Source organism: Bradyrhizobium sp. OK095, assembly GCF_900109945.1.
Classification (GTDB): Bacteria; Pseudomonadota; Alphaproteobacteria; order Rhizobiales; family Xanthobacteraceae; genus Bradyrhizobium.
In genome coordinates, this window is record NZ_FOBX01000015.1 from 90,001 (window position 1) to 145,981 (window position 55,981).

At 63.8% G+C, this 55,981-nt stretch carries 57 protein-coding genes (1 of these 57 cut by a window edge); 35 read left to right on the plus strand and 22 right to left on the minus strand.

Annotated elements, in window-relative coordinates; all coding sequences use genetic code 11:
* Window positions 1–220: 220 nt before the first annotated feature.
* Entirely contained in the window at window positions 221–1,309 is a 1,089-nt protein-coding gene (locus tag BMW89_RS31245; protein ID WP_092033432.1) for a TRAP transporter substrate-binding protein, read from the minus strand.
* Between the two features lie 490 nt (window positions 1,310–1,799).
* On the opposite strand from BMW89_RS31245, the gene BMW89_RS31250 reads away from it, so the two are divergent.
* Entirely contained in the window at window positions 1,800–3,464 is a 1,665-nt protein-coding gene (locus BMW89_RS31250) for a sulfatase-like hydrolase/transferase (RefSeq protein WP_092033437.1), read from the plus strand.
* 737 nt (window positions 3,465–4,201) lie between these two features.
* Here BMW89_RS31250 and BMW89_RS31260 read toward each other — a convergent pair.
* From BMW89_RS31260 to BMW89_RS31280, 5 genes are all read right to left on the minus strand, one after another.
* Window positions 4,202–5,509, minus strand: coding sequence for an NAD(P)H-dependent oxidoreductase (locus BMW89_RS31260; RefSeq protein WP_092033444.1), 1,308 nt, complete (start codon window positions 5,507–5,509; stop codon window positions 4,202–4,204).
* Window positions 5,510–5,687: 178 nt separating this feature from the next.
* On the minus strand, window positions 5,688–6,488 hold the full coding sequence (locus tag BMW89_RS31265; RefSeq protein WP_092033447.1) for a phytanoyl-CoA dioxygenase family protein: 801 nt from the start codon (window positions 6,486–6,488) through the stop codon (window positions 5,688–5,690).
* Between the two features lie 55 nt (window positions 6,489–6,543).
* The gene (locus BMW89_RS31270; RefSeq protein ID WP_092033449.1) at window positions 6,544–7,221 is read right to left on the minus strand and encodes a GntR family transcriptional regulator; all 678 of its coding nucleotides are present in this window, start codon (window positions 7,219–7,221) and stop codon (window positions 6,544–6,546) included.
* A gap of 176 nt (window positions 7,222–7,397) precedes the next feature.
* A complete protein-coding gene (locus BMW89_RS31275) occupies window positions 7,398–8,210 on the minus strand; it encodes an alpha/beta fold hydrolase (protein ID WP_092033453.1) in 813 nt (270 codons plus the stop codon).
* 2 nt (window positions 8,211–8,212) lie between these two features.
* The gene (locus BMW89_RS31280; protein ID WP_092033457.1) at window positions 8,213–9,031 is read right to left on the minus strand and encodes an alpha/beta fold hydrolase; all 819 of its coding nucleotides are present in this window, start codon (window positions 9,029–9,031) and stop codon (window positions 8,213–8,215) included.
* A 139-nt stretch (window positions 9,032–9,170) separates the two neighbouring features.
* Between BMW89_RS31280 and BMW89_RS31285 the strand changes: the two genes are divergently transcribed.
* Complete coding sequence (locus BMW89_RS31285) at window positions 9,171–9,713, plus strand: methylated-DNA--[protein]-cysteine S-methyltransferase (protein WP_092033461.1); 543 nt, start codon at window positions 9,171–9,173, stop codon at window positions 9,711–9,713.
* A 139-nt stretch (window positions 9,714–9,852) separates the two neighbouring features.
* Here the strand turns inward: BMW89_RS31285 and BMW89_RS31290 are convergent, their stop codons facing one another.
* Together BMW89_RS31290 and BMW89_RS31295 are read right to left on the minus strand one after the other, a co-directional pair.
* Entirely contained in the window at window positions 9,853–11,397 is a 1,545-nt protein-coding gene (locus BMW89_RS31290; RefSeq protein WP_092033464.1) for an acyl-CoA synthetase, read from the minus strand.
* Between the two features lie 116 nt (window positions 11,398–11,513).
* The gene (locus tag BMW89_RS31295; protein WP_092033468.1) at window positions 11,514–12,686 is read right to left on the minus strand and encodes an acetyl-CoA C-acetyltransferase; all 1,173 of its coding nucleotides are present in this window, start codon (window positions 12,684–12,686) and stop codon (window positions 11,514–11,516) included.
* Between the two features lie 213 nt (window positions 12,687–12,899).
* On the opposite strand from BMW89_RS31295, the gene BMW89_RS31300 reads away from it, so the two are divergent.
* From BMW89_RS31300 to BMW89_RS31335, 8 genes are all read left to right on the plus strand, one after another.
* Complete coding sequence (locus tag BMW89_RS31300) at window positions 12,900–13,502, plus strand: TetR family transcriptional regulator (RefSeq protein ID WP_244547738.1); 603 nt, start codon at window positions 12,900–12,902, stop codon at window positions 13,500–13,502.
* 54 nt (window positions 13,503–13,556) lie between these two features.
* Window positions 13,557–14,315 (plus strand): SDR family NAD(P)-dependent oxidoreductase, encoded by a 759-nt coding sequence (locus BMW89_RS31305; RefSeq protein ID WP_092033478.1) that lies wholly within the window; start codon window positions 13,557–13,559, stop codon window positions 14,313–14,315.
* A gap of 188 nt (window positions 14,316–14,503) precedes the next feature.
* Window positions 14,504–15,310 (plus strand): enoyl-CoA hydratase/isomerase family protein, encoded by an 807-nt coding sequence (locus tag BMW89_RS31310; protein ID WP_092033482.1) that lies wholly within the window; start codon window positions 14,504–14,506, stop codon window positions 15,308–15,310.
* A 43-nt stretch (window positions 15,311–15,353) separates the two neighbouring features.
* A complete protein-coding gene (locus BMW89_RS31315) occupies window positions 15,354–17,225 on the plus strand; it encodes an AMP-binding protein (RefSeq protein WP_092033486.1) in 1,872 nt (623 codons plus the stop codon).
* A 28-nt stretch (window positions 17,226–17,253) separates the two neighbouring features.
* Window positions 17,254–18,381: an acyl-CoA dehydrogenase family protein gene (locus BMW89_RS31320; RefSeq protein ID WP_092033490.1), complete on the plus strand. Its 1,128-nt coding sequence runs from the start codon at window positions 17,254–17,256 to the stop codon at window positions 18,379–18,381.
* A gap of 142 nt (window positions 18,382–18,523) precedes the next feature.
* Window positions 18,524–19,768: an acyl-CoA dehydrogenase gene (locus tag BMW89_RS31325; protein WP_092033495.1), complete on the plus strand. Its 1,245-nt coding sequence runs from the start codon at window positions 18,524–18,526 to the stop codon at window positions 19,766–19,768.
* Between the two features lie 137 nt (window positions 19,769–19,905).
* The gene (locus tag BMW89_RS31330; protein ID WP_092033500.1) at window positions 19,906–21,150 is read left to right on the plus strand and encodes an acyl-CoA dehydrogenase; all 1,245 of its coding nucleotides are present in this window, start codon (window positions 19,906–19,908) and stop codon (window positions 21,148–21,150) included.
* 138 nt (window positions 21,151–21,288) lie between these two features.
* Complete coding sequence (locus BMW89_RS31335) at window positions 21,289–22,002, plus strand: nitroreductase (RefSeq protein WP_092033503.1); 714 nt, start codon at window positions 21,289–21,291, stop codon at window positions 22,000–22,002.
* Window positions 22,003–22,071: 69 nt separating this feature from the next.
* Here the strand turns inward: BMW89_RS31335 and BMW89_RS31340 are convergent, their stop codons facing one another.
* Entirely contained in the window at window positions 22,072–22,620 is a 549-nt protein-coding gene (locus BMW89_RS31340) for a sigma-70 family RNA polymerase sigma factor (protein WP_092033507.1), read from the minus strand.
* On the minus strand, window positions 22,620–22,853 hold the full coding sequence (locus BMW89_RS31345; protein WP_177196452.1) for a NepR family anti-sigma factor: 234 nt from the start codon (window positions 22,851–22,853) through the stop codon (window positions 22,620–22,622). The genes BMW89_RS31340 and BMW89_RS31345 overlap by 1 nt, the downstream gene beginning before the upstream one ends.
* A gap of 221 nt (window positions 22,854–23,074) precedes the next feature.
* On the opposite strand from BMW89_RS31345, the gene BMW89_RS31350 reads away from it, so the two are divergent.
* Complete coding sequence (locus tag BMW89_RS31350) at window positions 23,075–23,881, plus strand: response regulator (protein WP_177196453.1); 807 nt, start codon at window positions 23,075–23,077, stop codon at window positions 23,879–23,881.
* Window positions 23,882–23,948: 67 nt separating this feature from the next.
* Here the strand turns inward: BMW89_RS31350 and BMW89_RS31355 are convergent, their stop codons facing one another.
* Window positions 23,949–24,713 (minus strand): energy transducer TonB family protein, encoded by a 765-nt coding sequence (locus BMW89_RS31355; protein WP_244547737.1) that lies wholly within the window; start codon window positions 24,711–24,713, stop codon window positions 23,949–23,951.
* Between the two features lie 200 nt (window positions 24,714–24,913).
* Here BMW89_RS31355 and BMW89_RS31360 point away from each other — a divergent pair, with 200 nt between their 5' ends.
* From BMW89_RS31360 to BMW89_RS31380, 5 genes are all read left to right on the plus strand, one after another.
* Window positions 24,914–25,513, plus strand: a complete 600-nt coding sequence (locus tag BMW89_RS31360; protein ID WP_177196462.1) for a nuclear transport factor 2 family protein — start codon at window positions 24,914–24,916, stop codon at window positions 25,511–25,513.
* Window positions 25,514–25,764: 251 nt separating this feature from the next.
* The gene (locus tag BMW89_RS31365) at window positions 25,765–26,157 is read left to right on the plus strand and encodes a hypothetical protein (RefSeq protein ID WP_092033531.1); all 393 of its coding nucleotides are present in this window, start codon (window positions 25,765–25,767) and stop codon (window positions 26,155–26,157) included.
* Between the two features lie 158 nt (window positions 26,158–26,315).
* The gene (htpG, locus tag BMW89_RS31370; RefSeq protein ID WP_092033536.1) at window positions 26,316–28,190 is read left to right on the plus strand and encodes a molecular chaperone HtpG; all 1,875 of its coding nucleotides are present in this window, start codon (window positions 26,316–26,318) and stop codon (window positions 28,188–28,190) included.
* A 125-nt stretch (window positions 28,191–28,315) separates the two neighbouring features.
* Complete coding sequence (locus tag BMW89_RS31375; RefSeq protein WP_092033540.1) at window positions 28,316–28,594, plus strand: DUF3551 domain-containing protein; 279 nt, start codon at window positions 28,316–28,318, stop codon at window positions 28,592–28,594.
* A 33-nt stretch (window positions 28,595–28,627) separates the two neighbouring features.
* Window positions 28,628–28,897 (plus strand): DUF3551 domain-containing protein, encoded by a 270-nt coding sequence (locus tag BMW89_RS31380; protein WP_092033544.1) that lies wholly within the window; start codon window positions 28,628–28,630, stop codon window positions 28,895–28,897.
* A 13-nt stretch (window positions 28,898–28,910) separates the two neighbouring features.
* Here the strand turns inward: BMW89_RS31380 and BMW89_RS31385 are convergent, their stop codons facing one another.
* Window positions 28,911–29,621 (minus strand): SGNH/GDSL hydrolase family protein, encoded by a 711-nt coding sequence (locus BMW89_RS31385; RefSeq protein ID WP_092033547.1) that lies wholly within the window; start codon window positions 29,619–29,621, stop codon window positions 28,911–28,913.
* 86 nt (window positions 29,622–29,707) lie between these two features.
* On the minus strand, window positions 29,708–30,688 hold the full coding sequence (locus tag BMW89_RS31390; protein WP_092033758.1) for a Bug family tripartite tricarboxylate transporter substrate binding protein: 981 nt from the start codon (window positions 30,686–30,688) through the stop codon (window positions 29,708–29,710).
* A gap of 183 nt (window positions 30,689–30,871) precedes the next feature.
* Here BMW89_RS31390 and BMW89_RS31395 point away from each other — a divergent pair, with 183 nt between their 5' ends.
* The 5 genes from BMW89_RS31395 to BMW89_RS31415 all read left to right on the plus strand — a co-directional run bounded on the left by BMW89_RS31395 (window position 30,872) and on the right by BMW89_RS31415 (window position 35,505).
* Window positions 30,872–32,686: a long-chain-acyl-CoA synthetase gene (locus BMW89_RS31395; protein WP_092033552.1), complete on the plus strand. Its 1,815-nt coding sequence runs from the start codon at window positions 30,872–30,874 to the stop codon at window positions 32,684–32,686.
* 153 nt (window positions 32,687–32,839) lie between these two features.
* Window positions 32,840–33,085 carry an acyl carrier protein gene (locus BMW89_RS31400; protein WP_014491754.1) on the plus strand — a complete coding sequence of 82 codons (246 nt, stop codon included), beginning with the start codon at window positions 32,840–32,842 and terminating at the stop codon, window positions 33,083–33,085.
* The gene (locus BMW89_RS31405; protein ID WP_092033555.1) at window positions 33,072–34,454 is read left to right on the plus strand and encodes a class I adenylate-forming enzyme family protein; all 1,383 of its coding nucleotides are present in this window, start codon (window positions 33,072–33,074) and stop codon (window positions 34,452–34,454) included. The genes BMW89_RS31400 and BMW89_RS31405 overlap by 14 nt, the downstream gene beginning before the upstream one ends.
* Window positions 34,447–35,169, plus strand: a complete 723-nt coding sequence (locus tag BMW89_RS31410) for an SDR family NAD(P)-dependent oxidoreductase (protein WP_092033558.1) — start codon at window positions 34,447–34,449, stop codon at window positions 35,167–35,169. The genes BMW89_RS31405 and BMW89_RS31410 overlap by 8 nt, the downstream gene beginning before the upstream one ends.
* 126 nt (window positions 35,170–35,295) lie before the next feature.
* The gene (locus tag BMW89_RS31415; protein WP_092033561.1) at window positions 35,296–35,505 is read left to right on the plus strand and encodes a hypothetical protein; all 210 of its coding nucleotides are present in this window, start codon (window positions 35,296–35,298) and stop codon (window positions 35,503–35,505) included.
* A gap of 13 nt (window positions 35,506–35,518) precedes the next feature.
* Here BMW89_RS31415 and BMW89_RS31420 read toward each other — a convergent pair whose 3' ends face one another.
* Window positions 35,519–35,905, minus strand: coding sequence for a hypothetical protein (locus tag BMW89_RS31420; RefSeq protein WP_092033565.1), 387 nt, complete (start codon window positions 35,903–35,905; stop codon window positions 35,519–35,521).
* 217 nt (window positions 35,906–36,122) lie between these two features.
* On the opposite strand from BMW89_RS31420, the gene BMW89_RS31430 reads away from it, so the two are divergent.
* Complete coding sequence (locus tag BMW89_RS31430) at window positions 36,123–37,277, plus strand: DUF3095 domain-containing protein (protein ID WP_092033569.1); 1,155 nt, start codon at window positions 36,123–36,125, stop codon at window positions 37,275–37,277.
* On the opposite strand, the gene BMW89_RS31435 is transcribed toward BMW89_RS31430, so the two are convergent.
* From BMW89_RS31435 to BMW89_RS31445, 3 genes are all read right to left on the minus strand, one after another.
* Window positions 37,274–37,708 carry a DUF2147 domain-containing protein gene (locus BMW89_RS31435; protein WP_092033573.1) on the minus strand — a complete coding sequence of 145 codons (435 nt, stop codon included), beginning with the start codon at window positions 37,706–37,708 and terminating at the stop codon, window positions 37,274–37,276. The two genes, BMW89_RS31430 and BMW89_RS31435, sit on opposite strands and share 4 nt — an antisense overlap.
* Window positions 37,709–37,816: 108 nt before the next feature.
* Window positions 37,817–39,202, minus strand: a complete 1,386-nt coding sequence (locus BMW89_RS31440; protein ID WP_177196454.1) for an MATE family efflux transporter — start codon at window positions 39,200–39,202, stop codon at window positions 37,817–37,819.
* A gap of 81 nt (window positions 39,203–39,283) precedes the next feature.
* Window positions 39,284–39,811 carry a GNAT family N-acetyltransferase gene (locus BMW89_RS31445; protein ID WP_092033581.1) on the minus strand — a complete coding sequence of 176 codons (528 nt, stop codon included), beginning with the start codon at window positions 39,809–39,811 and terminating at the stop codon, window positions 39,284–39,286.
* A gap of 244 nt (window positions 39,812–40,055) precedes the next feature.
* Here BMW89_RS31445 and BMW89_RS31450 point away from each other — a divergent pair, with 244 nt between their 5' ends.
* The 12 genes from BMW89_RS31450 to BMW89_RS31505 all read left to right on the plus strand — a co-directional run bounded on the left by BMW89_RS31450 (window position 40,056) and on the right by BMW89_RS31505 (window position 48,860).
* Entirely contained in the window at window positions 40,056–40,652 is a 597-nt protein-coding gene (locus BMW89_RS31450; RefSeq protein WP_092033584.1) for a superoxide dismutase, read from the plus strand.
* 183 nt (window positions 40,653–40,835) lie between these two features.
* Window positions 40,836–41,447: a permease gene (locus tag BMW89_RS31455; protein ID WP_092033587.1), complete on the plus strand. Its 612-nt coding sequence runs from the start codon at window positions 40,836–40,838 to the stop codon at window positions 41,445–41,447.
* A complete protein-coding gene (locus BMW89_RS31460) occupies window positions 41,444–41,944 on the plus strand; it encodes a hypothetical protein (protein WP_018316197.1) in 501 nt (166 codons plus the stop codon). Before BMW89_RS31455 ends, BMW89_RS31460 begins: the two co-directional genes overlap by 4 nt.
* A gap of 44 nt (window positions 41,945–41,988) precedes the next feature.
* Entirely contained in the window at window positions 41,989–42,219 is a 231-nt protein-coding gene (locus tag BMW89_RS31465) for a hypothetical protein (protein WP_092033592.1), read from the plus strand.
* 2 nt (window positions 42,220–42,221) lie between these two features.
* Complete coding sequence (locus BMW89_RS31470; RefSeq protein WP_177196455.1) at window positions 42,222–42,977, plus strand: metal ABC transporter ATP-binding protein; 756 nt, start codon at window positions 42,222–42,224, stop codon at window positions 42,975–42,977.
* A 6-nt stretch (window positions 42,978–42,983) separates the two neighbouring features.
* Window positions 42,984–43,853 carry a metal ABC transporter permease gene (locus BMW89_RS31475; protein ID WP_092033598.1) on the plus strand — a complete coding sequence of 290 codons (870 nt, stop codon included), beginning with the start codon at window positions 42,984–42,986 and terminating at the stop codon, window positions 43,851–43,853.
* A gap of 2 nt (window positions 43,854–43,855) precedes the next feature.
* Window positions 43,856–44,719: a metal ABC transporter solute-binding protein, Zn/Mn family gene (locus BMW89_RS31480; RefSeq protein ID WP_092033601.1), complete on the plus strand. Its 864-nt coding sequence runs from the start codon at window positions 43,856–43,858 to the stop codon at window positions 44,717–44,719.
* 55 nt (window positions 44,720–44,774) lie between these two features.
* The gene (locus BMW89_RS31485) at window positions 44,775–45,812 is read left to right on the plus strand and encodes a CobW family GTP-binding protein (protein ID WP_092033604.1); all 1,038 of its coding nucleotides are present in this window, start codon (window positions 44,775–44,777) and stop codon (window positions 45,810–45,812) included.
* Window positions 45,812–46,831 carry a WD40 repeat domain-containing protein gene (locus BMW89_RS31490; protein WP_177196456.1) on the plus strand — a complete coding sequence of 340 codons (1,020 nt, stop codon included), beginning with the start codon at window positions 45,812–45,814 and terminating at the stop codon, window positions 46,829–46,831. Before BMW89_RS31485 ends, BMW89_RS31490 begins: the two co-directional genes overlap by 1 nt.
* Window positions 46,832–46,861: 30 nt before the next feature.
* Window positions 46,862–47,578: an MgtC/SapB family protein gene (locus BMW89_RS31495; RefSeq protein WP_092033610.1), complete on the plus strand. Its 717-nt coding sequence runs from the start codon at window positions 46,862–46,864 to the stop codon at window positions 47,576–47,578.
* 82 nt (window positions 47,579–47,660) lie between these two features.
* The gene (locus tag BMW89_RS37560; protein ID WP_177196457.1) at window positions 47,661–47,993 is read left to right on the plus strand and encodes a hypothetical protein; all 333 of its coding nucleotides are present in this window, start codon (window positions 47,661–47,663) and stop codon (window positions 47,991–47,993) included.
* A gap of 126 nt (window positions 47,994–48,119) precedes the next feature.
* Window positions 48,120–48,860, plus strand: coding sequence for an acetoacetate decarboxylase (locus tag BMW89_RS31505; RefSeq protein WP_092033616.1), 741 nt, complete (start codon window positions 48,120–48,122; stop codon window positions 48,858–48,860).
* 161 nt (window positions 48,861–49,021) lie between these two features.
* On the opposite strand, the gene BMW89_RS31510 is transcribed toward BMW89_RS31505, so the two are convergent.
* From BMW89_RS31510 to BMW89_RS31535, 5 genes are all read right to left on the minus strand, one after another.
* Window positions 49,022–50,464, minus strand: a complete 1,443-nt coding sequence (locus BMW89_RS31510; RefSeq protein WP_092033619.1) for a homospermidine synthase — start codon at window positions 50,462–50,464, stop codon at window positions 49,022–49,024.
* 66 nt (window positions 50,465–50,530) lie between these two features.
* Complete coding sequence (locus BMW89_RS31515) at window positions 50,531–50,920, minus strand: RidA family protein (RefSeq protein WP_092033622.1); 390 nt, start codon at window positions 50,918–50,920, stop codon at window positions 50,531–50,533.
* A gap of 147 nt (window positions 50,921–51,067) precedes the next feature.
* Window positions 51,068–51,655 carry a GNAT family N-acetyltransferase gene (locus BMW89_RS31520; protein WP_092033625.1) on the minus strand — a complete coding sequence of 196 codons (588 nt, stop codon included), beginning with the start codon at window positions 51,653–51,655 and terminating at the stop codon, window positions 51,068–51,070.
* 130 nt (window positions 51,656–51,785) lie between these two features.
* Window positions 51,786–52,928 carry a type III PLP-dependent enzyme gene (locus BMW89_RS31525; RefSeq protein ID WP_092033628.1) on the minus strand — a complete coding sequence of 381 codons (1,143 nt, stop codon included), beginning with the start codon at window positions 52,926–52,928 and terminating at the stop codon, window positions 51,786–51,788.
* A 661-nt stretch (window positions 52,929–53,589) separates the two neighbouring features.
* Window positions 53,590–53,844 carry a hypothetical protein gene (locus tag BMW89_RS31535; RefSeq protein WP_092033631.1) on the minus strand — a complete coding sequence of 85 codons (255 nt, stop codon included), beginning with the start codon at window positions 53,842–53,844 and terminating at the stop codon, window positions 53,590–53,592.
* Window positions 53,845–53,982: 138 nt separating this feature from the next.
* Here BMW89_RS31535 and BMW89_RS31540 point away from each other — a divergent pair, with 138 nt between their 5' ends.
* On the plus strand, window positions 53,983–55,981 hold the 5' portion of the coding sequence (locus BMW89_RS31540; protein ID WP_092033634.1) for a M3 family metallopeptidase. The gene runs 83 nt beyond the window's last position; only the first 1,999 of its 2,082 coding nucleotides appear in the window; its start codon is at window positions 53,983–53,985; its stop codon lies off the right edge, out of view.

Consider the following 55,981-nt stretch of genomic DNA (forward strand, 5'->3'; position numbering starts at 1 on the left):
GCAGCGTGAAACGCTGCTGCGCAGAGCCGGGACCCAGAGCCCCGTCCTCGCGGCGCCATGGGCCCCGGCTCTGCAGCGCATCGTCGAAGAGACGCTGCGCTGCGTCCGGGGCACGAGAGCGCAGCTCGCTTTGCTGTCAATCGTAAACAGCGCCATACAAAAAAGCCCCGGAGACATCTCCGGGGCTTTCGTCGTTTTCGTCGCTGCTCTTTTCAGCTCGTCACGTCTTGGTCCGCATCCGCATCATGAAGCTGTCGAAGCTGATCTCGGCGACCTGAAACCACGGCAGCGCTTCCGCGCGGTAGGCGGACATGCTCGCATACATCTTGCCGAAATGCGGATTGGTCTTGGAGAGGTCGGCATAGATCTCGTTGGCGGCGCTGTAGGAGGCTTCGAGCACCTCCTGCGGGAACGCCTTCAGGATCGCGCCCGCTACGAGCAGGCGCTTCAGCGCCGGCGCGTTCAGCGCGTCGTACTTGCCGGTGATCCAGGTGAAGGTGTCGCGCGAGGCGGAGTCGATCGCGGCCTGATAGTGCTTCGGCAGCGCGTTCCACTTGTCGATGTTCATGATGTTATGGCCTTGGCTCGTGCCTTCCCACCAGCCGGGATAGTAATAGTACTTCGCGACTTTCACGAAGCCGAGCTTCTCGTCGTCGTAGGGGCCAACCCATTCGGCCGCATCGATCGTGCCCTTTTCGAGCGCCGGATAGATGTCGCCGCCGGCGATCTGCTGCGGCACCGCGCCGAGTTTGGCCATGATCGTGCCGGCAAAGCCGCCGATGCGCATTTTCAGACCCTTCAGGTCGTCGATGCTCTTGATCTCCTTCCTGAACCAGCCGCCCATCTGGGCGCCGGTCGATCCTGTCGGAATGCCGTAGACGTTGTACTCCTTCAACAGGTCGTTCACGAGCTCCTGTCCGCCGCCCCACAGCAGCCAGGAAATCTGCTGGCGCGTGTTCAATCCGAACGGGAGCGCGGTCGCGAAGGTGAAGGCGGGGTTCTTGCCCCAATAGTAATAGAGCGCGGTGTTGCCCATCTCGACGGTGCCGTTCGACACGGCGTCGAGCACCTGAAGGCCCGGCACGATCTCTCCGGCCGCGAACGGCTGGATCTGGAACTTGTTGTCGGTGATTTCGGCGACCTTCTTGGAGAAATATTCGCAGCCGCCATAGAGCGTATCGAGCGACTTCGGCCAGCTCGTGGCGTACCGCCATTTGATCTCGGGCGACGATTGCGCGATTGCGGGCGCAGCAACAGCACTCGCGGCAAGGCCCAATCCGCCTGCCGTCAGGAATTTACGACGTTCCATGCACTTCCCTCCGTTATGCCGATGCTTCGACCCAGGGAGCGATTTTGATGTCGTCTTGTCTGCGTCGAGGTTCGACGTTGTTTTGTTGAGACTTGTGAAGCGTTTCCGAACGGCCCTGATGGGCTCTTTTTTGCTGGAATTCCGATCATTGCGGTTCCGTGGGCGAGGATGACCGGACGCTGTGCGATAATCAAGCCTCATGCAGCTCCGCAGCTGCGAATGCGGGCCGGACGCAAGTCGGATTGACCTGCGATCTGCTACGGAATTGGGCAATACCAAAAGGGAGGCTCGCGCATGACCGGCAAGGAGGCCGTGGTCGCCGGAGCGACCGGTCTCGTCGGCAACGCCGCGTTGCGACACTATCGCCAATGTGCGCGGAAGCGTGTCTTGTTGCGGTGCAGAATCGACTGAATTTAGTGACGGCACACGCTGCTTGAGGGGAGCCGAGACCCGAGTTGAAAAACTCAGATGCCCGGGGCATTTTGATCCTATGACTTCGATTTTGATTCTTGTGGCGGCCGTCGCCGCAATTGCGCTGACGGAACGGAGCGTTCAACATCTGCCGTTTGCGGTCGCAGCTCTTCTCTTCAACGCTGCTCTGCTGCTGGTGTTTCTAGCCGATCTCGAGAGAGCGATCCTGCTGTCTGGCATGCTGGCGGTAGCCATCGCCGGCATATCAATCGTTAAATTCAATCACAGCGCGCTCAAGCTGACCGTTTCCGATTTGCCTCTGGCGTTTGCGGGCACGGTCCCGTTCTTCGTGCTGCAGTATCCACGCATGATGCTGGGTGTTCTGGCAGGAAGCGCGCTATTCGTCTTTGCTTCGAGCGCGGTTCTGCTCCACGCGGCCGGATCCCCCATTTCTGTCGCGTCTCGGATTCTTTTATTCCTTCTGGCGCTCGCTGGCCTTGCAATGGCTTCTGCGTCAAGAGGCGCCACCCTTTTGCGGCTGACCCTGACGCAAGGCCGGGGCTTCTACGCGACCTTCATGGCCTCGCTGGTGGACCCCGCTTGCTGGCAGCAGTTCGGCGGGTTGGCTCTGAGCGATATCGCAAACGAACCACTGCCATTGAGGGAGGCCACGCCTGCGCGTTCTGCCTGTTCTCCGGACATTATCGTCATCCAGCACGAATCGGTCTTCGACCCGCGCATTTTCGGGCTGCCGGTCGAGCCAGTCGTCGAAGACTTCCTGTCCCCGTCAGATGGGGAATTTGGGCACCTGAACGTCGACATCTTTGGCGGAGGTTCGTGGCAATCCGAATTTAGCCTGCTCACCGGTCTTTCAAGTGCGAGCTTCGGTTCGAGCGCCTATTACCTCTTCGAGAAGGGCGCCGGCCGTTTTCACAGCAGCTTGCCACGTTCGTTGGCGTCGCTCGGCTACAAGACCACGCTCATATCCAGCTGTCGCCGCGAGTTTCTCAGTTACGATAAATTCTACAGTTCGATCGGCATCGACGAGCGCATCTTCGTCGACGAGCTTCCGCCACCGTTCGATGCCCGACGTTTCGAGGCAACAAATTCCGATGCGATGTTCCTGGATGCGGTCATCGACGCGCATGTCAGGAGGATCGCTGACGATCCGACACCGAGATTTCTTTATGCGCTGACTAACTTCAATCACGGTCCGCATAACCGGCAGCTTGTGCCATCAGGTCAATTCGAGAGGCAACGTGCCTTTGCCATGGCGAGTTTCCCCGATGCTGGATACGTCGAGTACTACACCCGACTGGCAGAGACCGCGTCTACCTGGCAAAGGCTCAGAGCCAAGCTGGCAAGCAGCTTTCCTAGACGGCCTGTTCTCATCGTACACTACGGGGACCATCAACCCGTGTTGACGAAACAGATCGAGCGACACCTGAAACGACCGGGAGACGAGCGGCGCCCGTTTCGTACATTCTATGCGATAGAAGCCTTGAGTATCCCCCACCTCAGCCCCGGAAGGGGCGCCGACCTCGATATCGCCTTCCTTGGAACTGTTGCTTTGCAACGTGCGGGCGTTGCGCTCGACCCGATATTCGCTACGCGCGCGAGCCTGCTTGATGATTGCGGAGCAGCCTACTTCGCGTCAGCCTCCGAACAGAAACGTCGCTTCCATCGCACGCTCGTGGATCTGGGCCTGATAGACCTGATGCCCAACATGAGGCGAGCTCGCTAGCTCGGCGCGCCCTGCGGCGACGCGGACTCCTCTCGATCCATGCCGCTTGCATGTCAGCATTCAAGGCAGGAGCGGACTCGTTTTGCTCAATGAGAGTCTTTCTCAGTTCGACCCGAAACGGACATAGTCGTGTTGTTGCTGGCTTAGTGCGTCAATATTGGCGTGGTGCAGTCCAATTCAGAGGTTTGGCTTTGTTGGTCGCGACTCGTATTCTGAAATGCGCATTCATCCTTGGGCTGCTGTTGCCGCCCGCCATTCTGGCCGACCCCTTACGCGACAGCGGCGTGGGCTGCACGCATGTGTTTGGCCTAGACCAAATAGATCAGGTGCGACAACCGATTGCTGCAGGCCCAAATGCAATCCAAGAGACAAGAAAAATCTATATCGACCACTTTGGTAAACCGAAGTTTGAAAGACAAATGCCTGATGGTGTTGCATTAACTTGGGTCATTACAGAGGGATACTCGACCCCGATAGCGCAGAACGTTATCATTCATATTGTCCAGGGCACTCTCCACGTTACGTGTGGGACAGCGTTCTAAGTTAGATATCGTCCACGAGTTTCGGCGCCTGACTGCCCAGTTGACCTTCGCGGCTTCTTATTGGCTGTCTCGCAATGGCCGCTTCTGGCCCATCGCTGACCTCCAACGAGGTTCGCTTTGGCGTCGCGTTTGAGGGCATAGCCGACATCAAGCTTCGGCCGATCCGCAGCGTCCCGAATTGTGGGTGCTTGGTCGCTATTTCGCGAACGCCGCCTCCATCGCCTTACGCGTCCTGATCGTCTCGTTATTGGCGTCGAACTCGACATCGCTCCAGCGTACGATCTCCCCATGGGCGACGTCATGCTTCAGCTTCAGCCGATGCGCCAGCCCAATCGGCAGGGCGCCCGCTTTGAGGCTCGCCGCCGCCGGCACCAGCTTGCCCCATACCGTGTAGCCGCCTTCGCCGTCCAGCATCTCGCCGGCGCGTAAGTTACGCTTTGCCACGGACGCGACGTCGCCGCGGAAGCCGTAGGGTTGCCCGGTCGGCTCGCCCCGCAGCGCCGCCGACAGCACCGAGATGTTCAGCTCGAGCCCGATCAGATGATAGGGTTTGTACATCGCGGCAAAGCGTCCGCTGCCGTCGGTCTTCAGGCCATACTGCCTGAAGCAGTCGGCGGCATAGTCGTTCGGCGCTTCCAGCACGACATAGACGCCCCAGCGCAAATCGCGAAACACCGGCCGCCCGTCGCGCTCGAGCGAGGAGACAACTTCGACCACGCCGGACCGCTCCAGCACGCCGCCGCGCGAGCGCGGCCGCATGGTGTGCGGTAAATCGTCGACGCCGCAGGGCGGAAACAGCAGTCCTTCCGCAGGCACGTCGAGGCCGCAGGCGTTCGCAATCGCGGCCATCTCGATCGCCGATTTGGTGCCGTCGAGGAAGGAGTTGAACATCTGCGGATTCATGCCGGCCGACTGCGCTTCGCCCGCGGTCAGGCCGTAATGCTGCCAGACGCCGTCGGGCGTCACGTCATGATAGGCCGGCAGATATTTCGTGCCCTTGCCGGCGGCGACGACGCGAAAGCCGGTGGCGCGGGCCCAGTCGACCATTTCCGCCGTTAACGCCGGCTGGTCACCATAGGCGAGCGAATAGACCACGCCGGCCTTGCGCGCTTCCTCGGCGAGCAGAGGGCCTGCCAGCACGTCGGCCTCGACGTTCACCATCACGATATGCTTGCCCGCCGCAATCGCGGCCCGCGCATGCTTGATGCCGACGGCGGGATTGCCGGTCGCCTCCACCACCACATCCATCGCGCCGCCGGCAATCGCGCGCGCACCGTCATCGGTGAACACGGTCGCAGCGATCCGCTCGGCGCTCCAGCCCACCGTGCGGCACGCCTCGCGCGCCCGGTCGCGGTCGATGTCGATGATGAGCGGCACCTCCAGCCCGGGCGTATGCGGTACCTGCGCCAGAAACATCGAGCCGAATTTGCCGGCGCCGATCAGCGCGACGCGAACAGGCTTGCCGGCGGACGCGCGGGCCTGGAGGAGGCGGAAGAGGTTCATGGGGAATGTCCTGGCAATGATCGTGTCCCGGACGCGGTGCGGCCTAGGCGATGCGTAGCATCGTCCGGAAGTGCCGCTCCGCAGAGCCGGGACCCAGAGAAAAAAACTATCCGTGCGGCGTGGGCCCCGGCTCAGCAGCGCACCGCTTCGCGCTGCGCTGCGTCCGGGGCACGAGATCTTACTCCGCCGCCTGTCGCGGTGCCCGTGCCAGCCGCACCAGTGCGTCGTCGTCCACCGTTTCGATCGGCGCAAAGTCGCGATGCGCGATGTACTCCGGTCGCGTCGGCGTGCGGATATAATTCGAGACCGCGTTCAGCGTCAGATACACGATCTTGCGCGGGTAGGGCGTGATGTTGCCGCTCGAGCCGTGCACGAGATTGCCGTGGAACATCAACATGCCGCCCGGCTTGCCGGTCGGCGCCACGATGCCGCCCTGCTTGACAAGCCGCGTCACGGTGTCCTCGTCCAGCGTCCACAGCGGATAGGACGTGGTGGCAAGGTCATGCGAGGCCTTGAGATCGCCGGCATTCTGGCTCTGCGGCACCAGCATCAGCGGGCCGTTGATCGGCATCACCTCGTCCAGGAAGATCGCGATGTTCATTGCGCGCGGCTCGGGCATGCCGTCATCGCGCTTCCAGGTGCCGTAATCCTGGTGCCACTGCCAGACATCGCCGGTGAAGGCCGATTTCGCGTTGATCTTGAATTGGTGCATGTAGACCTTTTCGCCGAACAGCTGCTCGACCGGGTCGATCATGCGCGGATGCGCGCCCAAAATGCCAAAAGCCTCGTTGTAGAGATGCGCGGCAAAGGCGGTGCGCGGCGCGCCGCTCTTCTCACGCCAGACCTCGGGCCGGTTGGCGTCATAGATGCCGACCGCTTCGCGCGCGAGGAAATCGACCTCCTCCTGGCTGAACAGCTCGGGCAGGAACAGCCAGCCCTCGCGGTCGAAGAACTCCAATTGCTCTTGAGACAGTTTCATGGGTCGTCCTCCTTGTTTTGTTTTGTTTTTTTGTCATGACGGCGTGCGCGCGTCGCTACGCCGCCGCCTCGTCTGTCGCCCTCAATCTCTCCTCAGTCATCCGTCCCGCCGTCTGCGCATGCGAAAGCGCCGCGCGTTCGGCGGCTTTCGCATCGCCTGCGAGAATGTATTTGGCGATATCGGCATGCTCCGCCCAGGCGCTGCCGCGATAGTCGAGCTCCGACAGCACCGTCGCCATCGAGCGGCGCATATGCGGCCATTGCGGCGTGATCGTCTCCTCGATCACGGGATTGCCGGAGAGCTGATAGATGGCGCGATGAAAATCGACGTCGAGCGTAATCAGCTCGGCAAGCGAGGTCTTGCGATCGATACGGCGTCCGGCCCCAAGTGCCGCGTCGAGCCGCGCGCGCCCAGCGGCATCGTTGGCGGCGCGCGTCGCGGCGAGCCGCGCCGCGAGCGCATCGATGGCGCCGCGCACCTCGTAGAGCTGGCGGATGCGTGAGGGATCGAGCTGGGTGACTTCAAAGCCGCGCTTGCCGCTCTCGGCGACGAGGCCCTGCCGGTGCAGCAGATGCAGCGCATGCGACACCGGCTGGCGCGAGACGCCGAGCTTGTCGGCAAGCTCGTTCTGCCGGATGCGCTGGCCGGGCTGCAGCGTGCGATCGGAGATCGCCTCCAGAATGCGCGCATAGACCTGATCGATCAGGTTGGGCAACGGGTCGAGGGGAATCACGCCGGCAGCTCCAAAAATGGAATACGGAATTCCGTATTCGACGGTATCTCAGGAGGTGGGAGGCCGTCAAGGCAGGGCGAAAGGCGTTTTTTGAGAGAATCCGCTAAGTCGTTGATATCTCTGGGGCCGCCTACTGTGCATGGGGTTGTTTTCCGAAAGACGAGTTGGCAGCCGCGTCACTCTGCCAGAAAGCGGCTCACCACATCGCCGAACTCCAGCGGCGCCTGCTCGAACATCCAGTGGCCGGCCTTGGGGATCACCGCCGTCCTGGCTCCCGCGATGTGCTCGGCCAGCACGCGCCACATCACCGACAGGCTGCCCGTGGTCGCACCACCGCCGATCAGCAGCGTCGTCGTTTTGATCGCCCGTGCGTCCGCGAGCGTGTACGGCCGCCGCTGCTCGTTGATCTGGCCGAGGAAGGTGAGCGTGTTGTCGCGCAGCTGCTGCTTCGCAGCTGCCGGCACGCGCCGCCACGAGCCGTCGCCTTCGATGCCCTCGTAGAAGTTCTGCAGCGCGCCATCGAGATCGCCGGCGCGGATCATCTCGACCGAGCGCGCGGTGCGCGCGGCCAGCGGTGGATGCGCGGGCGTGCCTTCCGGCACCGGCAGGCTGGCATCGAGATCGCCGCCGGGCTCGGCCAGCACCAGTTTTCGCAGCAGATCAGGCCGCGCCTGCGCCACGCGAAAGGCGATGTGCCCGCCGCGGGAATGGCCCATCAGGTCGACGGGTCCAGGCGTCACCTGCTCGATGAAGGCGATCATGTCGGCGACGTGTTGTGCCATTTTGTAATCGTCGCCGATAGCGTCCCAATGCTCGGGAAAGAAATGCCGGAGGCTGACCGAGATCACGCGATGGGATTTCGACAGCGGGCCGAGCACCGAATACCAGGTGCGGAAATCCCCGAGCGTGCCGTGTACGCAGACGAGTGGATGGCCCTCTCCGACTTCGAGATAGGCCATGTCGTAACCGTTGACGCCGAATGTCTGCATGATCAGCTCGCCAGAAAATCGAGAACCACTTCGGAGTATTTTTGCGGCGCCTGCTCGAACATCGGATGCGTCGCGTTCGGGATGATCGCAGTCTTGGCGTAGGGCACATGGGCGGCGAGCGCATGCAGCACCTTCGGCAGCAGGCCCTTGGTCCGTGCCCCCAGGATGAACAGCGTCGGCATTTTGATGGACTCCGCATCCGCCTTCGAGAACGGCGGGCGGTTGTCGCGGACCTGCCCGATCAGCGTGAAGGCGTTGTCGCGCAAATTCTGCTTCAACATCGCCGGAAGCCGCGGCCAGGTGCCGGCGCCTTCCAGCGTGTCGACGAAGACGGCAAGGCCGCCGTCGATATCGCCAGCCGAAATCTTCTCCGCCGAAGCCGTGAACCGGGCCAGCAGCGGCGAGGGACCGCCGGCATAATCCGGATCGAGGCTGGCATCGAGTTCGCCGCCGGGCTCGGCCAGCACCAGCCGCCGCAGCAGGTCCGGCCGCTGCTGCGCCACGCGGAAGCAGATGTGCCCGCCGCGGGAATGGCCCATCAGATCGACCGGGCCGAGGTCGAGCTTCTCGATGAACGCGATGACGTCCTGGACATGCTGGGCGATCGAATAGGTATCGCCGACGCCATCCCATTGCGCTGGGAAGAAGTGCCTCAAGCTGACAGCGATCACCCGGTGCCGCTGCGTCAGCGGCCCGAGCACGCAGCCCCAGACCCGGAAGTCCGACAGCGAGCCATGAACGCAGACCAGCGGCGAGCCGCCTCTGTCCTCGCCCACGTCGAGATAGGGCATGTCGTATCCGTTGACGTGGAGGCTTTGCATTCTCGGCTCGCGGGAAGGGGTGCAGAACTCCTGTGCAAGATTCCCGGAAACCGGGTGGATCGCAACTATTTCCAAGCCTAGATTTAGGCTGAGATCACAATGGGGGCATGCGTCGAGGGCGCAAGCCAGGAACCGAGCCATGAGCGACCAGCATTTTGCCCTGTTCGACACCAGGATCGGCCTCTGCGCCGTCGCCTGGGGTCCGCGCGGAATCAACGGCACGCAATTGCCGATGGGCGGCGAGGCGAAGATCCGTACCCGCATCACCCAGCGCCACGCGGACGCCAGCGAAGCCGAGCCGACCGAGGACGTGCAGCAGGCGATCGACCGCATCGTCAAGCTGCTCGCCGGTGAACCCGATGACCTCACCGACATCTCGCTCGATCTCGACGGTGTCCCCGACTTCAACCGGGGCGTCTACGAGATCGCCCGCGCGATCCCGCCCGGCAAGACCATCACCTATGGCGACATCGCCAAGCAGCTCGGCGGCGTCCAGCTCTCGCGCGATGTCGGCCAGGCGCTCGGCCACAACCCGTGCCCGATCGTCGTGCCCTGCCACCGCGTGCTGGCGGCCGGCAACAAGCCCGGCGGCTTTTCGGCCAATGGCGGCGTGGTGACGAAGTTGAAGATGCTCGAGATCGAAGGCGCGCTGGTGAACCACACGCCGAGCTTGTTCGATTGAGGGATGGTTCCGTGCCCCGGACGCAGTGCGGCACGAAGTGACGCACTGCAGAGCCGGGGCCCAGCGTTGCAGCGAGATGGGTCCCGGCTCTGCGGCGCACCGCTACGCGCTGCGTCGCGTCCGGGACACGAGACCTCCGCTAAATCTTCGCCGCCGCCTTCGGCCAATATTTGTCGCGCAGATGCCGCTTCACCAGCTTGCCGGTGGGCGTGCGCGGCAACTCGGTTTCGAAGTCGATCGAGCGCGGGCATTTGATCGCCGAGAGACGGGTCTTGCAGTAGGCGATCAGATCGGCCTCGAGCTCCTTGCCGGCGCGCGTCATGTCGTGCGGCTGCACCACCGCCTTCACCTCTTCGCCCATCTCCTCGTTCGGCACGCCAAACACGGCGACGTCGGCGATCTCGGGGTGGGTGATGAGCACGTCCTCGGTCTCCTGCGGGTAGATGTTCACGCCACCCGAGATGATCATGTAGGACTTGCGGTCGGTGAGAAACAGAAAGCCGTCTCTGTCGAGATAGCCGACATCGCCGAGCGTCGACCAGCCTTTTGCGTTGTAGGCCTTCTTCGTCTTCTCGGGATCGTTGTGATAGGTAAACGCTGGCGCGTCGGCGAAATAGACCGTCCCGATCTCACCCAGCGGCTGCTCCGCGTCGTTCTCGTCCAGAATCTTGATCTTGCCGACCACGGCGCGGCCGACGCTGCCGCGATGCTCCAGCCATTCTTTCGAATTGCAGACGGTGACGCCGTTGCCTTCCGAGCCTGCGTAGTATTCGATCAGGATCGGCCCCCACCATTCGATCATTTTTGCCTTCACGTCGACCGGGCAGGGCGCGGCGGCGTGGATGGCCCCCTTCAGCGTCGAGACGTTGTACTTCGCGCGGACCTCGTCCGGCAGCTTCAGCATGCGCACGAACATGGTCGGCACCAGCTGCGACTGCGTGACCTTGTATGTCTCGACCAGCTTGAGGAAATCCTCGGCGTCAAAATGCTCCATGATGATGGAGGTGCCGCCAAGCACGATCGCCATCATGTTGAAGCGCAGCGGAGCCGCATGATAGAGCGGCGCCGGCGACAGATAGGTGCTCTCCGCGTTCATGCCGCACATGTCGGCGCAGAGCACGCGCAGGAAGGCGTTCGGCACATCGATCTTGTTGCCTTCGAAAGCCTTCTTGATGCCCTTGGGCCGACCGGTGGTGCCCGACGAGTATAGCATGTCGTAGCCGGCGACCTCGTCGGCGACCGGCGTGGTCGGTTGTGCCGCCGCTTCCTTGTCGTAGGAGCGGAAACCGGGCAGGGGCTCGTCGACCATGTAGAAGATCGGCTCGCCGGGTGTACCCCTGATCAAATCCTTGATCTGGTCGGCGCATTTTGGCGTGGTGATTACGACCTTGGCGCCGCAATCGCCGATGATGTAGTCGATCTCGTCCTGCTTCAGATAGCGGCTTATCGCGGTGTAATAGAGTCCGCTGCGTTGCGCCGCCCAGCAGATCTCCATGAACGCGAGGCGGTTTTCCATCAGCAGCGCGATGTGATCGCCGGCCTTCAGGCCGAGCGAGCGGAACAGGTTCGCGCCCTGGTTCGAGAGCTCGTCGAGCTCGCGATAGCTGATCGCCCTGCCGGTCCCGGCCATCTGGTAGGCGATCTTGTCGGGCGTGCTCTTGGCGTAGATGGAGGGATGGGTCATGGCTTTCCTCAAAACGCGAATGGCGAGTAGCTAATGGCGAATAGGGAAGAAGGGCAAACCGCTCTTCGCCTACTCACCATTCGCTACTCGCCACTCACTACTCGCTTTTGTTTTTCTTACAGCCGTTCGACGATCGTCACATTCGCCATGCCGCCGCCTTCGCACATGGTCTGGAGACCGTAGCGCTTGCCGCGCTGGTGCAGGGCGTGGACCAGCGTGGTCATCAGCTTGGTGCCGGAGCCGCCGAGCGGATGGCCGAGCGCGATCGCGCCGCCATTGACGTTGAGACGCTCCGGATCGGCGCCGGTGGTCTTGAGCCATGCGGTCGGCACCGAGGCGAAGGCCTCGTTGACCTCGAACAGATCGATGTCGTCGATCTTCATGCCGGCCTTCTCCAGTGCGCGCTTGGTGGCGTGCAGCGGTGCGTCGAGCATGATCACGGGATCGCCGCCCATCATCGTCATGTGATGGATGCGCGCGAGCGGTGTGAGGCCAAGCTGCTTCAGGCCGCGCTCGTTCACCACCATGACGCCGGAGGCGCCGTCGCAGATCTGGCTGGCGCTGGCCGCAGAGAGCTTGCCGTTCTCGGCGATCAGCTTGACGCCCTTGATGCCGTCGAGCGTGGCGTCGAAGCGGATACCCTCGTCGATGTGATGGGTGTCCTTGGAGCCGTCGGCGCGGGTGATATCGAGCGGCATGATCTCCTTCTTGAAGGAGCCGGCTTGGGTCGCCGCGATCGCGCGCTGATGGCTGTTGTAGGAATACTCGTCGAGCTCGTTCTTCGACAGGCCGTACTTCTCGGCCATCATCTCCGCGCCGGTGAACTGGCTGAACACGATGTTCGGGTAGCGGTGCTCGATGCCGGCGCTCTTGTAATTGCCAAAGCCGTTCTTGGCGGGAAGCTGCGACGACAGGCCCATCGGCACGCGCGTCATCGATTCCACGCCGGCCGCGATCACCACGTCCATCGCACCGGACATCACCGCTTGCGCTGCAAAGTGCAGTGCCTGCTGCGAGGAGCCGCACTGACGGTCGATCGAGGTGCCTGGCACGCTCTCCGGCAGTTTCGACGCCATGATCGCGTTGCGCGCGACATTGTTGGACTGCTCACCGACCTGCATCACGCAGCCCATGATCACGTCCTCGACCAAAGCGGGATCGACCTTGGCGCGATCGACCAGCTCGTCCAGCACTTTTGCGGCGAGATCGGCTGGATGCCAGCCGGCGAGGCGGCCCCCCTTGCGCCCGCCGGCGGTACGCGCAGCGGCGACGATGTATGCCTCGGCCATTTCGGTCTCTCCCTGGATTGTTCTGTATCGAATTGGGTTGTCGGGCGGATTTAAGGGGCGAGATATCGTTTAGTCAATCGATCAATTAACTCTTGTGATGAGGCGCTGCTTCGGCTTATCTGCGGCCCGCTTCAAGCGGCGAGAACAGGGATTTCCGTGACTACCAGCGTACCGAACAGGCTCCCCAGCGGAAAGAATTCCACGGCAGAGAAATTGCTCGTGGCCGCGAGCGAGCTGATGATCGAACGCTCCTCGATCGAGATCTCGCTGAGCGACATCGCGCAAAAATCCGGCGCCAATGCCGCGCTGGTCAAATATCATTTCGGCAACAAGGACGGCCTGCTGCTGGCGCTGCTCGAGCGCGACGCGGGGACGGAGCTCTCCAACCTCGAATATCTGCTGGCGCAGCCGATCACGCCGACGGCGAAGCTGAAGCTGCACATCGCCGGCATCATCCGCGCCTATCACCGGTTCCCCTACATGAACCGGCTGATCCACTATCTGCTGCACGAGAGCGTTGCAGGCTCCGCGGATGAGGTTTCCGAGTTCTTCGTGGCTCCACTGCTCGACTTCCATCGCCGGCTGCTCGCAGAAGGCGTCAGCCGCGGCGAGTTCCGCGCCACCGATCCGGTACTGTTCTACACTAGCCTGATCGGCGCCTGTGATCACCTGTTCTTCGGCCGGCACGCGATGTCTCGCGCGACCGGCGTCGGCCCGGTCACCGACGACGTCTGCCGGCAATACATCAAGCACATGGAAACGCTGATCTGCGGTGGCATCCTCACGCAAGCCGAGGAAGCTGTTGCGGCTGGATGATCCAGCCAGAACTCTCAAGTCCAGAGAAGAAACGCCCAAGGAAAGGTACAAGCGATGGAATTGAAAGACGTAGCCGTTCTCATCACCGGTGGTGGTTCGGGCCTCGGCGAAGCGACCGCCCGCGCCATGGCAGCCAAGGGCGCCAAGATCGGCGTGATTGACCAGAACAAGGACAACGCCGAGAAGGTCGCCGCCGAGGTGAAGGGCGTGGCCCTTCATGCCGACGTCACCAGCGAGGAGCAGATCAAGGCTGCGATCGCCAAGGCGGAAGCCGCGCATGGCGTCGCTCGCGTGCTGATGAACTGCGCCGGCATTGGCGGCTCGCAGCGTATCGTCGGCCGCGACGGCGTCTATCCCTTGGAGAAGTTCGCGCGCATCATCAACGTCAACCTCATCGGCACCTTCAACTGCCTGCGCCTGTTCGCCGAGCGCCTTGTCACGATTGAGCCGGTCGGTGAAGAGCGCGGCGTCATCATCAACACCGCTTCGGTTGCCGCTTATGAAGGCCAGATCGGCCAGATTGCTTATGCCGCTTCGAAGGGTGGCGTCGTTGGTTTGACCCTGCCGGCGGCGCGCGACCTCGCGAGCCAAAAAATCCGCGTCAACACCATCGCGCCTGGCCTGTTCATGACGCCGCTGCTGATGGGTCTGAATGAAGAGGCCCGCAAGAGCCTCGGCGCCCAGGTGCCGCATCCCTCGCGCCTCGGCGATGCCAAGGAATACGGCGCGCTCGCCGTGCACATGGTCGAGAACGCGATGCTCAACGGCGAGACTATCCGTCTCGACGGCGCCATCCGCATGGCGCCGCGGTAGGCGTTGCTGCTCTTCCCTTCTCCCCTTGTGGGAGAAGGTGGCGCGCGCAGCGCGCCGGATGAGGGGTTCTCTCCGCGGAGACAGACCCCTCACCCAAGCGAGTATGTGGCTAGCAACGTACATGCCCTTTCCCACAAGGGGAGAGGGCGCAATAACCGCCACCTCAAGAGCGGATGCAGGAGCGCCCCATGTCCCAACCGTTGCGGATCGAGCATGACGACGGCGTCGACCGGGTGACGCTCAATCGTCCCGATAGTCTCAACGCGCTCGATCCGGCGCTGATCGATGCGCTCAACGTTTATTTCCAGGGCCTCCAGCGCAACCGCGACACGCGCGTCGTCGTGCTCAAGGGTGCCGGCAAGAATTTTTGCGCGGGCCTCGATCTCAAGGCGGCGATGACCCGCCGTGCCGGGCAGCAGGAGCCGCCCGACGTCACGGAATCGCTGGACTCGCAGCGGCGCATTGCCGACATCGTGATGCTGATGCGGCGCTGCCCGCAACCGATCATCTCGCTGGTGCAGGGCGCGGCGGCCGGCGGCGGCTTTGCGCTGGCGTTGGCCTCCGACATCCGCATCGCCACCCGATCGGCGCGGATGAATTGCGCTTTCATCAAGCTTGGGCTTGGCGGCTGCGACATCGGCACCAGCTATTTTCTGCCGCGTCTCGTCGGTGTTTCCGTGGCATCCGAGCTGATCCTCACGGGGCGTTTCATCGGTGCCGAACGCGCGCTCGCTGTCGGGCTGGTCTCCGAGGTCGTGGATGAGGACAAGCTCGATGCCGCGGCCGCGCCTTATGTCAATGCGATGATGACGGCGTCGCCCGTGGGGCTGCGCCTGTCAAAAGAATGTCTCAACATGAGCGTCGATGCCGGATCGCTGGAAGCCGTCATCGCGATGGAGGATCGCAATCAGGTCCTGTGCAGCCGCTCCGAGGAATTTTCGGAAGGAATCAGGGCCTTCCTTGAGAAGCGAAAGCCTGTCTATATCAAGCGCTGAACGACAAAGATCCGCCAAGGACAATAATTCCGGGAGACGCAAAATGAGTGGAAGCGCGGCGGCGGTGATGTCAAAGCCTGCCTTTCGCAAGGTGGAGTGGCTGGCGCGCGACATCGACGTCGAGCGGCGCGCCGACGGCACGGTGGTGCTGAAGTCGCGCATTCCGCTGCAGGCTTACGAGAAGCATCTTCCGGCCTCGCTGGTGAAATGGGCGAAGCAAGCCCCCGAGCGCATCTGGCTCGCGCAGCGTGGCGGCCCCAATCGCGAATGGCGCAATGTCTCCTATGGCGAAGCCAAGCGCACCGTGGATGCGCTGACGCAGGCGCTGCTGAATCTCAAGCTGGAGGGACGCCCGGTCGCGATCCTCTCCGGCAATTCGATCGAGCATGCGCTGATGACGCAGGCTTCGATGCAGGCGCGTTCGCCGGCTGCCCCGGTGTCGCCGGCCTACTCGTTGATGAGTCATGATCACGTCAAGCTGAAGTACCTGTTCGACCTGATCAAGCCGGCCGTGGTGATGGTGCAGGACGGTCCGACCTTCGAGAAGGCGCTGAAGGCAATCGACCTCATTGGCGTCACCGTCGTTCACGTCGTGCGGCCCTGTGAGGGCATCAAGAGCGTCAGCTTTTCCGAACTGGCCGCAACTCCGGTGACGAAGGATGTCGAAGCATCGATCGCAAGGATCACGCCAGATACCGTCGGCAAGCTGCTGTTCACCTCCGGTTCGACCGGCATGCCAAAAGCCGTCATCAACACGCAAGAGATGATGTGCGCCAACGCGGCGCAGATGATGCAGGTGCGGCCACGCACCGCAGGCGGGCCGCTGGCCACGGTGCTCGACTGGATGCCGTGGAATCACACCATGGGCGGCAACGCGGCGTTTCATCCGGTGCTGGTCGATGGCGGCACACTCTATATCGATGACGGCCGTCCGATGCCGGGGCAGCTCGAGGAGACCGTCAAGAACCTGCGCGAGATTTCGCCGACCTATTACGCCAACGTGCCGGCCGGCTATGCCGCGCTCGCAGCCGCGATGGAGAAGGACGACGCGCTGTGCCGCTCCTTCTTCAAAAATCTCTCGATCATGGCTTATGGCGGCGCGCGGCTACCGGACGATCTCTACGACCGCATGCAGGCGCTGGCGGTGAAGACCACCGGCGAACGCATCGTGTTCTACACCGGCTGGGGCTCGACCGAGACCTCGCCGACCTCGACCGGCACCTATTGGGATACCGAGCGTGTCGGCCTGATTGGCCTGCCGTTCCCCGGCGTCGAATTGAAGATGGTGCCGTGCGGCTCGAAATACGAATTGCGCTTGCGCGGCGTCAACGTCACGCCCGGCTATTTCGGTCAGCCTGATCTCACGAAAAAGATGTTCGACGAGGAAGGCTTTTACTGCATCGGCGATGCAGGCATCTTCGTCGACGATTCCGATCCGGTGAAGGGCATCATCTTCGCCGGTCGCGTCGTCGAAGACTTTAAGCTGACCACCGGCACCTTCGTGCATGTCGGCTCGCTCCGCACGGATGCCATCGCTGCTGCGACGCCCGTTGTGCATGACGCGCTGGTTGCCGGGCAGGATCGCCCCTTCATTGGCCTGCTCGCATGGCCGAATCTGCACGCCTGCCGCCAAATCGTCGGCAATCCTGAGCTGAGTTTCGAGGATGCGGTCAAGCATCCCGAGGTGATTGCCTGCTTCAGGCGCGGTCTGGAAACGCACAACAGCGAATGCGAAGGCGCCAGCAGCCGCATCATCGCCCGCGCGATGTTGATGGCCGAGCCGCCTTCCATCGACGGCAATGAGCTCACCGACAAGGGCTACATCAACCAGCGCGCCGGCCTGGAGCGCCGCGTGGCACTGGTCGAGCGGCTCTATGCGGACAAGCCGGACCAATACGTCATCATTCTCAAGTAATCGACATCATTCAACACGGGTATGCGCCATGAATTTCGATTTCTCTGACGACCAGAAACAGCTCCGTGATCAGGCGCGCAAATTCCTCACTGAGAAATGCTCGCCCAAGGCGGTGCGGATCGTGCTCGACGGCAAGGCGCCTTACGACAAGGAACTCTGGAAGGGCCTCGCCGAGATGGGTTTCCTCGGCGTCGCGATCCCGGAAGAGTTCGGCGGCGCCGGCGCTGGCCATCTCGAGCTTTGCGTGATCGCGGAGGAGATGGGCCGGGCGAATGCGCCGGTGCCGTTCTCCTCGACCGTCTATCTTGCCGCCGAAGCTCTGATGATCGCGGGCAGCGACGCGCAGAAGAAGAAGTGGCTGCCGGCAATTGCCTCGGGCGAGACGATCGGCACACTGGCGCTGTTCGAGGGCAAGGGCAATCCGTCGCCGAAGAACGTCAAGCTCACGGCTGCGAATGGCGTGCTCAACGGCGTCAAGAAGCCGGTCGCTGATGGCGCGATCGCCGATTTCACGGTGGTTGCCGCGCGCACGGGATCGAGCGGACGTGAGGGTGATATCTCGCTGTTCCTGGTCGATCTCAAGGCCGGTGGCGTCGAGGTGAAAAGCCTCACCAATCTTGATCCGACTCGCGGGCAGGCTGAAATCACCTTCAAGGACTGCAAGGCCGAGCTGCTCGGCGCTGCCGGCGAAGGCTGGAGCATTCTGACCCAAGTGCTCGACCGCGCGGCGGTGCTGTGCGCCTTTGAGCAGGTTGGCGGTTCCGACCGCGCGCTGGAAATGGGCCGCGACTACGCGCTCGACCGCATCGCCTTCGGCCGCCAGATCGGTTCGTTTCAGGCGGTCAAGCACATGCTGGCCGACATGTATGTGTCGGCGACGCTGGCGCGCTCCAACAGCTATTACGGCGCCTGGGCGCTCTCGACCAACGCGGGCGAACTGCCCGAAGCCGCGGCCGCCGCGCGCATCAGTGCGACGCAGGCGTTCCAGCACTGCGCCAAGAACAACATCCAGGTTCACGGCGGCATGGGGTTCACCTGGGAGTTCGACTGCCACATGTACTACCGCCGCGCCAACGCCATGGCGCTCGGGCTCGGCAGCCTCACCTATTGGGAAGATCAGTTGATCGACCACATGCGCAAGAAGAACGCAGCGTAAACCGCCGCACGTGTCCCGGACGCGATGCGGCACGTAGTGCTGCTTCGCAGAGCCGGGACCCAGGGGCCGCAATGGACCCCGGATCTGCAGCGCATCACTTCGTGCTGCGCAGCGTCCGGGGAACGAACCGAGAGATGAGACCATGAACTTCGACGACACCCCGCAAGAGGCTGAATTCCGCGCCACCGCCCGCGCCTGGATCGGCGCGAACGCGCCAAAGCAGTACGAAGACGAGCTGCGCAAATCCTCGCTCGGCCGCACGCAACTGAAGAACGCGAACATTCTTGAGGTGGCAAAAGCCTGGCAGAAGAAGAAGGCCGACGCTGGCTGGGCCTGCCTGCACTGGCCGAAGGAGTATGGCGGGCGCGGCTCGTCGCCGATCGAGCGCGTGATCTGGCAGCAGGAAGAAGGGCCGTTCGGCCAGCTGTCCCGCATGTTCATCATCGGCCATGGCATGTGCGGACCGACGATGATGGCGTTCGCGCGCGAGGAGCATAAGCGCAATTATCTGCCGCCGCTCGCCTCCGGCGAAAAGGTCTGGTGCCAGCTGTTCTCCGAGCCCGCCGGCGGCTCCGACGTCGCGGGCCTGCGCACGCGCGCCGAGAAGGATGGCGACGACTGGGTCATCAACGGCCAGAAGATCTGGACCTCGGGCGCGCATTATTCCGACTACGGCATTTTGCTCACCCGGACCGACCCAACCGTGCCCAAGCACAAGGGCCTCACCATGTTCTTCCTCGACATGAAGAGCGAGGGGGTCGAGGTGCGGCCGATCAAGCAGGCGAGCGGCGCCTCAGATTTCAACGAGGTTTATTTCACCAATGTCCGCATTCCCGATCATCAGCGCCTCGGCGAGGTCGGTGACGGCTGGAACGTCTCGCTGACCACCCTGATGAACGAGCGCAGCGCGATCGGCGCGGCCGTCTCGACTGGCTTTCCGGAGCTGTTCGACTATTGCTCCAGTGCGATGCTCGACGACGGTCCGGCCCTCGAGGATCGCGCGGTGCGCTCGAAGCTCGCCAACTGGGCGGTGAAGGCGAGCGGGCTGAAGTACACCAGCATGCGCGCGATCTCCGCGCTGTCGAAGGGCGAGCGGCCAGGACCGGAGAATTCCATCGGTAAGCTGGTCGCAGGCTCCATGATCCAGGACGTCGCGACCTATGCGCTGGACTTGCAGGGCGCGAGCGGTGTGATCAGCGGTTCGGAAGACGCCGAACTCGCCGGCCGCTTCCAGGCGATGTTGCTGCGCGCGCCCGGCACCCGCGTCGAGGGCGGCACCGACGAGATCATGCGCAACATCATCGCCGAGCGGGTGCTGGGCCTGCCCGGCGATATCCGTGTCGACAAGGACGTGCCGTTCAACAAGATCCCGACCAAGGGAAGATGAGCTCGTGTCCCGGACGCGATGCAGCGCGCAGCGCTGCTTCGCAGAGCCGGGACCCAGAGAGCCACAATGGGCCCCGGCTCTGCAGCGCACCGCTTCGCGCTGCGCCGCGTCCGGGGCACGAGAGAGGAGAACGCGAGATGAATTTCGACGACACCCCGCAGGAAGCCGCATTCCGCGAGACCGCGCGCAAATGGGTCGAGGCCAATGCTCCGAAGGAGCTGCATGCCGAGCTGTCGAAATCCTCGCTCGGCCGCATCCGTCTTGCCAATCACGACATCGTCGATGTCGGCAAGGCCTGGCAGAAGAAGAAGTTCGAGGGCAACTGGGCCTGCCTGCACTGGCCGAAGGAATATGGCGGCCGCGACGCCACACCGATCGAGAAGGTGATCTGGCAGCAGGAAGAGGGCGTCTACGGCAAGCTGACGCAGCCGTTCCAGATCGGCGAGGGCATGTGCGGCCCGACCGTGATGGCCTGGGGCAGCGAGGACGCCAAGCGCCTGCATCTGCCAAAACTCGCCGCGGGCGAGGAGATCTGGTGCCAGCTGTTCTCCGAGCCGTCCGCCGGTTCCGACGTCGCGGGCCTGCGCACGCGCGCGGAGAAGAAGGGCGAAAATTGGGTCGTCAACGGCCAGAAGATCTGGACCTCCGGTGCGCACTATTCCGACTTCGGCCTCCTGATCGCGCGCACCGATCCGAATGTACCCAAGCACAAGGGCCTCACCATGTTCTTCCTGGACATGAGGAGCCCGGGCGTCGAGGTGCGGCCGATCAAGCAGGCCAACGGCATGCAGGAGTTCAACGAGGTCTATTTCACCGATGTCGTGATCCCCGACAGCCAGCGGCTCGGCGCGGTCGGCGAGGGCTGGAGCGTGTCGCTGACCACGCTGATGAACGAGCGCATGTCGATCGGCTCGCGGCTTGCGACCGGCGTGCCTGAATTGTTCGATTTCTGCGCCAATTTGATGCTGGAAGACGGGCTTGCGATCGACGATCCCGCCGTGCGTTCGAAACTTGCGAGCTGGGCGGTTAAGTCGAGCGGGCTGAAATACACCAGCTACCGCGCGATCTCGGCGCTGTCGAAGGGCGAGCGGCCGGGGCCGGAAAACTCGATCGGCAAGCTCGTCTCGGGCATGATGCTGCAGGACATCGCGACCTATGCCATGGACCTCCAGGGCGCAGCCGGTGCTCTCACCGGCACGGACGAGGAGACGGTGCAAGGCCAGTTCCAGCAGATGCTGCTGTCCTCGCCCTCGATGCGCATCGCCGGCGGCACCGACGAGATTTTGCGCAACATCATCGCCGAGCGCGTGCTGGGCTTGCCGGGCGATATTCGCGTCGACAAGGACGTGCCGTATAACAAGATCCCGACCAAGGGGCGGTGATCTCTCGTGTCCCGGACGCGGTGCGGCGCGAAGTGCCGCTCCGCAGAGCCGGGACCCAAGTGTGCCACAATGGGCCCCGGCTCTGCGCCGCATCACTTCGTGCTGCGTCGCGTCCGGGGCACGAAAGCGAGACTAGCCATGGACGCCAAAGTGCCCAACGCCCGCTATTCCAATGAAGACCGTATCGGCGTGCTCGAAGAGCTCCTCAACGAGCGCTATTCCGTCCGCGCCTTCTTGGACAAAGAAGTCGATCGCGCGACCATCGAGCATGTGCTGACCACCGCGCAGCGTACCGCGTCCTGGTGCAACAGCCAGCCCTGGCAGGTGATCATCGCCAGCGGCGAGGCCAAGGAGCGTTTTCGCCAGCTGATCTACAAGGAAGCATCCGGCGGTCTCGGCGACGATTACGATTTCACGCCGCCGCGCGAATATGCCGGCGTCTATCTCGATCGCCGCCGCGAGAGCGGCTTTCAGCTCTACAACACCCTCAACATCGCCCGCGGCGACAAGATGGCCTATGCAAAACAGGCGCTGGAGAACTATAATTTCTTCGGCGCGCCGCATGTGGCGATCATTCACACCAACGAGCCGCTCGGCATCTACGGTGCGATCGATTGCGGTGCCTATGTCTCGAATTTCATGTTGGCCGCGCAGGCGCTCGGTCTCGGCACCATTCCGCAGGCGGCATTGGCGCGTCATTCCGGCCTGATCCGCCGCCATTTCAATCTGGGCGACGACCGCCGCGTCGTCTGCGGCATTTCGTTCGGCTATGCCGACAACGCGCACAAGGTCAACAGCTACCGCACCTCGCGCGCGAGCGTGGCAGAGACAGTGACGTTCGCGGACGAGTGATTTTAACACGCGCGAAAGCGGCCGCAGAAACGGCCGCCTTCACCTCATGTCTCCGATGGCTGCCTGCCGCTATCCGCCGCTGCCGCCGATCACGGCGCGAATGGTCTCGTCGGGCCCGAAGTCCTCGGCGCCGTCGACATAGAGCAGGGCGGCGAGCTTCGAGCGCGCGCGGTTGACGCGGCTCTTGATTGTGCCGACCGCGCAGCCGCAGATCGAGGCCGCGTCCTCGTAGGAGAAGCCGGAGGCACCGACCAGGATGAGCGCTTCGCGCTGGTCCTGCGGCAGCTTCTCGAGCGCGACGCGGAACTCCTCGAACTCGAGATGCGCGTTCTGCGACGGCTGTGTCTTCAGCGTCTTGGCATAGTTGCCGTCGGCATCCTCCACCTCCCGCCGCCGCTTGCGATAGTCGGAGCGGAACAAATTGCGCAGGATCGTGAACAGCCACGCCGGCAGGTTGGAGCCGGGCTGGAACGAGTCGATGTTGGCGAGTGCGCGCAACAGGGTTTCCTGCACCAGATCGTCGGCGCGGTCCGCGTTGCCGCTGAGCGAGATGGCGAAAGCGCGCAAGCTCGGCACGGCCGCCAGGATGTCGTCACGAAGGGAGTCCGTGAGAGGCATTAATCCCTCCCATTGTTGTCGTTGGAGCCCCCAGCCCCATTCTCATCCTGAGATCCGCCTCCCGGCGCATCGAGCTTCTTGATCAGCTCCGCGAACCGGTCCGGAACCCCCTGCCGCACGACGTCGTCGTACATGGCGCGCAGCTGGTGCCCGATCCGGGATTGGATTTCCGGAGTGAGGCCTCCCTTGCCGGGGGTCGTGCTTTTGCTGGCTTGAGACTTGAGATCTTTCATGACCTGTTCCACGTTTCCCCGAGTTAAGTGACTGCAAAATAGAGAAGTTTCCTCAACCGGGAGCCGCTCCCTGGATGAGTTCAATTCCAGGTTCGACAAAAAGTTCCCGGATCGAGGGAACTTTTCTTATCCTGAAGCGTCATTAGCCCCAGTAGGGGAACCCGGGCCTCCCTTCGCAGTTCCCGTTTTTTAAGGTTTGGCCCGAAATGATTGGAGTGGGGATGTCCCGTTCGCAGCTTGTCGCTGAACACTTGCCGTTGTTGCGCCGGTACGCACGAGCCCTGACGGGCAACCAAGCCTCCGGCGACGCCTATGTCGCAGCCATGTTGGAAGCCATGCTTGGGGATCCCAGCGTGCTCGACGAGAGCCACGGGCCGCGCGCCGGCCTGTTCCGGCTGTTCACCCAGATCTGGAATTCGGTCTCGGTCAACGACGATGCCGAGGTGGCGACCTTGCCGATGCCGCCCGAGCGGCGTCTGTCGAACATCACGCCGCTGCCGCGGCAGGCGTTTCTGCTGCTCTCGCTCGAGGGATTTTCAGAAGAGGAAGTCGGCTACGTGCTCGGCACCGACGTCGCCGAGACGCGGCGGCTTGCGGATGCCGCGGGACGCGAGATGGCGGCCGAGATCGCCACCGACGTGCTGATCATCGAGGACGAGACCTTCATCGCCATGGACCTCGAGAGCCTGGTGAAAAATCTCGGCCACAACGTCGTCGGCGTCGCACGCACCCATGCCGACGCGGTGGCGCTGGCCAAGAACAAGCGGCCCGGCCTGATCCTCGCCGACATCCAGCTCGCTGATGGTTCGTCCGGCCTCGACGCAGTCAACGAGCTGTTGCGCACCTTCGAGGTGCCGGTGGTGTTCATCACCGCCTATCCGGAACGCTTCCTCACCGGCGAGCGCCCCGAACCGGCGTTCCTGATCTCAAAGCCGTTCCAGCCCGCGATGGTGTCGGCGGTGGCGAGCCAGGCGCTGTTCTTCCAGCGCAACTCCCGCAACCGCACGCCGAAGGCGCCTGCGGCGTAAGGACGCTCGCATTGGACAAGAAGACGGCGCGTCTCAAGGCGCGCCGTTTTTTTGCCGGCACTTTATTTCAGCAGCCTCGGCAGACACTGTTGACCTTCGCCTTTACCTTGGCTTCGTCCGCCCATGGCCCGCCCATCGGCCGCGTCCCGTCGAAAGTTATGAGGATAGTCATTCTCTGCAGGTCGTCCTTCGCCTCGACGGGCGGCTTCGGGAATGGCGCTGATCGCTCGACCATTGCGAGCGTCTCTGCATCGAGCGGCCGGAATCCACTGCTTTCCGCCAGCGCGTTCGAGATCAATTTGCCCGAGCGGTCGATCACGAATGTGGCGCCGGCATCGCCTTTCTGACCGATCGCCTCCGGCGGAAATGCCCTGTGGCGCCAGACATGCTCGGTGACCGTCTTGCGCCAGGCGTCCAAGGCGTCGGACCTCGCGAAAGCGGGCGTCGGCACGCTGGCGGCCAGTCCGTAAGGTACGAGGCCGAAATGACGGCCGTCGGAGACAATAGGCACGACGAAAGAGAACGTGTCCTCCGTCAGCTCTGATGGCGGTTCTGGAAACGGTTGGGCACGATCGAAAATCGCCAGCAAGGCAACATCCAGCTGCCGAGAGCCGGTGCTCTCGATCAACGTTCGCGACGTCAATTTGCCGGACCGATCGATGACGAATGTCATCTTGGCATGGCCGGTTTGTCCCCGCACTTCAGTTGGAAGTAGCCTGTTGCCGACAATATGTTCCGTCAGCCTCGCCTTCCAGGCTGTCGCGCGTTCGGTTTGCAAATCTGTTTGTGCGTGTGCGGGGAAGACCGCCAGCAATCCAAGAAGCGCGGCCAACAAAGGGAATCTCATCTGCATCGGTGCGGATATTAATCGCCATCAGGTTGATTGCAAGGTTCGCTGCTCGTACCGCGCTTGCACGGGCATGGGACATTCGAAGGGCTGGGAAGCCAGCTTGACGGCGACCAAATTGCCTCGTTCATACGTCTGGCCAATGACAGCCATCGCCGCCTTAAGCCGCCGGGAGATTTCGCATGCTGGACCCACAACTCCTCGATCGCCTCGCCATCCGCGACCTCGTCGAGAACTGGGCGGTGTGGCGGGACGCCGGCGACTGGGATCGCTTTGCCACCGTCTGGCACGAAGACGGCTGGATGTCCGCGACCTGGTTTCAGGGGCCGGCGCGGGATTTCATGCGCGTCAGCCAGGAGGGGTTTGCCAAGGGCGTGCGCATCCTGCATTTCCTCGGCGGTACCAGCATCGATTTGTCCGGCGAGCGCGCCATCGCCCAGACCAAGATGACGATCTCGCAGCGGGCGCCGGTGCATGACGTGCTCTGCGACGTGGTCTGCACCGGGCGCTTCTACGATTTCCTGGAGAAGCGGCATGACCAATGGGGCATCGTCCGCCGCCAGCCGATCTACGAGAAGGACCGGATCGACCCGGTCGATCCCGCAGCGACACTTCGCCTTGACCAGAAAGCGCTGGCCGCACTGCCCGAAGGCTATCGCCACCTCGCCTACATGCAGGAGCTGATCGGCTACAAGGTCAAGCGCGACATGCCGGGCCTGATCGGGCCCGAGGTCGAGAAGCTCTATGGCGAAGGGCGGGAGTGGCTGGCGGGGAAGGTGAAGTGAGCCCCAGAAAAAAGTAAGGCGCGACTGGCATCACCACAGTCGCGCCCTACGTCGCCGGCTTATGGGGCAGGGGGGAATAGCCGGCTGTCGAGACGACTCGTGGGCGCAGGAGTCGTTCCCGGCGGTTGCGAATTTTTTTGTACGCGGCTGCGGCCGTTCCGCACACGGTTAAGTGATCGTAACGGCCCAGAACTCCCGTTCCCCGGTCCGCGTTGTTCCCGCGATCGCCATGGGGCGAGGGATCGACAGCCATGTCACAGATTCACAAAGCATTTTTGGGTGCCGTCGCGATTACGTTCGCGCTCGGCGCTGCGCAGCTGGCCTCCGGCCACGATCTGGCCGACCGCTGGCAGGCGGTCGCCGACAAGCCGGGCCACGACGTCAATCGATCCGGCAAGGCCGACCGGCTCGCCGGGATCAAGCCGGCTGCGGTTCCTACCCGCACCGTGTCGATGCGGCTGAGCGAGCTCGCCGACACGTCAGTGCTGCTGCGGGTCCCCGCGGTGATCGAGACCGGCAACGCCAAGCCGCCGGCGCTGCTCCAGAATCAGGGCCGCAGCCGGCCGACGATTGCCTGCGAGCCGATGGTCAGCTCCCTGACCGAGGTCGCAAAACTGCTTCAACCCGGCCGCTGCGTGACCTGAAGCGGCTTCGCCGGCGGAAGATTGGCCGGCGGAAGACCTTGGCCGTCATGGACAAATCGCCCTTCCGCCGGACGGGCGATTTTTCGTGTCCACTTGATCCCCTATCTCGTTGCGTTATATCCCGGGCTTCTTCCCCTTTTGATTGATCGGGTAAACGCATGACGACGTCAGATACGGCTGTGCATACGCAGCCCTTCCAGGCCGAGGTTTCCGAGCTTCTGCACCTCATGGTGCACTCCGTCTATTCGGAGACCGACATCTTCCTGCGCGAGCTCGTGTCTAACGCCTCGGATGCCTGCGACAAGCTGCGCTACGAGGCGATCGAAAGTCCGGCGCTGCTGGGCGAGGGCGACGCCCTCAAGATCCGCATCATCCCGAACAAGACCACGGGGGCGCTGACGATCACCGACAACGGCATCGGCATGGAACGGCAGGAGCTGATCGACCATCTCGGCACCATCGCCCGCTCCGGCACCAAGGCCTTCGTGTCGAAGCTGAAGGAGGCCAAGGACGGGCTCGGCCTGATCGGCCAGTTCGGCGTCGGCTTCTATTCCGCCTTCATGGTCGCCGATAAGATCGTCGTGGTCAGCCGCCGCGCCGGCGAGAGCGACGTCTGGACCTGGACGTCCTCCGGCGGCTCCGGCTTCGAGATCGCCCGGGCCAGCGACGAGGAAGCCTCGCGCGTGGCGCGTGGCACCGAGATCGTCCTGCATCTCAAGGACGATGCGAAAAAATATCTCGAGACCCACGAGATCGAGCGCATCATCAGCGCTTATTCCGACAACATCCTGTTCCCCATCGAGCTGGTGCCTGAAGAGGGCGAGCCGCGCCAGATCAACTCCGCGAGTGCGCTGTGGCAGCGCTCGAAATCCGAGCTGTCGGTAGAAGACTACAAGAAGGCCTATCAGCAGATCGCATCCGCCTTCGACGACCCCGCGATGACGCTGCACTACCGCGCGGAGGGCCGCTACTCCTACGCCGTGCTGCTGTTCGCGCCTGCGACAAAGCCGTTTGACCTGTTCGAGCCCTCGCGCAAGGGGCGGGTGAAACTCTATGTCCGCCGCGTCTTCATCACCGATGACGCTGACCTGCTGCCGGGCTATCTCCGCTTCATCCGCGGCGTGGTCGACAGCGAGGATCTCCCGCTCAACATCTCGCGCGAGATGCTCCAGAACAATCCGCAGCTGGCGCAGATCCGCAAAGCGGTGGCGACCCGCGTCGTCAACGAGCTCGAAAGCCTCGCCGACAAGGACGCCGAGAATTTTGCAAAAATCTGGGACGCCTTCGGCGCGGTGCTGAAAGAGGGTATCTACGAGGATTTCGAGCGGCGCGAAAAGCTGCTGGCGCTGTCGCGCTTCACCACGACGACCGGCGAGAAACGTTCGCTGAAGCAGGTCATCGCCGACTTCAAGCCGAACCAGACCGAGATCTATTATCTCGTCGGCGACAGCATCGAGCGGCTGAAGTCCAGTCCGCGGCTGGAAGCTGCGGCGGCGCGCGGCATCGAGGTGCTGCTGCTGTCCGATCCGGTCGATGCCTTCTGGACCTCGATGCCGACGGATTTCGAGGGCAAGCCGCTGAAGTCGCTGAGCCAGGGCGACCTCAATCTCGACCTGATCCCGCGCACCGACGAGGCCGACGAAGCGAAGAAGGACGAGCCCGTCGCCGATGAAGCGGCCACCATCGCGGTGATCAAGGCCGCGCTCGGCGAGCGCGTCAGCGACGTCAGGGCTTCGACCCGCCTCACCAGCTCGGCCTCCTGCCTCGTCGCCGACAGCCTGGGCCCGAGCCGCGAGCTCGAGCGCATTTTGGCGCAGCAGAACCGTGGCATGCGCACCAGGCCGGTGCTGGAGATCAATCTGCGTCATCCGATGGTGGGGGCGATCACCAGGGCGCAGGCCGGCTCCGGGGACGTCGACGATCTCAGCCTGCTGCTGCTCGAACAGGCGCAAATCCTGGACGGCGAGTTGCCGGAAGACCCGGCGGCGTTCGCGGCGCGGTTGAACCGGTTGGTGTTGCAGGGGCTGGGCTAGCGCTGCTACGCATCCCTCACCTTGCCGTCATCTGTCCTCAGGGACAGTCGCCTCCGGCGTGGTGTTATGCCATAGGAGGCCGTCGGCATCAGATCCGCCGGGCCACCGATTCGAGGATTAAGTCCATGCGCTTGCCGATTTTGACTCTCACCGCGATTGCCACGCTGTTTGTCGCGGCAGACGCCAGCGCCCAGACCTATGATCCGCGCTACCCGGTGTGCATGCACGTCTATTCGCCGGGCGGCTGGGGCGGTGGTGGCGACTATTACGACTGCTCTTTCACCTCGATCCCGCAGTGCCACGCCACGGCTTCGGGCCGCTCCGCGAGCTGCGACGTCAATCCGTATTACGCCTTCGACGAACCGCCGCCGCCCCCGCGCAAGCGTCACAAGAAAGTGCAGTAGCGCTTCCAGATGCGTCGTCCCGGAGCATTTTTCATGCGTCGCTCATTCGGCCTGATCGCAGCTGCCGGTGCATTGCTCGCCGCAACGCCGTTGCACGCGCAGACCTTTGACCCCCGCTATCCCGTCTGCATGCACGTCTATTCCGGTTCCAGCGGCGGCGGCGGGGAGTGGTACGACTGCTCCTTCACGTCACTGCCGCAGTGCCACGCCACCGCGACAGGACGGGCCGCGAGCTGCGATCTCAATCCGTATTATCCGGTGAACGTGCCGCAGCCGCGCGCGCGCCACAGGCGGGGCGGCTAGCATTCCCTGAGTCTCAGGATGCCTCCGCCTTTTTGACCGCCGCGTCGATCGCGAAGGTCAACTGCCAGGTCATCTTGTCCGTTGTCCAGTCGCTTGCATGCAGCCTGCTGTCATCGCCGGGATCGACCATCCGGTCGAACGAAATCCCTGCGATATCGTGCCAGCCCTGCATCAGCTCGAAGCGGCGGAAGATGTTGACGCCCTTCGCATGTGCGATCTCGCTGATCGCGTCGACCATCGCGATCGCTCGATCTTTCTTCGCCGGTGTCAGCAGTGCCGGCACATATTGCAGGTCCATCAGGATCACGTCGATCAGTTTGGTCGCAAGCAACTGGTCGATGCCGTCACGGATGGCCTGTGTGGTCTGATCGAATGACGGAGGTTTTTGATCGGCCGATTGCCAGACCGCATTCGTGCCGACCTGCCAGATCACGAGATCCGGATTCTGGTCGAAGACGTCGTTCTGGAATCGCATGAGTTCCTTGGGAGCCTCTTCACCTCCGACGCCCCGGTTGATGACATCGACCGTGACGTTCGGGAATTGTATCCGGAGGTCCGCCAGCAGCCGTTGCGGATAGGGCGCGATGCCGCCTTCGCCCGCCGTGGTCGATGAGCCGATCGCGACCAACTTGACCTGTCTGTCCTTCAGTCGCCGGGCAAAATTGCTGAGCGGCCGTCCGAACGGTGTCGCATCGACGGGAAGATGTGAGGGGTCTAGGGCCACGGGTCGCCTCCCTGTCGCAGTCATGACAACGCCAGGTAGCATAGCCCGAGGACCCCGAGGTCGCCTAGCCTCGCGAGGCCTGGTCGCTATTCCTTCTTGATCCCCGACAGCTCTACCACCTTGCGCCAGCGGTCGGTTTCCGCGGTCAGCATGCTGCCGAACTGGCCGGCATTGCCGTGCAGCGGGATCGCGCCAAGCTCGGCGATTCGCGCCCTGATCTCTGCATCGGACAGTGCGGTGTCGATCTCGCGATTGAGGAGGTCGACGATCTCGCGCGCTGTGTCGTGCGGCGCGCCGACGCCGTAGAAGGACGATGTCTCATAGCCGGGAAGCGTGTCGGCAATCGGCGGCACATCGGACAAAATCTCCGAACGCTCGCGCGTGGTGACGCCGAGCGCGCGCAGCTTCCCGGCGCGCACCAGCTCGAACGACGAGGTGACGTTGTCGAACATGCCCTGGATCTGGCCGCTCATCACGTCGGTCAGGCCCGGCGCCGAGCCGCGATAGGGCACGTGGGTGAATTGCACGCCGGCCAGCGACTTGAACAATTCGCCGGACAGATGCAGCGACGTGCCGATGCCGGAGGAGGCGATCGACATCTTGCCGGGATTGGCCTTGGCGTAGGCGATGAAGTCGGCGACGGTCTTCACCGGCAAATCATTGTTGACGACCAGCACCAGCGGAATCCGCGCGACACCGGCGACCGGCGTGATGCCCTTGGCAAAATCATAAGGCAGCGCCGGATCGAACGAGGCGTTGATCGCATTCGCGGTCGAAGTCAGCAGCAGCGTGTAGCCGTCGGGCGCGGAGGTGATCACCGCCTGCGTGCCGATATTGCTGCCGGCGCCGGGCTTGTTCTCGACCACAAAAGTCTGGCCGAGCCGGTCGGACAGGCGCTGGCAGATCAGCCGTGAGAGCACGTCGGTCGCGCCGCCCGGCGCATAGGGAACCACCCATTTCACGCTGCGCGAGGGATAGGACGGGTTGCTCAGCGCGAAGGCACGTGGCGCCGCGAACGTGGCAGCGGCGCAGGCGGCGGTTTGAAGGAAATGGCGCTTTGTGATCATGATCTGCATCCCCACTGTCGCTTTGCTATCGCAGGAACGACACCGCCGCGCACGCCGATCTCTTCGGCTTGGTAAAGGATGACTAGAGTTAATCGCGGACTAACGCGGTTTTACCCTGTCTCTTAACACCTGCGCAGGGCGCGCAGGCTAAGCTTGGGGAAACAGCAGACACGTTCCGAAAGCATGAACGGCATGACCACCGGCGTCATCGAGCAACCGAAAGCCGCACGCGCGCCGTCGGCATCGAAGATATGGCTGAAGGCGATCGAGCTCACCGCACGGATCGAGACGCTGCCGGGCCGGTTGTTCGCCGACGTCGTCGACGATTGGGCGCGCCGTCAACCCGACCGCATCGCGCTGGTCACGGATGACGCAAGCCTGGATTACGAGAGCCTGTCGAAACGCACCAACCGCTATGCGCGCTGGGCGCGTTCGGTCGGCGTCATCAAGGGCGATACCGTTGCGCTGATCATGCCGAACGGCCTCGACTATGTCGCGGCATGGCTCGGCATCAGCCGCGTCGGCGGTGTGGTCGCGCTGATCAACACAAAACTCGTCGGGCCATCGCTCGCGCATTGTCTCGACGTCGCGAGACCCCTGCACATCATCGCCGCCCACGATCTGGCGGAGACGCTGGAGAGCGCGAAACCGTACCTGAAGACGGAAGCAAAGATCTGGATCCATGGCGATGCCCGCAGCGAGCGCGCCATCGACGTCGCGCTTGCTGCGCTCGATGACAGTCCGCTTTCGCCAGACGAGCATGGCGACGTCACCATCGACGACCGCGCGCTGCTGATCTACACCTCTGGAACGACAGGCCTGCCGAAGGCCGCCAGCATCAGCCATCGCCGCATCCTCAATTGGGGTTTTTGGTTCGCCGGCCTTGCCGGTGCCACGCCGCAGGACCGGCTCTATGATTGCCTGCCGCTGTTCCATTCGGTCGGCGGCATCGTTGCGCCCTGCAGCATGCTCGCCGCCGGCGGCTCGGTGGTGATTGCCGAAAAATTCTCGGCCTCGCATTTCTGGCCCGACATCGTGCGGCACGACTGCACTCTGTTCCAGTATATCGGCGAACTCTGCCGCTATCTGCTGAAGGCGCCGCCGTCGGAATATGAAAACCGTCACCGGCTGCGGCTCGCCTGCGGCAACGGCCTGCGCGGCGACATCTGGGAAGATTTTCAAGGCCGCTTCGCCATTCCCCGTATCCTAGAATTCTATGCGGCGACCGAAGGCAATTTCTCGCTGTTCAATGTCGAGGGCCAGCCCGGCGCGATCGGCCGCATCCCGCCGCTGCTCGCGCATCGCTTTCCCGCCGGGCTCGTCAAGCTCGACCCTGACAGCGGCGCGCCGCTGCGCAATGACGAGGGCTTTTGCATCGCCTGCGTGCGTGGAGAAGCCGGCGAAGCCATCGGCCGCATCGGCACCGCCGACCAGGGTGGCGGCCGCTTCGAGGGTTATACCGACGCTGGTGAGACCGAGAAGAAAATCCTGCGCGACGTCTTTGCCAAGGGCGATGCCTGGTTCCGGACCGGCGATCTAATGCGGCGCGACGACAAGGGCTTTTTCCATTTCGTCGATCGCATCGGCGATACCTTCCGCTGGAAAGGCGAGAACGTCGCAACCTCGGAGGTCAACGACGCCGTGCGCGATTTCACCGGCGTGATCGACGCCACCACCTACGGCGTCAGCATTTTGGGCACCGACGGCCGCGCCGGCATGAGCGCCGTCGTCGTGAATGAGGGCTTTGATATCGCCGCGCTGCCTGCGCATCTCGCACAACGTCTGCCGGTCTATGCCCGCCCGGTCTTCGTCCGCATCTCGCGTGAGCTCGATGCGACCGAGACGTTCAAGCAGAAGAAGGGTGAGCTTGCCCGCGAGGGATTTGACCCGGCCGCGATCGGCGATCCGCTGTTCATGCTCGACCCGAAGTCCGGAGCCTATGTCGCGCTGGACGCGGAGACGTATCCGCAGATCCTGGACGGCACGATCAGGCTGTAGCCAGGGCGAAATCGAGAGATAGGTCCAATTTTATCTGAATTGTCCAAGAAGCCATTTACTTCTGTCCGGTAAACAAACGGCCATGGGGAGGCGGTCATCAAGAGCCGCCCACAAGAAACACAATCGATTAACTAAGCATGAGGCGAGCCAGCCATGTCGGTACGGTCCAAGGTCATTGAAGCGATCCAGCAGATCGCCAAAGAGCAGCACGTCACGCTTCCCGCACTCTCGGACGATCTGTCCCTGCACGAGACGGGTTTCGACTCGCTCGCCTTCGCCATTCTCGTCGCGCGTCTCGAGGACGAGACCGGCGTTGACCCCTTTACCATTTCCGAGGACGTCGCGTTCCCCGCCACCGTAGGCGATTTCGTACGGGCCTACGAAAATGTCCCCGCGTGAGATCTTTGCGCTTCGCGACTATCTCAGCGCGGAGCTGATCGGCCGCACGCTGTCGGATGCGCATGACTGCGTGTCGCTGACGGACATCCTGTCGCAGACGGTCCTCGGGGGCCGCCTGCGCGAATTGTCTGGCCGTGCAGTGCTTCTGAAATTGTCCGATCAGCTCCGGTCAGGCCTCGCCATGATCGAGCTCGACGGCATCGCCCGTCGCATGCTGCTGTGTCCGCCTGATCTCAATCCCGCATATCTCGATGCGCTGATCGCGGATGCCGAGATCGATGCCATCGTCACCGACGAGCCGGATCGCTGGACTGATACCGGCGTATCGCTCGTCGTCACCGCCCAACTGCCGCTTCAAGCCACCGCGCCTGTTAGCACCGAGCGCGCCACCGAATGGCTGATGCTCACCTCGGGCACCTCGGGCGTACCGAAAATCGTCGGCCATACGCTGGAGGCGCTGACCGGCGCCATCGTCGCCGAAGGCCCCGCGCGCGGACCTGCGCCGGTGTGGGCGACGTTCTACGACATTCGCCGCTATGGCGGCCTCCAAATCTTCCTCCGCGCCGTCCTCTCCGGCGGCTCCATGGTGCTGTCCGATCCGCATGAGGCGCTCGGCGATCATGTCGCGCGCCTGAACGCGCGTGGTGTCTCTCATATATCCGGCACGCCCTCGCACTGGCGCAAGCTTTTGATGAGCGGCGCGGCCGCGCAATTCGCGCCAGGCTATGTCCGTCTCTCCGGCGAGATCGCCGACCAGGCGGTGCTCGACGGTTTGAAGGCGGCGTTCCCGAACTCCTCGGTCGGCCATGCCTATGCCTCGACCGAGGCCGGCGTCGGCTTCGCGGTCAATGACGGGCTGGAAGGTTTTCCGGCGAATTATCTCGGCAACCGCAACGGCGTCGAGATGAAGGTCGTCGATGGCTCGCTGCGCATCCGCTCGACGCGCACCGCTCACGCCTATATCGGCCGCAACGCCGCAGCGCTCACCGATGATGATGGGTTTGTCGACAGTGGCGATATCGTCGAGCTGCGCGGCGAACGTTATTATTTCGTCGGCCGTCGCGGCGGCATCATCAATATCGGCGGGCTGAAGGTTCACCCCGAAGAGATCGAGGCGGTGATCAACCGCCATCCCGATGTGCGGATGTCGCGGGCCAAATCGCGGAAAAGCCCGATCACCGGCGGCATCGTCGTCGCCGACGTGATCCTCGCCGACGGCACTGATCAGGCGCGGGTGAAGGAGATCCGCGACCAGATCCTGGATCAGTGCCGCGCCCAGCTCGCGTCCCACAAGGTGCCGGCGGTGATTCGCTTCGTCGAGGCGCTCGACGTCACTCCGGCCGGCAAATTGGCGCGCACCGATGCATAATGTTCTCGTCACCGGCGGCAGCCGCGGCATTGGGCTAGCGATCGGCAAGCGGCTGGTGGATGCCGGCTATAACGTGATTGCGACGGCACGGCGCGAGAGCGACGAACTCAAGGCCGCGATCTCGGAGTCCGAGGGCCGCCTGCATTTCCGCGCCTGCGATCTTGCCGTGATCGATGCGATCCCAGCCTACGCCAAACTCGTGCGTGACGAATTTGGCCCGATCTATGGCCTCGTCAACAATGCCGGTCTCGGCACCGAAGGCCTGCTTGCGACCATGCACAATTCGGAGATCGAGGCGCTGGTGCAGCTCAACGTGCTGTCGCCGATCATCCTCACCAAATACGTCGCGCGGCAGATGATGGCGGATGGCGCCGGCCGCATCATCAACATCTCATCGATCATCGCGACCACAGGTTATAACGGCCTCTCCGTCTATGGCGCCACCAAGGCCGCCGCGACCGGCTTTACCCGCTCACTCGCGCGCGAGGTCGGCAAGCTCGGCATCACCGTGAATGCGATCTCGCCTGGATTCATCGACACCGAGCTCACGCACAATCTCTCCGACGAGAGCCGCAAGCGCATTGCCGGTCGCAGCGCGTTGCGCCGTCTTCCGGAGACCGATGACGTCGCGCGCATGGTGGAATATTTGCTGGGCGAGGGCGGTCGCAACGTGACCGGTACCGTGTTCACGATCGACGCGGGCAACACGGCGTAACTGGAACTCCGCCGCCACAATTGAGTTGATCCGGCTCAATGTCATTTCACCGGATTAGGTCGTAAGATGCGTCGTAATCGATTGGGATACGTCAATCGATCTGCCCCAATCGACAGGGAGCAGTCCATGAGCACGCCAGACATGACCGCTTCAAATCAAGGCCGGACCGAACCGTCGCGCGCGAAGCCGGATGACGTCCGCTGCCCGCCGATGGCGCATCAAAATTCCGGCGATCATGGTCACGAGATGTATCCGCAGCAATTCGTGCGGCTGGTCGGCTGCCACGACGCGCCTGCATCCGCGCTGCGCAAGCGTGAGGACGAGAAGCTACACTAGCGTGTATCGGCGCTCACGTCCGTTGCTTTGGCAGGTCAATTCGTTGATGTGAGAATTCCGGCGGCCCGTCGGTGAGGCGGCGGATGCGGCGTTCGCGTTCGTCCGTCGGCAATGCGGGATCGAGCAGGCCCTCGATCTCGTGCACTGCAATTTCTTCGATCCGCGTGGCGTCCGATGCGGTCGTGTGCTCCGATGCCGGCGCGGTGGGGGCGATCTTCAGGCCCAGCTCGACCAGCCTGGAAATCGCATCCGAGCGGGTCAGGTGATGAGCTTCGGCCCAGGCGTCGACAGCATTGGTCAGTCGTTCCGGCATCTTCACCGCGCTGATCGGGTCAAGCCCTGTGCGCCGGCGCACCGGGCCGGTAGAGTCCTTGCTGCCGAAGTCGGACACCTCGATCATCCCGCGTAGCCCCTGGAGCCGTCCGCAATCCTAGTGGCTCTCCCGGCCGGCTCTTTGACGCCGATCAATGACGAGCTGCGGCATTGCGGCGCGGCCTCATCTTGTTGTCCGGGCCGGTTTCGGCCAAAGATTGCAGGGGCACGCCGCCTGGCGAACCCGGATCGATCCTGCCACGTATTTCATTCGGACACCCGTCCCAACCATTCGGCATCACCCGATGACATCAGGCGAATCCTTCTACGGCAGCATTCCCGTCTTCCGCGGCTTCACCAGCCTGATGGAGCCCGCGCTCTATGCGCCGCTGCCGGACGATTGGAGCATCGGCGTCGCCGACATCGTGGATTCCACCAAGGCGATCGCGGCGCAGCGCTACAAGGCGGTCAACATGGCCGGTGCCGCCGTGATCGCGGCAGTGACGAACGCATTGGAGGGACGGGAATTCCCCTTCGTGTTCGGCGGCGACGGCGCGAGCTTTGCGGTTGCGCCGTCCGATCTCGAGTCCGCGCGCGAGGCGCTGGCCGCGACCGCGACCTGGGTGCGGGAGGATCTCGATCTCGAGATGCGCGTTGCGCTAGTGCCGGTGCGCGCCATCCGTGCGCAGGGGCTCGACGTGCGCGTCGCGCGCTTCGGTCCGTCGGCGAATCTGTCCTATGCGATGTTCTCCGGCGGCGGGCTCGCCTGGGCCGACGCCGCGATGAAGCGCGGCGAGTTCGCGGTCGCCGAGGCGCCCGACGGCACGCAGCCCGACCTCTCCGGCCTGTCCTGCCGCTTCGAGGTGATGCCGGCCGCGCGCGGCCTGATCCTGTCGGTGCTGGTGATGCCGGCGCGCGGCGCCGACCCGCACGCTTTCCGGAAAGTCATCGAGGACATCATCCACCTCGTCGAGCGCAGCCCCGATGGTGGCCGCCCGGTGCCGCTGCAGGGGCCGCCGCTGACCTGGCCGCCGCAGGGGCTGGAGTATGAAGCCCGCACCAAGCGCGGCGGTCCGCTGGTCGTGCGCCGCGCCCGCGTGCTGGCCTACACGCTGTTCGTCTATCTGATCATGCGTTTCGATCTCAACATCGGCGGCTTCGTGCCCAACGTCTACAAGCGCCAGGTGGTCGAGAACTCGGACTTCCGCAAATATGACGACGGCCTGCGCATGATCCTCGACTGCACGCCGCAGCTCGAACGCGCCCTCAGCGATCGTCTCGCGACCGCCGCGCGCGACGGCATCGTACGCTACGGCCTTTACCCGCAGGATGCTGCGATGATGACCTGCTTCACGCCGTCGGCGCTGCGCAGCGACCACGTCCACTTCATCGATGGCGCACGAGGCGGCTATGCCTCGGCGGCGACGGCGCTGAAGGCGATGATGGCGGGGGCGAGCTAGCGCCCGGCGCGGGTCCAGGTCTCACCGCCGCAGAGCGCGCCGACGCAGCCTTCGACCCGCAGCGAATCCGCATTTGTCACGCTGACGCTGCTGGCATAGGTGCTGCCGTCGTCGGCATTGTAGATCTGGCCCGACCATTTGTTCGGCCCCGACGGCTGCATGCCGCTGAACAGCGGCAGGCCGATCATCGACCGCTTGGCGATTGCGGGATTGGGATTCTTGCTGTCGGTGGCGGGCTGGCCGGTCGCGGTGTCATAGGGCTCGCGCAGCCAGACGATTTGGCCGCAGATGCCGGCGCCGCATTTGCTGATCTTGACGCGGGCATCGCCGGCCTGGGTCAGCCAGGTCCCGTCGGCGCTCTGCGCTTGGGCGGAAGTCGTGCCGAACAGTGCAGCCAGAATGAGGATGAGAGCGGCGAATCTGAATGTCATGGAGAGAGCCCCGGAATGGAGGCGCCTCCATAGCAGCCCGGTAGGATAGTGCAACGCTGGATGGAATCACATTCCTGCGCTTGCTTGCCGGCGTCTATCTGCCTGCGCTCATTTGCCCCAGCGCGCAAAGGCGACCGAGGCTGCGGTCGAAAGCCCGAACACGACCATGGCGCCGCCGACCAGGGCAAACAATGTCCAGGCCGGCGCCTGGGCCATCATGAGGCCGACGCCGCCGATCGCGACGATCAGAAGCCGCGCGGTGGAGGCCAGTACCGGCCCGCCGACGCGCGCCGCGCCCTGCGAGGAGAAGTAGAGTGACACGCCGATGCCGAAGAACACGAAGGCCGGGCCAGCCCAATGGAAATAGCTGTGCGCGGCGGCGGTGACGCCGGGATCGCTGGTGAAGAGCGACGTCCACAAGGCGGGATCGAGCGCGATGACGAGCCCGATCAGGCCGACGGTGAGTCCGGAGGCCGCAGCCGCGGTCCAGGCCACACGCCGCGCGCGCTTGATCTGGCCGGCGCCCATCGCCATGCCGACCATCGGCACCGAGGCGATGCCGAAGGCGAAGGTGATCGGGATCAGCAAGAATTCCAGCCGCGAGCCGATGCCGTAGCCGGCGAGCATCTCGGTGCCGAAGGTCGCCAGGATTTTTGTGAAGATTAGGATGGTGAGTACGGTCTGGAGCGGTGACAGGCAGGCGACGGCGCCGACTTTGAGAATGTCCAGAAACATCACGCGCTCGAAATGGAAGGCGCGGATCTTCAGCGGCAACCGGCTGCGGCCGGACAACAGATACCAGAGGAAGAAGATTGCAGCGCAGCTGAAGGCGATCAGCTGGCCGGCGGCGACACCGGGCATGCCGAATTGTGTCACGCCGAACAGGCCGAGCCCCAGCGTGCCGCCGAGCGCGATCTGGATCACGCTGGTTCCGATCAGAATCATCGAAGGCAGGCGCATGTCGCCGGTGCCGCGGATCACCGAGGCCAGCGTGTTGACGAGCCAGATCGCGATGGCGCCGGAAAACAGCATCTGTGAATAGCCGCAGGCTTCCTCGAGCACGCGCTCACGGCCGCCAAGCAGCGTGAAGAAGCTGCGGCCGAAGGCGAGCATCATTACCGTGAAGAACAGTCCGCCGCAAAGGCCGATGATGGCGGCGTGCAGCGCCAGCGTCGCGGCGCGGTTATGGTCGCCGGCGCCGAGCGCGCGGCTGATCGCGGAGGAGACGCCGCCACCCATCGCGCCCGCGCTCATCATCTGCGTCAGCATCGCGAACGGAAACACCAGCGCGATCGCCGCCAGCGGAATGGTGCCGAGCCGGCCGATATAGGAGGTCTCTGCAATCGCAACCAGCGTGCTGCCGACCATCGCGATCATGTTGGGGATCGCGAGCCGCAGCAGCGTCGGCAGGATCGGCGCGGTCAGCAGGCTGGCGATGGGGGAGGCAACCGGTGCATGCGGCGGGGCGGCGTCTATCGGGGCGTCGATCGTCATGTTCACCGAGCGGAATATCAGATGATGATCGACATATTACCGGGTGGTCTGCGCCCACGCCAGCCAGTCGTCACGCAGGGCTCACCAGGGCAGACCGCAGAGGTCGATGGTGCCGAGCGTCGGCGCGCGGACGATGTTGAAGACATAGGGCGCCATGTCGGTGAAACGGATCCGCCCCTCCGGCTGCTCGCAATAGACCTCGCCGTTGAAGGGCAGCCAGCTGCGGGCCTGGTAGAACGCGACATTGTGCGGCTCGCAGAACAGCAACGCGAAGCGGACGGCTTCGTTGGCGCGCATGGTGTGCACGGCTGCGTCGATCGCCATGGTCGCATAGCCGCGGCCGCGCTGGTCCTCGCGGGTGCAGACGCCGCCGATGCCGCCGGCATGGACCTTCTGCCCGTTCCAGATGACGGTGCGAAAATAGATGCCGACGTGGCAGACGAGGCCGTCCTCGGGCGTCTCGATCAGCACGCGCAAATCGGCATTGGCCCATTTGACATGAGCCCAGGGCTTATCCGCGACCATGTGCGGTCCCCAGACCGCCTGATGCAGCGGCTCCGCGATCCGCCACGAGGCGTCGCCGTTCAAAATGTCGATCTCGATGCTCATCGTTCTGCCTTTCGCAGCCCCGCTCCGTGAAGCATTCGTTCTGTCATAAGCGCTTCAAAGGCAATGATATTTTACGACGAACCGCAGGGCTGACGAACCAGCGCATGCTGCGACGATTTTAAGTAATCCGGCCAAGCGATCCCATCACGCGTTTTCGCAAATTCAGAGGTATTTAACGGCCGCGGAACCTTCTATAAGGGGTGACCGTTAAGCCTCGTTCCCCATCAGTCGCGGACAACAACCCATGACCTTTACGCTGCCCCCACTCCCTTACGCCTATGACGCCCTCGGCCAGTTCATGTCGAAGGAGACGCTGGAATTCCACCACGACAAGCATCATCAGGCCTATGTCACCAACGGCAACAACGCGCTCAAGGGCACCGAATGGGAAGGTAAATCCCTTGAGGAGATCGTCACGGGCTCGTTCGGCAAGAACCCCGCGGTGTTCAACAATGCCGGCCAGCACTACAACCACCTCCACTTCTGGAGCTGGATGAAGCCCAACGGCGGCGGCACCAAGCTGCCGGGCAAGCTCGAGAAGAAGATCAACGAAGACCTCGGCGGCTTCGAGAAATTCAAGACCGACTTCCAGGCGGCCGGCGTCGGCCAGTTCGGCTCGGGCTGGTGCTGGCTCCAGGTCAAGAACGGCAAGCTCGAGATCGCCAAGACCCCGAACGGCGAGAATCCGCTGGTGCACGGCGCCACCCCGATCCTCGGCTGCGACGTCTGGGAGCACTCCTATTACATCGACTACCGCAACCGTCGTCCCGACTATCTCAAGGCGTTCGTCGAAAACCTCGTGAACTGGGAATACGTCGAGTCCCTGTTCGACAAGGCGTAAGTCGCCGCCCTCGGACTGACGAAATCGAGAAAGGCGGTCGCGTTTGCGGCCGCCTTTTTGCTGTGCGGAATTCGCCGAATGAGTCCTGCGCAGTGCGCGTATCGACCTGTGATCGTTCCGTTTGCATGACGCGGGCGCCGCCCTTAATCAGAAAGGGCCTCCCTTCCAGCCGACCCACGGAAATTGTCAGAACCTTCCCCGAACAATCCGGCGCCTGCCGAGGACGCGGAGTCCGAGCCGCGGCCGGGACGCGTCCGCAAGCCGATCGGCTGGTCGACGATCATGATCGCGGTGCTGGTGGCAGTGAGCGCGGCGCTGGTCTGGCGGCGTGACGGCACCGACGGCGTTCTCGAAATTCTGACCCACGATCTCTCCCTGTTCGGCGGCATCCTGCCGCGCGTACTGGCCGGCTGCCTGCTCGGCGCCTTCATCTCCGAGATCCTGCCGCACGAAAAGGTCTCTCGCGCGCTCGGGCCGAAATCTGGCCTGAAGGGCCTTCTGATCGGCACCGCCTTCGGCGCGATCCTGCCCGGCGGCCCCTTCACCGCCTATCCGGTCGCGAGCGCGCTGCTCGCGGTCGGCGCCGATTTCGGCGCCACCATCGCCATGGTCGTGAGCTGGACCCTGATCGGCTATGGCCGGGCAGTCGCCTGGGAAATCCCGATCATGGGCACCGATTTCACGCTGTGGCGGATCCTGATCTCGCTGCCGCTGCCGGTGCTCGCAGGCAGCCTCGGCCGCTTCGTCTATGTCCGGCTCTATCCGACGCCGGCTGCGAAGGACGACGAGAATTGAGCGCAGCACTTTTCATCGACATCCTGTTGTGGGGCTCGGTTTTCGGCGTCGGCCTGATTGCCTTCCGCCGCGGTCCTCCGGTGTTCAAGGCCTCGCTGCGCGAAGGTTCGATGGACTTCATCAACATCGTGCCGCGGATCGCGCTGGGTGTGATCGGCTCCGGCTACATCGCCGCCATCATCCCCCAGGAGGTGATCACCGGCTGGCTTGGCCCGGACAGCGGCTGGCTCGGGGTTGCGACCGCCGTGGTCGCCGGTGCCGCCACGCCCGGCGGCCCGGTGATCGGCTTCTCCATCGGTACGGTGGCGCTGAAGTCGGGCGGCGGGGTGCCGCAGGTGGTCGCTTATGTCGTCGCCTGGGCGCTGTTTGCCTTCCAGCGGGTGATTTTGTGGGAAATCCCGTTCATGCCGGCCCGTTTCGTCTGGTTCCGCTGTGCGGTGTCGGTGCCCTTTCCGTTCGTGGCCGCCGCCATCGCGATGGTGATTGGCAAGCCCTGAGCCGGCCGTGGACAGGCGTAATGTTATAATATAACGTCCTTGGCATGGTTCCCGCCGCGTCTCACCCCCATCATCACGACGATGCTCATGGCCTCGACCACGGGCATTCGCACGGACACGATCACAGCCACGCCCATGTGCATGACGCGGCCTCGCCGCATCCGGCCCAGGACGCACCATGGTCGATCCTGCGCATGACCTTGGCAGCACGCCTGTCGGCCGCATTGGCCGTCTGCGCCGTGCTCTGGGGCGTCGTCTTCCTGGCGATGAGGTGACCATGTCGGCTGTCCATTTCCACAATGTCACGCTCGGCTATGACCGCCACCCGGCCGTCCATCATCTCAACGGCGAGGTTGCGTCCGGCGCGCTGGTCGCCGTGATCGGTCCGAACGGCGCCGGCAAGTCGACGCTGCTGCGCGGCATCGTCGGCATCCTGAAGCCGCTCGACGGCAGCATCCATCTCGGCGGGCTCGATAGCCGCGATATCGCCTATCTGCCGCAGAGCGCGGAGATCGACCGCAGCTTCCCGATCTCGGTGTACGACTTCGTCGGCACCGGGCTATGGCGCGGCACCGGTCTGTTCGGCGGCATCGGCAAGGCGGCGCGCGAAAAGATTCTCCGCGCGATCGCGTCCGTGGGTCTCAACGGTTTTGAGAACCGACCCATCGGCACGCTCTCGGGCGGCCAGATGCAGCGCGTGCTGTTCGCGCGCGTGTTGCTCCAGGATGCGCGCCTGATCGTGCTCGACGAGCCTTTCAACGCGATCGACAGCAAAACCACAACTGACCTGCTCGCGCTGGTGAAGCACTGGCACGGCGAGGGCCGCACCGTGCTCGCAGCACTTCACGACATGGAGATGGTGCGTAGCCATTTCAGCGAGACGCTGGTGCTGGCGCGCGGCCCCGTGGCGTGGGGACCGACGGCGGAGGTGCTGACCCCGGAAAATTTGATGGTCGCGATGCGGATGTGCGAGGCGTTCGACGACAGCGCGACGGCCTGCGCAGGCGATGATGGGCACTCGCAGGCGGCATGATCACAGATGCTCTATGACGCGCTGATCGGTCCGTTCGCCGAATTCGAGTTCATGCGGCGGGCGCTAGCCGCCGTGATCGCGCTGTCGCTGGCGGGGGCGCCGATCGGCGTGTTCCTGATGCTGCGGCGGATGAGCCTCGTCGGCGATGCCATGGCGCACGCGATCCTGCCCGGCGCGGCCGTCGGCTTCCTGCTCTCGGGCCTCAATTTGTTTGCGATGACGGCGGGCGGGCTGATCGCGGGCTTTGCGGTGGCAATCCTCGCCGGCGTGGTCGCGCGCTCGACCGGGCTGAAGGAGGACGCGTCGCTGGCGACGTTCTACCTGGCCTCGCTGGCGCTGGGCGTCACCATCGTCTCGATCAAGGGCACCAATATCGACCTGCTGCACGTGCTGTTCGGCAACATCCTCGCGATGGACGACCAGACCCTGCTGGTGGTCGCCTTCAACGCCACGGTGACGTTGCTGGTGCTCGCGGTGATCTATCGCCCGCTGGTGATCGAGAGCGTCGATCCCTTGTTCTTGCGCACCGTGAGCCGCGCCGGGGGACCTGCGCATCTCGCTTTCCTCGCGCTGGTCGTGATCAACCTCGTCAACGGCTTTCAGGCGCTCGGCACGCTCTTGGCCGTCGGCCTGATGATCCTGCCGGCCGGCATTGCGCGGTTCTGGTCGCGCGATCTCACCGTCATGATCTGCATTGCGGTCGTCGCGGCCGCCGTCTCCGGTTATGCTGGCCTCGTGGTGTCGTTCCAGACGCGCGTGCCGTCCGGGCCTGCGATCATCCTCGTGGCGAGTGGACTCTACATCGTCTCCGTCCTGTTCGGCCGCGTCGGTGGCGTTGTCAGGCAGCTGTTTCCCGGCCGGCATCTGGAAGCGTGACGATGCGGCGTCTCCTGCTTTGCGTGCTTCTGCTCATCGCCTCGCCGCTGCACGCGGCGGAGCGGCTCAATGTCGTCGCGAGCTTCTCGATTCTCGGCGATTTCGTCCGCGCTGTTGGGGGAGATCGGGTCAATGTCACGACGCTGGTCGGCCCCGACAGCGACGTCCACGTCTACACGCCCGCGCCAAGCGACGCGAAGCGGATCGCGGATGCAAGGCTCGTCATCGTCAACGGGCTCGGCCTCGAAGGCTGGCTGCCGCGCCTCGTGCAATCCTCCGGCAGCAAGGCGACCGTCGTCACCGCGAGCGCCGGCATTGCGCCGCTGAAGCTCGGCTCGGCCGCCGACCCCCATGCCTGGCAATCCGTCCCCAACGCCAGGGTTTATGTGACCGACATCGCCAATGCGCTGGCCGCGGCCGACCCGGATGATGCGGAGTTCTTCCGCACCCAGGCAAAAGCTTATCTGGAAGAGCTCGAAGCCCTCGATCGCGAGGTCCGGGATGCCGTGGCCAAGATCCCGCCGGAGCGGCGCAAGGTGATCTCGACCCACGATGCTTTCGGCTATTTCGCCGCCGAATATGGCGTCCAGTTCGTGGCCCCCCTGGGCGTCTCCACGGAAACCGAGCCCAGCGCGCGGGATATTGCGGGCATCATCGGTCAGATCAGGACCCAAAAAATCCCGGCGGTATTTCTCGAAAATATCAGCGACGACCGGCTGATCCGGCGGATTGCGGCCGAGACGGGCGCAAAGGTCGGCGGGACCCTGATTTCGGACGGTTTGACCGGCGAAAAGGGGCCTGCACCCACTTACATTGATATGGTCAGGCACAATATAAAGGCCCTGACCAGCGCGCTTGACCACTAGGGCAGGGGGCCACCCCGCCGTGTGTCGCGCGGAAAAGCCCGACCCCGGAGTAGTTATGTCTGAAGCGACCTCCCAGAAAATTCCCGTGACCGTCCTGACCGGCTATCTCGGTGCCGGCAAGACGACGCTGTTGAACCGCATCCTGTCGGAAAATCACGGCAAGAAATACGCCGTCATCGTCAACGAATTCGGCGAGATCGGCATCGACAACGACCTCATCATCGGCGCCGATGAGGAAGTGTTCGAGATGAACAACGGCTGCATCTGCTGTACCGTGCGCGGCGACCTCGTGCGCATCATGGACGGTTTGATGAAGCGCAAGGGCAAGTTCGACGCCATCATCGTCGAGACCACGGGCCTTGCCGATCCCGCGCCCGTCGCCCAGACCTTCTTCGTCGACGAGGACGTGCAGAAGAACGCGCGGCTCGACGCGGTCGTCACGGTCGCCGACGCCAAATGGCTGTCCGACCGGCTCAAGGACGCGCCCGAGGCCAAGAACCAGATCGCCTTTGCCGATGTGATCGTGCTGAACAAGACCGACCTCGTCACCAAGGGAGAGCTTGCCGAGGTTGAGGCCCGCATCCGCGCCATCAACCCCTATGCCAAGCTGCATCGCACCGAGCGTTGCTCGGTGGCGCTGGCCGACGTGCTCGATCGCGGTGCGTTCGACCTCGACCGCATTCTCGACATCGAGCCGGACTTTCTCAATGCCGACGATCACGGCCACGACCATGATCATCACGGCCACGACCACCACCATGATCACGGCCACGGCCTGAAGCACTATCACGACGAGGACATGCAGTCGCTGTCGCTCAAGACCGACAAGCCGCTCGATCCCAACGTGTTCATGCCCTGGCTCCAGAATTTGGTGCAGGTCGAGGGCGGCAAGATTTTGCGCTCCAAGGGCATCCTCGCCTTCCACGACGATGACGATCGCTACGTCTTCCAGGGCGTCCATATGATGCTGGAGGGCAACCATCAGCGGAAGTGGAAGGACGGCGAGCCGCGCCAGAGCCGCCTCGTCTTCATCGGCCGCGAATTGCCGGAAGAGCTCATTCGCACGGGCTTCGAGAGCTGCATCGTCTCGTGATGAAAGAGTTCACGCCGGCTCCCGATTCCGCCTCGATCGTTTCCGTCACCGACCGCGTCAAGCCGGTTACGCTCGGCATGGGCGTGACCTCGGCGCATTTCCTTGGCCCCCGCGCCGCCTTCGTCGGCGCCGAGGAGAATGTCGCCTTCGTCGACGCCAAGGGCGAGATCTCCACGGTCGCCGTTCATAGCGGCGGCATTCTCTCAGTTGCCTCCGACGGCAAGCGCCTCATCATGGGCGGCGACGACGGTAAAGTTGTCGCGCTCGACGCCAAGGGCGAGGTGACGCTGCTCGCCACCGATCCGAAGCGGCGCTGGATCGACGCGGTGGCACTGCATCCCGACGGAGCCTTCGCCTGGTCGGCTGGCAAGGTCGCGACCGTCAAGAGCGGCAAGAACGAAGGGAAGTCGCTTGAGGTGCCTTCGACCGTGGGCGGGCTCGCCTTCGCGCCAAAAGGCCTGCGGCTCGCGATCGCGCATTACAACGGCGCGACGCTGTGGTTTCCGAACATGGAGGGATCGGCCGAATTCCTGCCCTGGGCCGGCTCGCATCTCGGCGTCACCTTTAGTCCGGACAACAAATTCCTGGTCACCACCATGCACGAATCGGCGCTGCACGGCTGGCGGCTCGCCGACAACAGGCACATGCGCATGACCGGCTATCCCGGTCGCGTCCGTTCGATGTCCTGGAGCGCGGGCGGCAAGGGGCTGGCGACCTCGGGCGCCGACACCGTCATCATTTGGCCGTTCGCCAGCAAGGACGGTCCGATGGGCAAGGAGCCTGCGATGCTCGCGCCGCTCCAGGCCCGCGTCTCGGTCGTCGCCTGCCACCCGAAGAACGACATCTTCGCCGCCGGTTATAGCGACGGCACCGTGCTGATGGTGCGGCTGGAGGACGGCGCGGAGATCCTGGTCCGCCGCAACGGCACCCCGCCGGTGGCTGCGCTGGCGTGGAACGCCAAAGGCACGCTGCTGGCGTTCGCCGATGAAAATGGCGACGGCGGTCTTCTGGAGCTTTGATCTGTCATCGTTCTGACCGTATAGGGTTCTATGCGGTTTCTGACGACCTTCCAGATTGCCGACTTCGCCGACACGCTGGTCAGCCTGTTCACTGCCTTCGTGCTGGGCACGCTGATCGGCGCCGAGCGGCAATATAGGCAGCGGACCGCGGGCCTGCGCACCAACGTGCTGGTCGCGGTCGGGGCTGCCGCCTTCGTCGACCTCGCCATGCACCTGACCGGCTCGGACGGTGCGGTGCGGGTGATCTCTTACGTCGTCTCAGGCATCGGCTTCCTCGGCGCCGGCGTCATCATGAAGCAGGGCATGGACGTGCGCGGGCTCAACACCGCGGCGACGCTGTGGGCCTCCGCCGCCGTCGGCTCCTGCGCCGGTGCCGACATGGTCGCCCAGGCGGCCGCGCTGACCGTGTTCGTCATTGCCGGCAACACGCTGCTGCGCCCGCTGGTGAACGCGATCAACCGCATTCCGCTGAATGAAAAGACGTCGGAGGCGACCTATTATTTCAAGCTGGCGGTCGCGCCGGACGCCTTGCCCGACATGCGCGACCGGCTGGTCGACAAGCTCGAGGACGCGAAATATCCAGTGGCCGATATCGACGTGGTTGAGACCGGGGACGATCTGATCGAGATTGTCGCAAAACTGGTCGCGACCGCGGTCGATCCGAACGAGCTGAACGCGGTGGCGACCGACCTCCAGCACCTGCCGGGCGTGCGCCACGCCACCTGGGAAGTCAGCACCACCGACTGAGCGCTTGCGGTTCCAGCCTTATCGGGCACGGAACCGCGGCCGCGCGAGTTCGTTGATCCCGCGGACAAAGGCGGTGATCGACATGCCCGGCCAGGATGACAAGCGCAGACTGAAGCTCGACCTGACAATTGCCTGCTCGCTGTTCGCAGCCGGCATCGCGGTATCAATGATGTCACTGGCGCAAATCCGCGCCGAAAGCCGGATGGAGCTGGCGCAGGCGACGCAGCCGCTCCAGGGCACGCCGTCCGACGACCAGAGCAAGGCGCCCGCGGAGGCCAAGCCCGGCGGCGAGCGGCCGACGACGCCGGCGCCCGAGCCCGCGCGGCCCGATCCGCAGACCCAAGGCGCAGCCACTAGGCCCGCGTTGCCGCCAGCGCCGGCCGAGAAGATCGCCCCGCCGATCAAGGAGAAGTAGCTCCGTCCTTCCTGGGCGACGCGATCGCGTCGCGGCGCCGACGCGCTGCCGCCTTTACGATCTCGCTTGTGTCACGCGGCTGTCCCATACTGCCGGCCTCGTTCAGAACGACAGGCAGGTCCAATCATGAAGATCGATGACGTCCGGCGAACCGCCTACTCGATGCCGCTCACCAGCCCCTCGTTTCCGCCGGGGCCCTATCGTTTTTTCAACCGCGAATATTTCATCATCACCTACCGGACCGATCTCGAGGCGCTGGCCGCTGTGGTGCCGGAGCCGCTGGAGGTCGTCGAGCCGCTGGTCAAATACGAATTCATCCGCATGCCCGATTCGACCGGCTTCGGCGATTACACCGAAACCGGCCAGGTGATCCCGGTCCGTTTCAACGGTGAGGAGGGCGGCTATACCCATGCGATGTATCTGGACGACGAAGGGCCGATCGCCGGAGGCCGCGAACTCTGGGGGTTTCCGAAGAAGCTCGCGAGGCCGAAGATCGAAGTCGAAAGTGATACACTGGTCGGCACGCTTCATTACGGCTCGGTGCTCTGCGCCAGCGCCACCATGGGCTACAAATACCGGCCGGCCGATCATGACGCGGTCGTCAAGAGCCTGAAGACCCCGAACTTCATTTTGAAGATCATCCCGCATGTCGACGGCAGCCCCCGGATCTGCGAACTGGTGCGCTTCCATCTCGAGGACGTCACGCTGAAGGAAGCCTGGACCGGCCCGGCCGCGCTCGGCCTGTTTCCTCACGCGCTGGCCGACGTCGCCAGGCTGCCGGTGCGCGAGATCGTCTCAGCGCTGCATTTCAAGGTGGATTTGACGCTGGGGCTCGGGAGCGTGGCGTTCGATTATCTGGCGAAGTAACGATCAAGCGACACTGCGCTTGATCGTCATGCCCGGGCTTGTCCCGCCTGCGCGGCCGAAGCCGCTTCGGCGAGGCGAAGGCCCGGGCATCCACGTTCTCTCTTGACGGCTGCCAAGACGTGAATGGCCGGGACAAGCCCGGCCATGACGAAGAGTGCGGTTCACCGCACCAGCACGTTCCTGAACTGCCAGGGATCGCTGGTGTCGATGTCTTCCGGAAACAGTCCCGGACGATCCGTCAGCGGCGTCCAGTCGGTGTAGAAACCCTTCACCGGGCCGAGATAGGGCAGCTGGATTTCCAGCAGGCGATCGAAATCCATCTCGTCGGCTTCGACGATGCCTTCCCTGGGGTTTTCCAGCGCCCACACCATGCCGCCGAGCACGGCGGAGGTCACTTGCAGGCCTGTGGCGTTCTGATAGGGCGCGAGCTTGCGGGTCTCTTCGATGGAAAGCTGCGAGCCGTACCAATAGGCATTGTTGTCATGGCCGAACAGCAGCACGCCGAGCTCGTCGATGCCGTCGACGATCTCGTTCTCATCGAGGATGTGGTGCTTTTCCTGCATCTTGGCGGCGCGGCCGAACATTTCATGCAGCGACAGCACGGCATCGTCAGCCGGATGATAGGCATAGTGGCAGGTCGGCCGATAGACCGCCTTGCCCGATGCGTCACGCACCGTGAAGTAATCGGAGATCGAGATCGATTCGTTGTGGGTGACGAGGAAGCCATATTGCGCGCCGCGGGTCGGGCACCAGGTGCGCACGCGCGTGTTGGCGCCGGGCTGCATCAGATAGATGGCAGCACCGCAGCCGGCTTCGTGGGTGTGCGCATTCTCGGGCATCCATTTTTCATGGGTGCCCCAGCCGAGCTCGGACGGCTGCACGCCTTCCGACAGAAAGCCTTCCACCGACCAGGTGTTGACGAAAACGTCGGGATCTTTCGGCTTCTTCGAGCGCTGGGTGTCGCGTTCTGCGATGTGGACGCCCTTGATCCCGGCCTGCCGCATCAGATCCGCCCATTCGGCCTTGGTCTTCGGCTTGGGGGCATTGAGCTTCAGATCGCCGGCGACATTGAGCAGCGCTTGCTTGACGAAAAACGAAACCATGCCGGGATTGGCGCCGCAGCAGGAGACGGCGGTCGTCGAGCCCGCGGGGCGCGCCTTCTTGGCGGCCAGCGTCACCTCGCGAAGCGCGTAGTTGGAGCGCGCTTCCGGGCCCTTCGACGAATCGAAATAGAAGCCGAGCCAGGGCTCGTTGACGGTGTCGATATAGAGGGCGCCGAGCTCGTTGCAGAGCTCCATGATGTCGGTCGAGCCGGTATCGACCGACAGATTGACGCAAAAGCCCTGGCCGCCGCCTTCGGTGAGCAGTGGGGTCAGCAACTCGCGATAATTGTCTTTGGTCACGGCCTTCTGGATGAAGCGCACATTCTGCTTCTCGCAATGCGCCTTGCGGCCCTCATCCTTGGGATCGATCACGGTGACGCGCGACTTGTCGTAGTCGAGATGCCGCTCGATCATCGGCAGCGTGCCTTTGCCGATGGAGCCGAAGCCGACCATGACGATGGGACCGGTGATCTTCGCGTAGATCTGCGAGGTGGGGCTCATGGATGGTTTCTCCGGAACGTGCTGGCGGACAATGGGTGGGGGGAGGATCAGGCGCTGCGGCGCTTTTCAGATGCTGCGGCGCTTGGCGGTCGCTTCGATTTCGACCTTCATCTCGGGCTTGGCGAGGGCGGTGACGACCAGCAACGTCGCCGCTGGCCTGATGTCACCGAGAACCTCACCGCAGACGGCGAAGTGGGCATCGATGGTGCTCGCGTCGGTGACGTAGTAGGTCACACGGACGATGTCGGCCATCTCGAAACCGCCCTCCTTCAGGGCGGCTTCGATGGTCTTGAAGCAGTTGCGTGACTGGCTCGTGACATCTGAAGGCATCGACATCGTGGTGTAGTCATAGCCGGTGGTTCCCGCGACGAAGGCGAACTCACCGTCGATCACGGCGCGGCTGTAGCCGACGGTCTTCTCGAGGGGAGAGCCGGTGGAGATCAGGCGACGGGACATGGGTTCGGCCTCGACTGAAAGGGGAATTTCGTGGGGTTAAAGGGCGTTTCCGGGGCTCGCGCAACCCCAAACGAACCGGGGCTGACGCAGGCGCGGCCGGACGTTGCCGCTTAACGCGGCTTGGGTCGTCACCATGATGGCGATCCCTTAGGCCGCTTGCGCGTCGAGGCCGCGAACCGACCTCCGTTTGGGCAAGGCCGCTCCGGTCGGAACGATCATCCCCTCGGCGCCATCGAGCGCGCCGTCGGTGAATTCGACCGCCAGCAGGCGGTCGCGCTCGAACGGGCCGGGCAGCGAGAGCGCGCCGGTCTTCTCGCCCGTGAAGCCGAAACGGGCGTAATAGGGGGCATCGCCGAGCAGGATTACGGCTTCATGCCCGCGCGCCCGGGCGGCGGCCAGCGCTTGTTGCATCAGCGCGGCGCCGATCCCGAGCTCGCGGCAGGCAGGGTCCACCGCTAGCGGTCCGAGGACCAGAGCGGGCCTGCCTCCGGCGCTGACGTGCCACAGCCGCACGGTTCCCACGAGAGTCCCCTCGCGCACAGCCGACAGGGCGAGGCCTGCGGCAGGTGCACGTCCGTCGCGCAGGCGCTGGCAGGTGCGGCCATGGCGGTTGTCGCCAAAGCTTGCATCCAGCAGCGCTTCACGCATCGCAACGTCGGCAGCACGCTCCGCGCGGATCGCGAACGGAGCGGCATTCGAAGTGAGGTCAACCTGTGTCTTCCGAAAAGCAGTCATGGCGCGTCAGTCCCCGCTTGAACCCGCGTGCGAGAAGCGCGCCGGCTCAAGACGTCGTCAGATCGAAATGATGGGTAAGGAGCCGGCAAGCCGGCTCCCGGGTTCGTCAGGCCTCAGAAATGGAGGCAGCTTAGATGTGGTACGTCTTCAGCGGCGGGATACCGTTGAACGCCACCGCCGAGTAGGTCGACGTATAGGCCCCGGTGCCCTCGATCAGCAGCTTGTCGCCGATCTCGAGCGTGACGGGAAGCGGATACGGGCTCTTCTCGTACAGCACGTCGGCGCTGTCGCAGGTCGGGCCTGCGAGCACGCACGGCGTCATGTCCGCGCCGTCATGCGGGGTGCGGATGGCATAACGGATCGACTCGTCCATCGTCTCGGCGAGACCGCCGAACTTGCCGATGTCGAGATAGACCCAGCGCACCTCGTCCTCGTCGCTCTTCTTCGAGATGAGCACGACCTCGGATTCGATGATGCCGGCATTGCCCACCATGCCGCGGCCCGGCTCGATGATGGTCTCCGGAATCTGGTTGCCGAAGTGCTTGCGCAGCGCGCGGAAGATCGAGCGGCCGTAGGTGACGACCGGCGGCACGTCCTTCAGGTACTTGGTCGGGAAGCCGCCGCCCATGTTGACCATGGTCAGGTTGATGCCGCGCTCGGCGCAGTCGCGGAACACCTGCGAGGCCATCGCCAGCGCACGGTCCCACGCCTTCACCTTGCGCTGCTGCGAGCCGACATGGAACGAGATGCCGCACGGCTCCAGACCCAGGCCCTTGGCGACGTCGAGCACGTCGACGGCCATTTCCGGGTCGCAGCCGAACTTGCGCGACAGCGGCCACTCGGCGCCGGCGCAGTCATAGAGGATGCGGCAGAACACCTTCGCGCCGGGAGCGGCACGGGCGATCTTCTCGACTTCAGCAGTGCAGTCGACCGCGAACAGGCGAATGCCGAGCGCGAAGGCACGCGCGATGTCGCGCTCCTTCTTGATCGTGTTGCCGAAGGAGATGCGGTCGGGCGTGGCGCCAGCGGCCAGCGCCATCTCGATCTCGGCGACCGTCGCGGTGTCGAAGCAGGAGCCCATGGACGCGAGCAGCGACAGCACTTCCGGCGCCGGGTTCGCCTTGACGGCATAGAACACGCGGCTGTCGGGCAGCGCCTTGGCAAAGGTCTGGTAATTGTCGCGCACGACTTCGAGGTCGACCACGAGGCACGGCTCGGTGTCCTGGCCCTCGCTGCGGCGGTTGCGCAGGAATTCCTGAATACGTTCGGTCATAGCACTCTCCTAAACGGCCCAGCGACGGGGATCCGTTCAAAAAAATTGCGTCGGATAAGAGCGCTCCGGCCAGATCGCGCGATGGAGGCGCGACGAGCCAAAGACTCAGATCAGACTGTGCTGCCGTGGATTGGTTGGGAGAGTTTCCCGCCCGCACACCTGGCAATGAAGGACAAGCCTTTTCAGTAGCCCGCGCCGGCGTTGGAATGCCGGTAGAGACCAAAAAAGCCCGATCCGTCGTTGCTTTAAGTCGCGTCCCCCGTTGAGAGCGGGGTGCGCCGGTTCGCCTCCGGCTGCCAGTCACGGTTGCAAAAAGTGAAGTCACCTTCGACAAGGCATCTCTTTGAGAGAGATGCTGGACGCTCCGGGTTTGCTTGGGTCTTGCGACCTCCGCACTTCCGAAGAGCCCCTCGGCTTCTTCACCCCTTGGCGGCTGTCCGGCCTCTTGTCCGGATACCTACCGACTGACACACGACCACAGGCACGTGCGAAATTGGGCAAGAGCGCACATAAGGCTTTTGACTCTGCTTCGCAAGATTTTTTTTAGGCTGTGAGCAGAATTGCCTAACATCTGCTTGCGCAGTGTTGCGCGAGCGACGCGGAAGATGAACGTGCGTTAAGTTTTCTGTGTCGTGCGCGTGACTCAGTCGCGCAAGACGCGTCAGCCGCGCTTCGTGAACGGCTCGACGCGCTTGGCTGCGCGGATGAAGGCGGTCATCACCAGCACGCCGAGTGCGAACAGCACGGCCTGAAGGATGTGTGTGCCCTGGTCGCCGAGCCCGAACAGGATCGCGAGCGCCCAGCCACCGGCAAACGCGGCGCCAAACACCTCGGCGCCGATCAGGATGGCGGCGCTTATGACAGTGATGACGCTCGGCCAGACGATCTGACGGGAGGACGAGGAAGGTGCGTTCATGGGCGTTGGGGGTCCGTGGCTTCGAGGGCCGCAATCTCCCTGAAAAGGCGGGCGGGAGCAAGGCCAAATGGCCCAAAAAAGCCCCATCGCGTGCTATAGCTGGCCCCAACAAATCAGGCTCAAAAAACGAGACCAGCGATGTCAGAACCCCGCCAAACTACGGACTCCGAGACCAATCCGCTGCTGAAGGCCTGGGTGACGCCGTTCGCGACCCCGCCCTTCGACGAGATCAAACCGGAGCACTTCCTGCCGGCCTTCGAGCAGGCCTTCGTCGACCATTCCGCCGAGATCGCGGCGATCACCAACGATCCCGCCGCGGCCGACTTCGCCAACACCATCACGGCGCTGGAGCGCTCCGGCAAGCTGCTGAGCAAGGTCGCCTCCGTCTTCTACGATCTCGTCTCGGCGCATTCCAACCCGGCCATCCTGGAGATCGACAAGGAGGTTTCCTTGCGGATGGCGCGGCACTGGAATCCGATCATGATGAACGCCGTGCTGTTTGGCCGCATCGCCCATCTGCACGAGAACCGCGCCAATCTCGCTCTCGACCCGGAGCAGCTTCGCCTGCTGGAACGCACCTACACCCGCTTCCACCGCTCCGGCGCTGGTCTCTCGGAGGAGGCCAAGAAGCGGATGGCGGAGATCAACGAGAAACTCGCCCAACTCGGCACCAGCTTCAGCCACCATCTGCTCGGCGACGAGCAGGAATGGTTCATGGAGCTGGGGGAGGCGGACCGTCAGGGCCTGCCCGAGAGCTTTGTCGCCGCCGCCAAAGCTGCGGCAGAAGAGCGCGGCATGGAGGGCAAGGCCATCATCACGCTGTCGCGTTCCTCGACCGAGCCGTTCCTGAAGAGCTCGGCCCGGCGCGACCTCCGCGAGAAGGTCTACAGGGCCTTCACCGCGCGCGGCGACAACGGCAATGCCAACGACAACAACGGAACCATCGTCGAGATCCTGAAGCTGCGCGAAGAAAGCGCCAAGCTCCTGGGCTACCCGACCTTCGCCGCCTACCGGCTCGAGGATTCCATGGCCAAGACGCCGGACGCGGTGCGCGGCCTGCTGGAGCGGGTCTGGAAGCCGGCGCGGGCACGGGCGCTCGCCGACCGCGACGAGATGCAGACGCTGATCAGCACTGAGGGCGGCAATTTCAAGCTCGCACCCTGGGACTGGCGCTTCTATGCCGAAAAACTCCGTCTCCAGCGCGCCAATTTCGACGACGCGGCGATCAAGCCGTATCTGACGCTCGACCACATGATCGCCGCCGCCTTCGACTGCGCCACGCGCCTGTTCGGTATCACCTTCGCCGAGCGCAAGGACGTCCCGGCCTGGCACCCGGACGTGCGGGTCTGGGAAGTGAAGGGGTCGGACGGCAAGCACAAGGCGCTGTTCTACGGCGACTACTATGCCCGGCCGTCAAAACGCTCCGGCGCCTGGATGACCTCGCTGCGCGATCAGCAGAAGCTTGACGGCGAGATCGCGCCGCTCATCATCAATGTCTGCAACTTTGCCAAGGGCGCCAATGGTGAGCCCTCGCTGCTCTCGCCCGACGATGCCCGCACACTCTTTCACGAGTTCGGCCACGGCCTGCACGGCATGCTCTCCAACGTGACCTATCCGTCGCTGTCGGGTACCTCCGTGTTCACCGACTTCGTCGAGCTGCCCTCGCAGCTCTACGAGCACTGGCAGGAGCGGCCCGAGGTGCTCCAGCAGTTCGCAAAACACTACCAGACCGGCGAGCCGTTGCCGGACGATCTGCTGCAACGGTTCCTGGCCGCGCGAAAATTCAACCAGGGCTTTGCCACAGTCGAGTTCGTCTCCTCGGCGCTGGTCGATCTCGAATTCCACACCCAGCCGGCCTCAGCCGCGCAGGATGTCCGCGCCTTCGAGAAGAAGGAGCTCGAGAAGATCGGCATGCCCGAGGAGATCTCGCTGCGCCACCGTCCGACGCAGTTCGGCCACATCTTCTCCGGTGATCACTATGCCGCCGGCTATTACAGCTACATGTGGTCGGAAGTGATGGACGCCGACGCCTTCGGCGCCTTCGAGGAAGCCGGCAACATCTTCGACCCGGCCGTGGCCAAACGGCTCCACGACGACATCTACTCCTCGGGCGGATCGGTCGATCCGGAAGCGGCCT

Coding starts and splice junctions, on each gene's coding strand:
- BMW89_RS31315 (WP_092033486.1), top strand. CDS start 15,354: ATGAGTGGAAGCGCGGCGGCGGTGATGTCAAAGCCTGCCTTTCGCAAG.
- BMW89_RS31520 (WP_092033625.1), bottom strand. CDS start 51,655: ATGACTGCTTTTCGGAAGACACAGGTTGACCTCACTTCGAATGCCGCT.
- BMW89_RS31325 (WP_092033495.1), top strand. CDS start 18,524: ATGAACTTCGACGACACCCCGCAAGAGGCTGAATTCCGCGCCACCGCC.
- BMW89_RS31390 (WP_092033758.1), bottom strand. CDS start 30,688: ATGATCACAAAGCGCCATTTCCTTCAAACCGCCGCCTGCGCCGCTGCC.
- BMW89_RS31480 (WP_092033601.1), top strand. CDS start 43,856: ATGCGGCGTCTCCTGCTTTGCGTGCTTCTGCTCATCGCCTCGCCGCTG.
- BMW89_RS31445 (WP_092033581.1), bottom strand. CDS start 39,811: ATGAGCATCGAGATCGACATTTTGAACGGCGACGCCTCGTGGCGGATC.
- BMW89_RS31260 (WP_092033444.1), bottom strand. CDS start 5,509: ATGAACCTCTTCCGCCTCCTCCAGGCCCGCGCGTCCGCCGGCAAGCCT.
- BMW89_RS31295 (WP_092033468.1), bottom strand. CDS start 12,686: ATGGCCGAGGCATACATCGTCGCCGCTGCGCGTACCGCCGGCGGGCGC.
- BMW89_RS31525 (WP_092033628.1), bottom strand. CDS start 52,928: ATGACCGAACGTATTCAGGAATTCCTGCGCAACCGCCGCAGCGAGGGC.
- BMW89_RS31450 (WP_092033584.1), top strand. CDS start 40,056: ATGACCTTTACGCTGCCCCCACTCCCTTACGCCTATGACGCCCTCGGC.
- BMW89_RS31430 (WP_092033569.1), top strand. CDS start 36,123: ATGACATCAGGCGAATCCTTCTACGGCAGCATTCCCGTCTTCCGCGGC.
- BMW89_RS31330 (WP_092033500.1), top strand. CDS start 19,906: ATGAATTTCGACGACACCCCGCAGGAAGCCGCATTCCGCGAGACCGCG.
- BMW89_RS31495 (WP_092033610.1), top strand. CDS start 46,862: ATGCGGTTTCTGACGACCTTCCAGATTGCCGACTTCGCCGACACGCTG.
- BMW89_RS31505 (WP_092033616.1), top strand. CDS start 48,120: ATGAAGATCGATGACGTCCGGCGAACCGCCTACTCGATGCCGCTCACC.
- BMW89_RS31465 (WP_092033592.1), top strand. CDS start 41,989: ATGGTTCCCGCCGCGTCTCACCCCCATCATCACGACGATGCTCATGGC.
- BMW89_RS31470 (WP_177196455.1), top strand. CDS start 42,222: ATGTCGGCTGTCCATTTCCACAATGTCACGCTCGGCTATGACCGCCAC.
- BMW89_RS31395 (WP_092033552.1), top strand. CDS start 30,872: ATGAACGGCATGACCACCGGCGTCATCGAGCAACCGAAAGCCGCACGC.
- BMW89_RS31250 (WP_092033437.1), top strand. CDS start 1,800: ATGACTTCGATTTTGATTCTTGTGGCGGCCGTCGCCGCAATTGCGCTG.
- BMW89_RS31305 (WP_092033478.1), top strand. CDS start 13,557: ATGGAATTGAAAGACGTAGCCGTTCTCATCACCGGTGGTGGTTCGGGC.
- BMW89_RS31275 (WP_092033453.1), bottom strand. CDS start 8,210: ATGCAGACATTCGGCGTCAACGGTTACGACATGGCCTATCTCGAAGTC.
- BMW89_RS31375 (WP_092033540.1), top strand. CDS start 28,316: ATGCGCTTGCCGATTTTGACTCTCACCGCGATTGCCACGCTGTTTGTC.
- BMW89_RS31510 (WP_092033619.1), bottom strand. CDS start 50,464: ATGAGCCCCACCTCGCAGATCTACGCGAAGATCACCGGTCCCATCGTC.
- BMW89_RS31405 (WP_092033555.1), top strand. CDS start 33,072: ATGTCCCCGCGTGAGATCTTTGCGCTTCGCGACTATCTCAGCGCGGAG.
- htpG (WP_092033536.1), top strand. CDS start 26,316: ATGACGACGTCAGATACGGCTGTGCATACGCAGCCCTTCCAGGCCGAG.
- BMW89_RS37560 (WP_177196457.1), top strand. CDS start 47,661: ATGCCCGGCCAGGATGACAAGCGCAGACTGAAGCTCGACCTGACAATT.
- BMW89_RS31340 (WP_092033507.1), bottom strand. CDS start 22,620: ATGCCTCTCACGGACTCCCTTCGTGACGACATCCTGGCGGCCGTGCCG.
- BMW89_RS31320 (WP_092033490.1), top strand. CDS start 17,254: ATGAATTTCGATTTCTCTGACGACCAGAAACAGCTCCGTGATCAGGCG.
- BMW89_RS31265 (WP_092033447.1), bottom strand. CDS start 6,488: ATGAAACTGTCTCAAGAGCAATTGGAGTTCTTCGACCGCGAGGGCTGG.
- BMW89_RS31310 (WP_092033482.1), top strand. CDS start 14,504: ATGTCCCAACCGTTGCGGATCGAGCATGACGACGGCGTCGACCGGGTG.
- BMW89_RS31475 (WP_092033598.1), top strand. CDS start 42,984: ATGCTCTATGACGCGCTGATCGGTCCGTTCGCCGAATTCGAGTTCATG.
- BMW89_RS31415 (WP_092033561.1), top strand. CDS start 35,296: ATGAGCACGCCAGACATGACCGCTTCAAATCAAGGCCGGACCGAACCG.
- BMW89_RS31420 (WP_092033565.1), bottom strand. CDS start 35,905: ATGATCGAGGTGTCCGACTTCGGCAGCAAGGACTCTACCGGCCCGGTG.
- BMW89_RS31535 (WP_092033631.1), bottom strand. CDS start 53,844: ATGAACGCACCTTCCTCGTCCTCCCGTCAGATCGTCTGGCCGAGCGTC.
- BMW89_RS31485 (WP_092033604.1), top strand. CDS start 44,775: ATGTCTGAAGCGACCTCCCAGAAAATTCCCGTGACCGTCCTGACCGGC.
- BMW89_RS31280 (WP_092033457.1), bottom strand. CDS start 9,031: ATGCAAAGCCTCCACGTCAACGGATACGACATGCCCTATCTCGACGTG.
- BMW89_RS31380 (WP_092033544.1), top strand. CDS start 28,628: ATGCGTCGCTCATTCGGCCTGATCGCAGCTGCCGGTGCATTGCTCGCC.
- BMW89_RS31290 (WP_092033464.1), bottom strand. CDS start 11,397: ATGACCCATCCCTCCATCTACGCCAAGAGCACGCCCGACAAGATCGCC.
- BMW89_RS31400 (WP_014491754.1), top strand. CDS start 32,840: ATGTCGGTACGGTCCAAGGTCATTGAAGCGATCCAGCAGATCGCCAAA.
- BMW89_RS31435 (WP_092033573.1), bottom strand. CDS start 37,708: ATGACATTCAGATTCGCCGCTCTCATCCTCATTCTGGCTGCACTGTTC.
- BMW89_RS31285 (WP_092033461.1), top strand. CDS start 9,171: ATGAGCGACCAGCATTTTGCCCTGTTCGACACCAGGATCGGCCTCTGC.
- BMW89_RS31335 (WP_092033503.1), top strand. CDS start 21,289: ATGGACGCCAAAGTGCCCAACGCCCGCTATTCCAATGAAGACCGTATC.
- BMW89_RS31350 (WP_177196453.1), top strand. CDS start 23,075: ATGTCCCGTTCGCAGCTTGTCGCTGAACACTTGCCGTTGTTGCGCCGG.
- BMW89_RS31490 (WP_177196456.1), top strand. CDS start 45,812: ATGAAAGAGTTCACGCCGGCTCCCGATTCCGCCTCGATCGTTTCCGTC.
- BMW89_RS31345 (WP_177196452.1), bottom strand. CDS start 22,853: ATGAAAGATCTCAAGTCTCAAGCCAGCAAAAGCACGACCCCCGGCAAG.
- BMW89_RS31440 (WP_177196454.1), bottom strand. CDS start 39,202: ATGACGATCGACGCCCCGATAGACGCCGCCCCGCCGCATGCACCGGTT.
- BMW89_RS31245 (WP_092033432.1), bottom strand. CDS start 1,309: ATGGAACGTCGTAAATTCCTGACGGCAGGCGGATTGGGCCTTGCCGCG.
- BMW89_RS31365 (WP_092033531.1), top strand. CDS start 25,765: ATGTCACAGATTCACAAAGCATTTTTGGGTGCCGTCGCGATTACGTTC.
- BMW89_RS31515 (WP_092033622.1), bottom strand. CDS start 50,920: ATGTCCCGTCGCCTGATCTCCACCGGCTCTCCCCTCGAGAAGACCGTC.
- BMW89_RS31410 (WP_092033558.1), top strand. CDS start 34,447: ATGCATAATGTTCTCGTCACCGGCGGCAGCCGCGGCATTGGGCTAGCG.